Raw genomic sequence first — 57449 nt, 5'->3', positions numbered from 1 at the left:
TCCTCGGTGAAGGTGAAGTGGTTCAGGCTGTTCAGACCCAGATGCAAACGGGCCGGAACCTGTATGACGGCTATGTCAACGACAGTGACCTGATCGGTACGCACTCGCGCCTGCAACTCGCCTATCCGCTGACCGACATGATGGGTGGTGACTGGGCGGCGACAACTTCGCCGACTTTGGATCTGGATGACTTCATGGGCATTCAGTTCACGACTGGCCCGGACGGCAAGCTGTATCAGCTGCCCGACCAGCAGTTTGCGAACCTGTACTGGTTCCGTAAGGACTGGTTCGATGATGAGGCCAACAAGGCCGCGTTTAAAGAGAAGTACGGCTATGACCTGGGTGTTCCGGTCAACTGGTCGGCCTATGAGGACATCGCTGAATTCTTCACCAATGACGTGAAAGAAGTCGACGGCGTGACGATCTATGGCCACATGGACTATGGCAAACGTGCGCCCGACCTTGGCTGGCGCATGACCGACGCCTGGCTGTCGATGGCCGGTGCCGGCGACGTTGGCGAGCCGAATGGTGTTCCGGTCGATGAATGGGGCATCCGCATGGAAGCGGGCACCTGTAACCCCGTTGGCGCATCCGTATCGCGCGGTGGTGCAGCCAATGGCCCGGCTGCGGTCTATGCGATCCGCAAATGGGATGAGTGGTTGCGCGCCTATGCGCCTCCGGGTGCGGCGTCTTATGACTTCTACCAGTCGCTGCCTGCACTCAGCCAGGGCAACGTGGCGCAGCAGATCTTCTGGTACACCGCCTTTACCGCCGACATGGTGAAGCCGAAGTCCGAAGGCAACAACACCGTGGATGACGAAGGCACACCGCTGTGGCGGATGGCACCCAGCCCGCATGGCCCCTATTGGGAAGAAGGTCAGAAGGTTGGATACCAAGACGTGGGATCGTGGACTTTCCTGAAATCGACCCCCGAGGATCGTGCTCAGGCCGCGTGGCTCTATGCTCAGTTCGTGACGTCCAAAACTGTTGACGTGAAGAAGTCCCATGTGGGTCTGACCTTCATCCGCGACAGCTCGGTCAATCACGAGTCGTTCACCGAACGCGCACCCAAGCTGGGTGGTCTGGTTGAGTTCTACCGCTCGCCTGACCGTGTGGCGTGGTCGCCGACCGGCATCAACGTTCCGGATTATCCGAAGCTGGCCCAGATCTGGTGGCAGCAGATCGGTGACGTGAACTCGGGCGCCTTCACCCCGCAAGAGGCGATGGACCGTCTGGCTGAGGAAATGGACATCACCATGGCCCGTATGCAGGCCGCGGATGAAAGCGCCGGTGTCTATGGCGGCTGTGGTCCGCGCCTGAACGAGCCGCAGGATCCGTCCTTCTGGTTGGAAAAAGCAGGTTCGCCCAAGGCCAAGCTTGAGAACGAAAAGCCACAGGGCCAGACCGTCAACTATGACGAGCTGGTTCAGCGCTGGCAGTCTCAGTAAGCCAAAGCAATCGGGGATGCCGTATGCGGCATCCCCATCCCAAGGCCAGTGCGATGCACTGAAGGACCGGAACTCACGGACATGATCGAACTTCAAGACGCGACCAAAAGGGTCGGCAACGTCATCCATATCAAGCCCACAAACCTGAAGCTTCATACAGGTCACTTCAACGTTCTTTTAGGGGCGACCGGATCGGGCAAAACCTCTCTGATCAAGATGATGGCCGGGCTGGACCCGATCGCCTCGGGCAAGGTCCTTATGGATGGGCAGGACGTGACTCGGCTGAACACGCAAAAGCGACAGATCAGCCTGGTGCACCAATTCTTCGTGAACTACCCCCACATGACCGTTTTTGATAACATCGCCTCGCCCTTGCGCGTGGCTGGCATGGCAAAGTCCGAAATCGAGGGCCGCGTTGAAGAGGCCGCCGATCTGCTGCAACTGCGCCCCATGCTGCACCGCCGTCCGCATGAGCTGTCAGGCGGGCAACAACAACGCACGGCACTGGCTCGGGCCATCGCGAAAGAAAGTCGTGCGGTCTTCCTGGATGAACCGCTGGCGAACCTGGATTACAAACTGCGCGAGGAACTGCGCGAACAGCTGCCGGACCTGTTCGCTGGACGCGGCGCAGTGGTGGTTTACGCCACCTCGGAACCCGAAGAGGCCCTTTTGTTGGGCGGCTACACGGCCTTGATGGAAGATGGTCGCGTGACTCAATTCGGACCGACCGCAGACATTTACCGCAACCCTGAAAACATCGCCGCCGCGCGCGTCTTCTCGGACCCGCCGATCAACGTGGCCAGCATCACAGTTTCGGGCGCTCAGGCGCAACTGGCGGGCGGCGGAGGCTGGGCCGTATCAGATATGGCTGACGGCGATTACATGGTTGCCGTGCGCCCGCACAGAGTGACGCCATTCCGTACGTCTGACGCGGACGTCGAACTGACAGGCCGCGTCATCGTGACAGAACTGTCCGGCTCGGATTCCAGTGCGCATTTTCGGCACGGATCGGATGACTGGGTCTCTCTGGCCGCTGGCGTGCACCCTTATCAGGTTGGTGAGGATCACAATTTCTACCTGAACCCGGCCCATTGCCGGTATTTCAGCCAAGACGGCAAGAGGGTGGCCTGACATGGCACAGATCAAGCTTTCAAACCTGCGACACAGCTACATGCCCGCGCCGAAAGGCCCCGAGGATTATGCGCTGAAAGAAATTGATGTGACCTGGCGTGATGGTGGGGCATACGCTCTGCTCGGGCCGTCGGGCTGCGGCAAGTCCACGCTGCTGAACATCATATCCGGCCTTCTTACCCCCTCGGAAGGTCGGATCCTGTTTGACGACAAGGACGTGACCGCCCTGCCCCCCGATCAGCGCAACATCGCACAGGTATTCCAGTTCCCGGTGATCTACGACACGATGACCGTGGGCGAAAACCTGGCCTTTCCGCTCAAAAATCGGGGCGTAGATGCAGCGACGATCAAGCGCCGCGTCGATGAGATTGCCGAGATGCTGGACGTCACGGATATGCTGAATACCCGCGCCAGCGGCCTCAGCCCAGACAACAAGCAGAAGATCTCGATGGGGCGCGGTCTGGTCCGTGATGACGTGAACGCGGTGATGTTTGATGAACCGCTGACCGTGATTGACCCGCATCTGAAATGGAAACTGCGGTCCAAGCTGAAAGAGCTGCACCAACGCGTCAAGGCCACCATGATTTACGTGACCCACGACCAAACCGAAGCGCTGACTTTCGCGGACGAAGTGGTCGTGATGCAAGAGGGCGAGGTCGTACAAATTGGCACCCCGGTCGAGCTGTTCGAGCGGCCCCAACACACATTCGTCGGCCATTTCATCGGCTCGCCGGGCATGAATGTTCTGCCGTGCGAGGCCAAAGGTGACCGCGCGGTCTTCGAAGGACACGAGATCGCGCTGGAAGGCCTCACCCTGGGCGAAGGTGGCCGAACCGATCTGGGTATTCGCCCGGAATACATCAGCTTTGGCGAAACAGGCGTCCCCGCGCATGTGACCAAAGTTGCGGACATCGGTCGCCACTATGTGGTCAGCGCCATGGTCGGAGACACGCCGGTAAAGGCGGTGGCAGAACACAACGCGCCCAACCCAGGCTCGCATGTCTTTCTGCAATTCAAGCCAGAACAATCCCGCGTCTACCGTGACGGCTGGATCGCAACTCAGGAGCGGGCGCAATGAGAACAGAAAACCAAAAGGCCTGGTTCTTTGTCCTGCCGGTGCTGGCGCTGGTCGCGTTCAACGCGCTGGTGCCAATGATGACGGTGGTCAATTACTCGGTGCAGGAAACCTTCGGCAACAACCAGTTCTTCTGGGAAGGGCTTGGCTGGTTTGAACAAATCCTACGGTCGGACCGGTTCCAAGCGGCCCTCGGTCGGCAATTCCTGTTCACCTTCCTGATCCTGATCATTGAGGTTCCACTGGGCATCATCGTGGCGCTGTCCATGCCCCGCAAAGGGTTCTGGGTGCCGGTCTGTCTGGTCCTGATGGCGCTGCCCATGTTGATCCCATGGAACGTGGTCGGCTCGATGTGGAACATCTTTACCCTGCCCAAGATCGGCCTGCTGGGATACTTCTTGAATGATGTTTTGGGCATCAACTATGACATGACGCAACAGCCTCTGTCCGCCTGGATCACGGTTATCGTCATGGATGTCTGGCACTGGACCTCGCTGGTTGTGCTGCTGTGCTATGCGGGCCTCGTTTCAATCCCGGACGCCTATTATCAAGCCGCCAAGATCGACGGGGCCAGCCCGTGGTCGGTGTTCCGCTACATCCAGTTACCCAAGATGAAAACCGTTCTGACCATCGCAATCCTGCTGCGGTTCATGGACAGTTTCAACATCTATACCGAGCCCTTTGTTCTGACCGGCGGCGGCCCCGGCAACTCAACCACCTTGCTGTCGATCGACCTTGTGAAGATCGCGCTCGGACAGTTCGATCTAGGCCCGGCGGCCGCGATGAGCCTGATCTATTTCGCCATCACGCTGCTGGTCTCATGGGTCTTCTACACACTGATGACAAAGGATGACGCGGAATGAAAAAGCGGTCCCTTATCCCGATCCTCTATATCGCGTTCCTGATGCTGCCGATCTATTGGCTGGTGGCGATGTCCTTCAAGACCACGAACGAGATTCTGTCGGGCTTTTCCCTGTTTCCCCAGACCTTTACGCTGGAGAATTACATCACCATCTTCACCGATCCGACGTGGTATTGGGGCTATATCAACTCGATCCTCTATGTGACGATCAACACGGTGCTTTCGGTCTGTGTGGCACTACCTGCGGCTTATGCGTTCTCGCGCTATCGGTTCCTGGGGGACAAGCAATTGTTCTTCTGGCTGCTGACCAACCGGATGGCACCGGCGGCGGTGTTCGCGCTGCCGTTCTTCCAGCTTTATTCCTCCATCGGCTTGTTCGACACCCATCTGGCGGTTGCACTGGCACACACATTGTTCAACGTGCCATTGGCAGTGTGGATTCTGGAAGGCTTCATGCGCGGCATCCCGAAAGAACTGGATGAGACGGCCTATGTCGATGGCTATTCCTTCCCGCGCTTTTTCGTGACGATCTTCCTGCCCAACATCAAAGCGGGCGTCGGCGTCGCAGCCTTCTTCTGCTTCATGTTCTCATGGGTGGAAATGCTGCTGGCGAAAACCCTGACTGCAGTCGAAGCCAAACCCATCGCCGCCGTGATGACCCGCACCGCATCAAGCGCGGGGTATGAGCTGGGCCTACTGGCTGCCGCCGGGACGCTGACCATCATACCCGGTGCCATCGTCATCTGGTTTGTCCGCAACTACATCGCGCGCGGTTTCGCGATGGGCCGAGTGTGAGGTTCGATATGCGTAAACTACTATTCACCCTCCCCTTCCTGCCCACCATGGCTGTCGCTCAGCAAGCGGGTTGGGGCAATGTCGGCCAGCAAGAAGAAAAGGGGTTTTCCTGGACCGATCCCCTTTGGCCCGATTTCTGGATGGCATGGACGCCAGCAACTCTGGCCCTGTTCGTCGGTATTTTTTCGGCAATCGCCCTGATTGGCTTGCTCGAAGGGTTCAAGTACCGCGATGGGATCGAACGGCGTGGTGTGCTGGGATTGACGACCACATTGGGCGACAGGCTGTTCATCACGCTTCTCGGCTCGGCCTATATCTTCCTCGCCTGGCTGGGAATTGTCGGACAACCTGTCTGGACGCCACTTTTCCTGTCGATCGGCTGGGGTATCTTCGTCTTCTGGAAAGTTTAAGCTTTGCGAAACAGCGAAAGGATGCTTGTCTGTCAGGCATACGAACCATGACGACACCGAGATCGATGCGAAAGAAAAAGACGACTAATCTGCTGACCGAGGTCGAACTGGAGTTCATGAACGAGCTCTGGGCTCTCGGGGAAGGCTCGGTGCGCGATGTCCTGGACCGCCTGCCCTCAGAACGCAATCTGGCCTATACGTCTGGTGCCACGATCCTGCGTATTCTGGATGAAAAAGGTTTTGTGGAAAGCCGCAAGTCAGGAAAAACCCTGATCTATACGCCGCTTTTGGAAAAGGACAGATATCAGGCCCGTTCGCTGCAAAACCTGTCCCGCACTCTGTTCGACGACACCCCAGCTACACTGGTGGCACGGCTCGTCGATGATGCCGGGCTGAGCGAAGCCGACCTGGAGGACATTCGAGCGCTGGTAGAGAGGAGACTGCAAAATGACAGCGGTTAGACCGGTTCTCGACGCATATATCGAACTCAACATAGTGCTGGCATTGTCGGCTGCCATCTGGTTGATGGCACGCGTCGCCCTGGCCCGCACGACTCTGCGCCATGGCTATGTCGCACAGCTGCGCGCTCTCAAGGTTCTGTGCATTTGTATTCTGATCAGCCCTTTTCTAGCGTTGGGTGTGTCGTCTTTGGCCGCTCACGCATGGCCGGGGAGCGCCGTCGCCCTTGGTGACATAGCAGTTGCCGCTTATCTGCGCGGTGATATCGCCATGCCTGCCGTGCAGTTCGAGGCCCTGCTGAATACACGTGAAAGATGGGTTGATCTTGCTTTGTCAGGACAGCAGCCCGTTTTCATCTCACTCGCCGCCCTGTTCGCTGTCGCTGCGGCTGTATATGCCATTCGAGCTTTACGGGACGCAGTGATGATCCGACAAACGGTCAGGTCCAGCTTCCTTTGGCGGCAATCGGCAAAGGTGGATATCCGCCTCTCTGATCGCATTACCGTGCCGTTCGCGGTGCGTGGTCTGCGCCGTCGTCATGTCGTTCTGCCCAGCCATCTTCTGGACACACCGCGCGAGCTACGCTTTGCGCTGGCCCATGAGTTTCAGCACATTCGCGCGGGCGATGTGGAATGGGAACTCGGCTTTGAGCTTCTGCGCCCTCTGCTGTTCTGGAATCCGGCATACCTGATGCTCAAGTACCAATTCGGCCGCTTGCGTGAATTGGCATGTGACCAATCCGTTGTTGCGCGCAAAAGGATCGATGCGCGCGAATATACCACGTGTCTTCTGGACTATTGCGCGCGCACTCTTTCAACAAGAAATCCGCGCGTCTTAAACGTTGCCTTTGTGACCGGTGGAAAAGCCAAACGCGTACTGCGTCAGCGCGTGATTGCATTGACCGATGCACAGCCCGCCGAGACGCCTTTGCCGGCGGTGTTTCTTGGCATGTCACTGACGTTCGCCACCCTTCTGGCGCTTGGGGCGGCTTCGGTCCAGCAAACACAAGACTGGAGTCATGACCGTCTTATGCTGTCGACCGTGGTCAATCTGGAACGTCTTGAGGCACGCAATCAGGGCAACTGATGCGATGCGTTACCAGCCGCGGCGCCCAAACAGGGAATGAATCCGGCCCTGATCCACAAATGGTTCGGGCGCGAGCGAACGTCTTAGTCGGCCAACCACGCGCTCAACCATGACCCAGCTGATTAAGGCGAAAATGACGCCGCCAAAAGCTTGTCCCAACAGAACACCGGACGCCCCCGCGAGATTTGATCCGATGGTTGCGAAAACCCAGGTTCCTACCGTGTGACGCCCCCAATTGATCCAAGTTGAATAGACTGGATGCCCAAGATTGTTAAAGCTGGCATTCGAAACAAAAATCACACCGTTGAAAAACGATGCCAGCGCCAGAGGTCCGCAGAACAAATAAATGAGAACCCGAGTTTCACCTTCGGCCGCAAACAAATCCGCAATCGGCGCCCGCAAGAGAAACAGAATCGCAGCCATACCCAGAACATAAAGCCCCGTGAATTTGATTCCGGCCAGAAAGGCCGTGCGCACCCGATCGAATTTCTCAGCTCCGAAATTCTGCCCGATGATTGGCCCTATTGCCCCCGACAAGGCAAAGATGACCGAAAAGGCCACTGGCAGCAGCCGCCCTATGACGGCCATACCCGCCACCGCGTCCGTTCCGTATTGCGCAATTTCCCGCACAACGATGGCATTCCCAATGGGCGTAGCTACATTTGTCAGAACGGCAGGAATCGCGATGGCCCGCACAGGGCGCAAGTCCTGTGCCACCTGCTTCAAAGACGGGCGTGCAAAGCCCTGATGAACCCGCAACGCGGGCCATAGCGCCGCCGCCAGCATGCACAGCCGCGCCAGAACCGAGGCAATCGCGGCCCCATCCAGCCCCAGCCCCACAGCAAAGATCAGGATCGGGTCCAGAACGGCATTCACCACTCCGCCATAGATCGTTGCCATCATCGACCGTCGTGCATCGCCACGAGCGCGCAGCACGGCCATGGCCGCCATGGCAATCGACATGACGCACATTGTCGGCAGGATGATCGAGACATAGCGCATTGCCAGCCTAAGAACCTCACCTTCTGCGCCAAGCAATGACAACAGATGGCTAAGGTTCAACAAGACCAGAACGGGTACGACCAACCCGACGATCAAACCCAGCACCGCCACACTGGACGCATAATGCCTTGCCTGTTCGGCCCGCCCCGCCCCAAGTTCCCGTGCAACCAGCGCCCCGGCAGAAATCGACAAGCCGATATTGATCGCGTTGGTGAAAAACAAAAGCGTTCCAGCGTAACCCACCGCCGCAGCCAACGCGTCGTTGCCCAGCATCGAAATGAAGACCATGTCCACAAAGTCGACTGCAAAAATTGCCATCAGCCCGATGCTTGTCGTCAACGACATGCGGGTGACATGCCGCATCAGATTGCCGCTCAGGAATACGGCTTCGGTTTGAGATTGGTTGGACATTCTAACCTGTGGTGGTCGGTGTGTTATCCCGCCAGCATCACAGATCACCGCCACGGGTCAACGGTTTCGTTCCGATCTTTATGGTCGCGGATGAACACCCGACACAACCCGCTATCCCGTTTTGCCATCTACAGCCCCATGAGGACGTGTTAGAACTGCCGAAACACCAATTGTCCGAGGTGAGGCAGAGCATGAAACTGGAATTCCACCACATCAACTTCGTGGCTGATGATGTTGATCGTATGCATGATTTTTACACTAACGTGCTGGGGCTGGATGATATCCCGCAGGATAATTTCCCGCGCACCGAAGCTGACAAAGACAGCGGCTATGACGGCAAAATCCGCTTTGCGACCGAAGGCAACATGCAGATGCATTTGGCCCAGCGCGCCTTTGACGTGGCCTTCAAGAACGGGCGGGTGATCAACCCAGTCGCGCGCGGCCACATCGCCTTTCGCACCGATGATCTACCCGCCTTCCTGAAGCTGCTGGACGAACGCGGCATCCCCTATTCAGACTATGGCACAACGTTTGCGAAAGAATGGCATCAGGTGTTCTTTCACGACCCCGAAGGCAATGTGATCGAAGTCCATCAGCAGGTCGTTCAGGACGACTGATCCGCAAAGGGCGGAGCCAACCGCCCTCTCCCGGACCCTGGCCCTCAGACAAATCTGTTGACGTAGTTTTCCAGCATTTCCTGACGACCCGATCGCGGCTGCGGATTGATCCCCTCGGCCAAAACCCGCGCAGCAATCTCGTCCAAACCGGAACTCAGCATCGCCTGTGCCTCGGGCGTCTTCCAGCCTGCGTAGCGGTCAACCAGCGCCTGCTCCAAACCGCCATCTTCAAGCATTGCAGCCGCTGCTTTCAGGCCCCGGGCGCAGATGTCCATCCCGCCCACATGCGCGGCAATCAGATCTTCGGCGTCGATGGATTGTCTGCGCAGCTTGGCGTCGAAATTGGTGCCACCTGTGGTGAACCCGCCCGCTTTCAGGATGTGGTAATAGGCCAGCGCGACTTCGGGCGTGTTGTTAGGAAACTGATCCGTGTCCCAACCCGATTGATAATCGTTCCGGTTCATATCGATGGACCCCAGCATCCCTTCGGCTGCGGCCACGGCGATCTCGTGCTCAAAGCTATGCCCCGCAAGGATTGCGTGCCCCTGCTCGAGGTTCAGTTTGACCTCATCCTCCAGACCATACTTGCGCAGGAACCCGATGCAGGTGGCAGCGTCAAAATCATACTGGTGTTTTGACGGCTCCTGAGGTTTGGGCTCAACAAGGATCGCGCCTTTGAACCCGATCTTGTGCTTGTACTCGACCACCATGTTCAGGAACCGGCCCATATGATCCAGCTCGGTCTTCATGTCAGTGTTGAGCAGAGTCTCATACCCTTCGCGTCCGCCCCAAAGCACATAGTTCTCGCCGCCCAGCTTGTGGGTGGCGTCCAGGCAGGATTTCACCGTGGCCGCAGCAAAAGCATAGACATCGGGATCAGGGTTGGTGCTGGCACCGCCCATCCAGCGGCGATGACTGAACATATTAGCCGTGCCCCACAGCAGCTTGGTGCCTGACACCTGCATCTTTTCACCGATATAGTCGGTGATCTCGTTCAACGTGCGCAGATTGTCCGCGAAGTTCCCCTGCTCGGGGCGAATGTCCGCATCATGCCAGCAGAAATAAGGCTGCCCCAGAATTTGAAACATCTCAAAGGCCACATCGGCCTTCATCTTGGCCCGCCCCATATCGTCTTGCGGGTGCCAGGGGCGTTCGAAAGTGGGGCCGCCAAACGGATCCCCGCCCTCCCACGCGAACGAATGCCACCACGCCACGGCAAAACGCAGGTGATCCTCCATGCGTTTGCCCATGACGATCTCGTCCGGGTTGTAGTGACGGAATGCGAGCGGGTTCTTACTGCCCTCGCCCTCGAATTGGACCTGCTCGATCCCTTGAAAGAAACCGCTCGTCATCTCGTTTACCTCATTCCGTCTTTTCGCCGGGCTTCTTGCCCAGAATGATCATCGACAACAGGTCGTCATCGGTGACATCAGGGATGTCCACGGTACCAACCAGTTGCCCGTTCTTCATGACCGAGGCCCGGTCGCACAGCTCCATCACCGCGTGCACATCGTGGTCGATCAGGAAAATCCCGATGCCTTGCGCCTTTAGCTGTTGGATCAGATCCGCCACCATTTGCGTTTCATGCGGACCCAGCGCTGCCGTTGGCTCGTCCATAATCAGGATGCGTGCGTTGAAATACACCGCGCGCGCAATGGCCACCGATTGCCGCTGACCACCCGACAGGGCCGAAACCGGGTCGTTGAACTTCTGAAAGTTCGGGTTCAGCTGCGCCATGATCTTGCGGCATTCAGCTTCCATCGCGGCATCGTTGACCAGACCAAAGGGCGTGACCATCTCGCGCCCCAAAAACAGGTTCGAGCTTGCATCCAGATTGTCTGCCAGCGCCAGCGTCTGATAGATCGTCTCGATATTGTTGGCCCGCGCGTCACGGGGGTTGTTGATCTCAACCTTCTTGCCATCAATGAGGATTTCACCATGGTCCATCTGATAGGCGCCCGAAAGCACCTTGATCAGAGTGGATTTACCGGCCCCGTTGTGGCCCAAGAGGCCCACAACTTCGCCCGGGTACAGATCGACCGAGACGTGGTCCACCGCCTTGATGCCCCCGAAAGAAATCGAGATATCGCGCATTTCCACAAGCGGAGGCTGGCCGGAGCCACGGCCCGATGCTTGGTTCTGTGTTTCTTGAGCTTGCATCATTTCGCCCCCAGACGTTTGCGATAGACGATGTCGATATAGACGGCCAAGACAAGAACAGAGCCGACGACGATGTTCTGAAACGGCGCATCAACGCCGACCATGGCCATACCAGATTGCAGCGCCTGCATGATCAGCGCGCCAAGGATTGCCCCATAGATCGTGCCGATACCACCCGACAGAGCGGTTCCACCGATCACGGCCGCAGCAATCACGCGCAGCTCATCCAGCGTGCCAATATCGTTCGAGTGGTTGGCCAGGCGGGCCGAGGCCACAACCGCTGACAACGCACACAAGAACCCCATCAGAGCAAAGATTTTGACGGTCATCATCCGGGTGTTGATACCCGACAACTCTGCCGCGTCCGGGTTGCCGCCAGTTGCAAAGATATAGCGGCCAAAGCGGGTTTTGCGGGCTACAACCGTCAATGTCACGGCCACAAGGATCAGGATCAGGACCGAGATCGGAATGCCGTAGCCAACAATCAGCCCCTCGGGCATGGTCTCACCCCGCGCTTCGAACATCCGTTCCAGACGGCGGGTCGGGATCGCATAGCTGTTGACGATCAGGACATAGCCCATGATGGCGATGCCGATGATCCCAGCCAGCGTCGTTTCGGCCCAAACAGGTTTCACAGGAAACCCATGGGCGGCTTTGGACCGGCGGCCGCTCCACAACGCCCAGATCGCAATAGCAGTGGCGGCAAGGCCGAACAGAAGGCTGACGGTTGTTCCCAACGTGCCGTTTGTCCCCCCGAACATCAGGAAAGTGCTGTCCAGCGGCCCGATTGTCTGGCCATCGGTCATGTACCAGGCCACGTTGCGCCAGACCAGAAAACCGCCAAGCGTCACAATAAAGGCTGGAATGGTCAGGTACCCCACCATCCAACCGTGGAACGCGCCGATCAATGTGCCCACTACAAGGCCCACAACCAAAGTGATCGCCCAGGTCGCCGGGTGGTTCAAACCCATTCCCAATACGTTGGGCAACAGCTCGGTCTGGGTCATCGCCATGACAGCAGATGTGGTCGCCAGAAGCGCCCCAACCGACAGGTCAATATGGCGCATGACGATAATGAACACCATGCCACAAGCCATGATCGCAACCGAAACGGTCTGGATCGACAGGTTGAACAGGTTTCTGGGTGTCAGAAAACGGCCATCCGTAACGATGTTGAAGCCGATGCACAGGATGATGAAGGCGCCGATCATGCCCAATAGCCGCATATCCAGTTCCAGCTGCTGGAACAGGTTGGCCTTTGCTTTTTGGGGTACCGGCTGAGACGAAGTTTCGGTCATATCCGATCTTTCATGTTCAGCTATGATCTCTGGCCCACCCTTGCGGGCCAGAGACGTTGTGATTTGGAACTTGGTTTAGTTACAGGGCGCAGGGCCGTTTTCGACGCCCTGGCACAGGTCTTCCAGCGGGATCCAGCCCGCGTCGACCACAACGGTCAGGTTGTCCTTGGTGATCGGCACAGGAGCCAGGAAGACCGAGTTCATCTCGGTGCCACCGGGCGAGGTCCAGCTGATCGCGCCTTCAACATCCGCAGGGCTTGTTCCGCTGCTCAACGCAACCGCGATTTCACCGGCAGCTTTGCCCAGCTCACGTGCGTCTTTCCAAACCGAGACGGTCTGCGTGCCCTTGGCAACACGGTTCAGCGCCGCGTGGTCACCATCCTGGCCCGAGACCGGAATACCGTCCATGCCTTGCGCGGTCAGAGCAGCAACAACGCCACCAGCAGTACCGTCATTCGAGGCGACCACGGCATCAACGTTGTTTTCGTTCGCTGTCAGGATCTGCTCCATGTTGCGCTGCGCGTTCGCAGGCAGCCAGCCGTCGGTATAAGCCTCACCCACTATCACGATGTCACCACTGTCAACGGCGCCCTGGATGATCTCTTGCTGACCACCACGCAGGAAATCCGCGTTCGGGTCGGTGGGCGAACCCTTGATCATCACGTAATTACCCTTGGGCATCGCGTCGAATACAGCGCGCGCTTGCATCCGGCCAACTTCTACGTTGTCAAAGGTCAGATAAAACGCCCGGTCATCTTCGATCAGGCGGTCATACGCGATAACTGGAATGCCCTCGTCAGCGGCTGCCTGAACCGCCGGACCAATGGCCTGAGAGTCTTGCGCCAGAATGATCAGTGCATCAACGCCCTGAGCAATCAGACTTTCAATGTCCGACAACTGCTTGGCCGAGGACGATTGCGCATCCGACGAAATGTACTCGGCTCCACCCGCCTCGAGCGCGGCTTTGATCGCGGCCTCGTCGGTCTTCCAACGCTCTTCCTGAAAGTTCGACCAGCTGACGCCCACAACAGGTTCGGCAAAGGCGGCCGTACCCATCAACACCGCCACAGCGGAAGCGCTGAGAATTCTTTTCATGATTTCCTCCCGGTTTCATTGAGCCATCGCTTCATGATTCGTGGCCCCGATAATTCTGAGTAGCATATTTATTTCAGTCGGTAAAATATTTATGCTATCGGTAACAGAAAAAACCGCCTAGGTTGAAACAGGGATTAGATTCGCGAGGGCAAGATGCTGAAAAGCAAAGCTTCTTCAAACGCCACGGACCAAAGAAACATCACCCGATTGCGGGTGCTGGAGCAGATTCGCGCAACCGAAGCCATCTCGCGAATCGACATCGCCACGGCGCTTGAAACCAGTCCTGCAACAATCACATCTGCCACAGCAGACCTGCTGTCCGCCGGTCTAATCCAAGAAATTGAAGGGGAGTCGCAGTCAAAATCCACACGTCGTGGCAGGCCACGTGTGCTTTTGAAACTGCACGGCGGTTGTCACATGATTGCAGGCGTAAAGGTCGCGCGGCATCAGATCTCGGTCATCTTGGTGGATTTCGAAGGCACCGAAATCGCCTCTTATACCCATCCATTGGATGAGGCGCGTATGGCACCCGAGATCTTCACAAAAACGATCCGCACAGCCCTTGACCTTGCCTGTGGCACTGCGAACCGGTCGCTGTCTGATCTGTCCGGCGTCTGTATCGGCATTGCGGGGTTGATCGACGCAGAAAAGAACTTTGTACATTGGTCGTCTTCTTTGACAGAACGCAACGTAGACCTGAGCCCGCTCTTGTCCAAGGCGCTGCCCTGCCCCGCCTTTATCGAAAATGACGCCAATCTGGTGGCCAAGGCCGAGCAATTGTTTGGGCTGGGAAAAGGGCTGAAGACATTTCTGGTTGTGACCATCGAACACGGCATCGGTTTGGGCATCGTCGTTGATGGCAAACTTTATCGCGGCGAGCGCGGATGCGGCGCGGAGTTCGGGCATTTGAAGGTTCAACTGGACGGCGCGCTGTGCCAGTGCGGACAGCGCGGATGTCTGGAAGCCTATGTCGGAGAATACGCCCTGATCCGCGAAGCGACGATTGCCAGCCAGGCCACGGACCCCCGCACACTCACAGATATTCTTACGGCCGCAAATGCCGGCGATGCTCGGTCGATTTCCGTGCTGTCCCGGGCCGGTCAAATGTTTGGAATGGGGGTTTCGAACCTGATCAATTTGTTCGACCCGGAATGCATTATCCTGTCCGGCACAAGGGGCAGTTTTGAGTATCTGCACTCGGAAGACGTAATGACGCGTATCAGAAACGGCGTCGTCAGCGTTGACGCGCCGCTGCCCGAAATCAAAGTCAACCACTGGGGGGACTCTATGTGGGCCAAAGGTGCGGCTGCTTATGGAATCGAACAGGTCTCGATTCTGAAAGTCAGGGAATTGGCGGCACATGCGAACTAGTTTGGCTTTCCTGCTGACCACAGCAACAACCATTGCGGCGGATGCACCTTCCCCGCAGTTTTTTGGCGTTGACGTTCAACCCCATATCTATGACGGCGGGTGGGAACATTTTGTGGGCGGTGGGGTCGCTGTTTTCGACTGTAATGGCGACGACCGCCCCGAACTTTTTGCTGCCGGAGGTTCAAACCCAGCGCAGTTGTTTGTGAACGTATCCGAGGAAGACGTTCAGTTTCGGGCAGACACGCCCAGCGCTTTGTCCCTGACCGGTGTAACCGGCGCATATCCGCTGGATGTAGATGGCGACGGGCTGCTTGACCTGGCAGTTCTGCGCGTGGGTTCGGATCTGTTGCTGCGCGGCGGGCCGGATTGCGCGTTCGACCTTTTCAACTCGCTGAACTTCACTTCTGAGGATCATTGGACCACGGGTTTCTCTGCCACTTGGGAAAGCGGGCAAGCGCTGCCCACGCTGGCGTTTGGCACTTATGTTGACCGCAACGACCCCGATGGACCGTTTGAGACCTGCGGGCCGACTTTGTTGTATCGACCGGATGGCAGCTCATATGGCGTTCCCGTACATCTGGAACCCGGGCACTGTTCCCTCTCAATTCTGTTTTCCGACTGGGCGCGGTCGGGGCGTGCGGATCTGCGTGTCAGCAACGACCGCCACTACTATGTGCGCAACGGGCAAGAGCAACTTTGGGCGATGGAGGACATCCCACGCCTTTATGAGCACGCAGACGGATGGCTGCCTTATTCGATCTGGGGCATGGGCATCGCCTCGCGAGATTTGAACGGAGATGGATTTCCCGATGTTTACCTGACCTCGATGGGGGATCAGAAATTCCAGACCTTCGATCCGTCGACTGCGGGGCCAACATGGCGGGACGCAACCTATGATCGGGGGACGACAGCACACAGGCCACACACAGGTGGTGATGGTCGTCCTTCAACCGGCTGGCACGCCCAATTCGGTGACGTTAATAATGACGGGCGGGACGATATTTTTGTCGCTAAGGGCAATGTCGAACAGATGCCAGACGCCGCACAAACCGATCCAAACAACCTACTGATACAAAACGACAATGGGCAATTTGTCGAAACAGCAGAACAAGCGGGCGTGGCTTCTATGGCAAAGTCCCGCGGCGGGGCCTTGGCCGATCTGAACGGGGATGGCTGGCTGGACATGGTGGTCGTCAATCGCGGTTCATCACTGGAGGTTTTTCAGAACAAGCCGCAAAATGGCAACTGGTTGATGGTGGATGTGGGTCAAGCACAACCCAACCGCTTGGCCATCGGCAGTTTTATCGAGGTCAATACGGACGCCGGAGTGCAGACCCGGGAAGTCACAGTTGGCGGCGGTCATGCCAGTGGCATTGCTGGATTTCACCACTTTGGTCTGGGCAATGCGGAAAGCTTACAGATCAGGGTGATCTGGCCCGATGGCAAGGCAAGTGATTGGCAGACCGCCAACCCCAATCAGGTGATACGCCTTAGCCGCTGACCGCTGACTATTGGTCAACGGGCAAACCGCTTGGAACCGTCTTGGGCACCCCCAACCGAACTGCCGGGTCCTCCAGAGTGCTGAGGAAACTCAGGATGGCGTTGATGTCATCATCGCTCAGGCTCATTGGGGCCAATGTGTTTGAGGCGGCAATTGCGTCCACATGCATGGGGTCTTGCACAGCCTGGGCATCCAGCGCGCCATCAAATTCGGGCAGTTCGGCTTTCTCGACCGAATAATTGCGCAAGGCTGCCACAGGATTCAAATGGTGACGCACCACATCCTCAAGCTCAGCATACGCGCCACTGTGCCCATAGGGCGCGGTCAGTGTCACGTTCCGCAATGAGGGCGTGCGAAAAGCAAACGCATCCCTTGCATCCCCTGTGACGCGCAACCGCCCGTCATCGCGCACGTGGTTTTCGAACCTGGCCGCTTTTCCGGGGCCGATCTGGGGCATGGCGATGGAATGGAAACTGTGATCCGTCTGGAACCATCCGGAATGGCAGCTGCTGCACCCGGCCTCACCGTAAAACAGGGTCATGCCCAATTGCGCTGACGCGGGCAGAGACGCCTCGCCCCGCATAGCGCGATCAAAAAGACTGTTGTCCGCACGCCACTCAAAAGCGATGAAATCCGCTATGACATTGGCGATGGCGGTAAAGGTGATCTCTTCCCTGGGCGCGACGTCCTCAAACCGCTGCGAATATTCCGGTATCCCCGCCACACGTGCAGCGATCAGGTCCCAGGCCCCGCCCTCCTGGGTCAACAAGCCAAGCCGTACCGCCTTGCTCACCTCGTTTTCAGAATAGTGACCCGCCATCTCGTCAGGTGAAAGCACCGGGAACATCGCTTGCGCAGCCAGAGCCGATTGAAAGCCGCGCCGCATATCCGTCCCCAATGGCGTTCTGATGCCATTAGGTTGTGACGGATCAGCCTCCAGCCGACCATCATGGAAAAAGGTCGTGAACTCCAACGCACCAAGGTTCCACAGGCCCGGCGAGTTTCGCGGAATCCGCTGTTCGGGAGAGTTATCCTGAGTGATCTTACGCTCGGCCCCAAGCCCCACACCGCCTTCTCCGATTCCAAGTGAAAGCCCATCAGACGTACCCAGATCCGGATGATGGCAAGTGGCGCAACTGATATTTTTGTTCCCTGACAGGATGGGGTCATAAAACAATAACTGTCCCAGTTCGACACGCTCCAGGTCCGGCTCAAGGAATTTCGGAGCGGGTCCAAGATCCTGCGCCTGAAGTGCTGATGCCATCAGCCAAAAGCCTATTGAAGCTGCCAAAATCCGAGCTTTCATGTTCAATCCTCGACAATCTCAAGCGTAAGCTTCTGACGATAGGGTTTTTCCGGCGTGTAGATCACAGAAGGAAAGGCCGGATTGTTCACCGCGTCGGTGTATCCGGCGGGCTCAATACAAAGCGCCGCCCCCGGTTTGAAATGATCAGACAAATGTCCAGCTGTATAGACCTGTGCGCCCGGTTGATCTGAATAAACCTTCATCTTTAAACCCGATGGCGTTTCGACTTCTGCAACAGGCATGGTCACGTCCCGTCCATCTTCAAACACAAAATAGTGGTCAAGAAAGCCAGCTTCTTGGCCGATTACGCGACTGCGCGTGAAATCCAGGCTTTCTGCATCGGCTTTTAGAATGCGGCCGGTGGGTACGGCGTTTTCGTTCAATTCAAGAAGGGTTTTGGCATGTAGTTTGAGACGGCAATCGAGAATGCCATGCGGGCAACCAAGTGAGTAATAATTGTGCTGCGCGATGCTGATCGGCGTGGGCCGGTCCGGATGCGCTGTGATCGTATAGATCAGACACGGATAAGCCAGCTCCACCCTTATCACGAACTGGACTTCCGCAGGAAACCCGCCCTCACCATCAGGTGAAGTTATCGACAAAACCGCCTGATTTAGAGCAGTTTTCTCGACACTCCAATACTGATGGGACAGACCATCCTGACCGCCGTGTAGCGCGTTTTTGCCTTCGTTCGCCGTAACTCTGATGGTTTCACCCAGCAAATCGAACTGCGCCCCACTGACACGGTTGGCCAAGCGCCCGACGATTGCACCCAGGTAATATGGCTCCGTCAGATAGTCCTGCGGTGTGTCATAGCCCAGTATCAGTGGCGTTTGCCCCAACCACCACCCTTGGGTGATCGCACCATAGCTGAGCAATGAGGCAGACATATCACCGTCTTCCAGCACAACCCGTTCTATGGTTGCTGAGCGTTGCCCCGCCATCACGACGCGGAAAGCGGTGCCAACGCCGCATAGTATTGGCGATAAAGCTGATAGGCATTCTCATACCCGTCGCATAGCTCGGTCCTGGGCACAATGACTTCAGCCGTTTCCGGAGGGGTCATGACGCCCGCCGGGTCTGCCCCCTGAAATGCGCATGCGGCTAAACGCGCCGCGCCGGTCGCGGCACCAAACTCACTCCCCTTGGGCAGAACAAGACGTGTATTCAGGACAGTCGCCAGTGTCTCCAGCCAGAACCGGGATCGCGCTCCGCCCCCCACAACGGTCAGGCTTTCTGGCGTGGTTCCAGTGGCCTTGAGCGCCTCAAGGCAATCGCGCATGGCGAAGGCAACACCTTCCATCACGGACTGCGTCAGAGCCTTCGGATCCGTGGCGATATCCAGTCCAAGGAATGCGCCTCGGATGGCGCTGTCGTTATGCGGCGTCCGTTCCCCTGACAAATAAGGCAAAAAGGTCGTACCAGACGGCCCATTGATCTGATCCGGTAGCGCCGACGCCAACGCCCCAACGGGCTGTCCCAAGTTTCGAGACAGCCAGTTCAAGCTGTTTGTGGCAGACAGAATGACGCCCATCTGAATCCAACGCTCAGGCACGGCGTGACAAAAGCAATGAACCGCTGTTTCCGGCGCGGGTGCATAACTTTCTTTGGCCACCAGCAGCACACCAGAGGTACCCAATGACAGAAAACCCGCCCCCTCGTTAATGCTGCCAATTCCACAGGCTGCCGCGGCATTGTCGCCTGCGCCGCCTGCAACAATTACAGGCCCGGCCAATCCCCAGTTCTGCAATATCTCGGGCCGCAACTGCCCTCCAACCGCGCTGCCCTCAACCAGTTCTGGCATCTGATCGCGGTGCATGTGACCTTGCTCAAGCGCTGTGTCGGACCATTCGCGACTGCCAACATCCAGCCACGCGGTTCCGGCGCTGTCTGACACGTCGCTGATATACTCGCCCGTCAGCCACAAACGAAGATAATCTTTTGGTAACAGCACTTTGAAGACTTTTGCGAAGACCTCGGGCTCATGCCTGCGCACCCATTCCAGTTTAGGCGCGGTGAAACCCGGGAACACGATATTACCTGTGATCGCACGCATCCCCGCGGCACCGTCCAGATCAGCAGCCTCAAGCGCGGATCGCGTGTCGTTCCACAAAATGCACGGCCGCAATACGTTTCCATCTTTGTCGATCAGTGTGGCACTGTGCATGTGCCCACTTAAACCAACAGCACGCACAGCGGAAAAAGCCGCGGCATTTGCCTTTCGCAATTGGGTAACCACTTTTTGGCAGGCCTCAATCCACTCACCCGGCACCTGCTCGGACCACCCGGAATGAGGTGTTGAGGTTTCAACACCTGAATCGGCCTCGGCCAGTACATGGCCGCCTTCATCAACGACAATACCACGGAGACCGGACGTCCCCAGATCCAGACCAAGATACACCTGTTTCCCCCCTTCTTGCCTAGCGTAGAGCCTCGTGACGCAGGCAGGCCTGCGCCGGGTCACTACTTACTTGCGGCAAAATAGTTTGCGCTAACGTATTACGCCAATTTCAAGAAAAGAGACACCCTATTGTGCGAAATTCAGCACGGCATGGACTTTCATTTCGCAATACCGGCCACGTCACCGAAAAGACGCAACGCGCAAGGATGCTTTACCGTTAGCCCGCTGGGTCTGATCCATTGAGTCACGACTGTCTGTGAGGGAACGAAACCAAGATCGCATCGCGGTCTACTCGGCCCCTACCCGCTGGTTGTACCTGGTGAACATGAGTTGACCCGATGGCATGTCCGATCTGAAATCAGCCGTTCGGCCAAGAAGCGCACGGTAAAACCGGCGGAGCCCCGGCTCGATGTCTTCAGCCAGATCTTCGCATCGCCGACACAGTTCTTCGATCCTGCCCTGAGGGAGTCGGCTTTTTATCGCTGAAATCAATTCGCTGTGCAGAGAAGTAAGATCCTGGAACGCCCGCGCCTTCAGGACCGATTGATCCCCCACCAGAACAAACACAGGTTCGGGGTTGGCTTTACCTTTCAGATCAACACGCCCTGCCTCCAACAATGCCAGATCCGCTTGCCCCGCGCGGGAAACCCCGTTTGATACGACAATATCATAGTCAACCGCACGGCAACTTTGTTCAAGCCTTGCTGAGACATTCACGACGTCGCCGATAACAGTATAATTGAAGCGCTTTTCTGATCCGATGTTCCCAACGCACGCCTGTCCTGTGGCAATTCCTGTCGCCAAAGCAATGGGTTGCCTATTTCGCATAATGCTGGAGGCATTGAATTCTTCTAACGCACTTCGCATCTTGAGCGCGGCGAATGCTGCACGGCACGGATGGTCTGCAACAGGGATTGGCGCGTTCCAGAAGGCCATGATCGCGTCACCAATAAATTTGTCGATCGTTCCGCGCTCGCGCAGGACCTGATCCCCAATTTTGGAAAACAGCGCGTTCAGGACGGAGACAAGCTCGCTGGCGGATGCTGTTTCGGACAGAGACGTAAAACCCCGAATATCCGAGAACATAACGGTGATTTCCTGGGTCTCTCCTCCCAGCTGCAATTGGTGGCCCGTACTTTCCATTTCATTGAGAATTTCAGGGGCAACGTAGTGCGAAAACACCTTTCGGATCTCACGCTTTTCGCGTTCGGTCGAAATGAACAAGTAGCCTGCCAACAGACCAAAATTCACCATACCCCCGATTAATGGGAAAGTCGCATCAAACAACACAGACTGATTCTGAAAGACCAGCCAACTGATCGTCAGAACGGCAGCCGCGGCAATGCCACCAGCAATAAAGGAGGCAACAGCACCAAAAATGGACATGACAGCAATAACGACAAGTCCCAAAAGGGCAAAGGCAAGCAACTCCTGCGCCGCCGTTACATCAGACCGGCTCAGCATCTCTTGGGTCAAGACTTGCTCGATCATCTGCGCATGAATTGAAACACCTGGGACACTTTCGCCAAGCGCCGTTTGATGAATATCAAACAGACCTGCAGCGGACGTGCCGACGAGTATTATGCTACCCTCGATTTCGGCCCGCAAAGACGGATCGGTGGAACCTGCCATGACGTCGTTGGCCGAAATATAAAGGTCAGGTGTGTCACGCCGGTATTTCAGCCAAAGTTCACCATTCTCGGTTGTTGGCATCCGGTAGCCCCCGACTTCAACAGCCAGCATGATGCCTGCTTGGTCTGACGCGCCTTCGGCAAAAATGGTGGTCTCCCCCAGTGCAACCCTCAGAGATTCGATTGCCAGACCTGGCATGGGCCCGTCCGGCCCGTCCCAAAGAACTGGCACGCGGCGCACGATACCAGTTCCACCAATGGGTGAGACATTGACGCCACCAATTCCTGCCGCAGTTCGGTCCAGCGGAGGCGCGATTGGCGTCCAATGAGGAACTGAAATCAAACCCTCAGCAGGGTTTTCCCCAAATTCGACAATTCCTGCTTTGGGCGTGATGTTTTTACCTTCCTGCGAAAGACGCGCAGCGGCACCCAGAACTACTGGCCAATATGCAATTTCCATTCCAAGTAACACATCGTTGTCCAGCTTCTGGGCATGGTGCTCCACCGTCAAAATACCCTTAAGCGATGGATCGTTCAGAAGGCGTGATGGTGAATACCTGTCAGGCTCGGCGAAAAGCATATCGAAAGCGATGGCTGCTGCACCGTAGTCGCCCAGATTCTTCACCATCTGAGCAACCAGAGTGCGCGGCCAGGGCCACTGTCCCCAATTGGCCAACGCATCTTCATCGATATCCACGACGCGTATGGGAAGATCCGGATTGAATTCTCGCGGAGACAACCTTTGAAGCACATCGAAATAAACCAGGCGAGTCATTCGAACCGGGTAAGGATCCACTGCACGGATGAAACAGCCAAAGAGGATCAGGACCAGCCCAACAAGACGAAAGGCCCATCGCCCACTTTTGGTTTTACGTGTCTTTTCGCTCACACCATCCTCCGGGAAAGAGGAAAAACGCGCCGTCAATCAAAAACGTTTGTTGAGAACCCTTCTTCAGATCCCGTTCTATCGGTCGTTTCGTGATCCGGTTCCTCGCGCTCTGGCTCCTCATGATCGATTTCTTCTCTTTCTGGTTCTTCCCGCTCTGGTTCCTCTCTTTCAGGCTCTTCTTGTTCCGGTTCCTCTTGTTCCGGCTCTGGTCTTTCGGGCTCACTCTGTCCCGAAGTTGACGGGCTTGACGCAGGAGTCGCGTCTACGGTGTCCGTTCTTTCCCGCCGTTGCGGGGGCGCGTCGCGAGGCTCTGCCCTGTTTGGCTTGACACGACGAATGGGCGCGGCTTCTCCGGCGCAACCTTCAACTCTGACCTGTAACGGGGGCAACAGACCTTCCTGAGATTGAATGAAGGGAAAGCCGCTTTGCAAAGCCTGTTCGTATTGCGCCTGACTTGCAGGGCGCCCGACGGCTCCGCTTCCGCTTGTTGCGTACATGCTGCACTGACGCCCCGAAGATCTGCAGGTGCCCTGAACCCCACACATTCTGACAGTCCCCTCAAGCACAAGCATTGCGCTTTGCTGTTCGGAAACGACCCACATGTCGAAGGTTGTTCCGCGCACTGCCATTGTCGCCGAAGGTGTCGTGATTGAATAAGCGCGCTTTCGGCTTTTACCGGAAATGAACCGAAAGCTGCCGCCCAGCGCCTGAACGGCAAAACTTTTGGCTTTGCGATTGCCGCGCAACAGGCTCACATCCAGCACCATGCGGGCGTTGGGACCAATTGCGATCTTAGTGTCATCCACAAAGACTATCTGGATCAAACCCGTTTGATCTGTGGTGATCGCATCCCCGGACTCGACATCCATACCAGAAACAACAGGCTGTGCTTTTCCTTCACGAACAAGCTGGGCGCCCTGCTTGGCGCTGATAACTTTTCCAATGTTGGCAACAGCTTGCAACGGCATGATAACAACAAGGCAAAAAACCAATACAATCTTTAACCACGACAAAACCGAGCCCCTTCCCCCTTTGGGTCCTGATGTGTGCAAATCGCACTGTGCTCGATGATCGCCCCTGATAAAGCATAATTTTTTGTTATTCTATGTACAAAAAATATAGACAAATATGCGCCATTTCATGCGCGTTTAGCAAGTTTAATGTTCAAGTCACCATCAAACCATCGTTTCCCGCACCTCTGACACGGCAAGTGGCTGGGCCTTTCTGGGTTGCCAAGCACGATAAAGTCTTACTTTTTCCGAGGCGCAGAAATGGCCAGGATCGGTGTTGCCGTGCACAGTTGAAATTCTATTTGCGCCCCGTATCTCTTAGCTTGTGAAAGCACTCATCAACTTGCGCTGACGATCCTTTTACCCCACGACCCTTGGTTAGGCTTTACTTGACGAATGACTGGGTCGACAAACAAATAGGTCAACTGATCGTGCCGCCCCTGAAACGAGCGCAGCAAAACGGAGTAAGTTTATGTTTTCCAGTCGCATTTTAGCAGCGGCAGCGTTTTGCGCCAGCCTGTCGTCTACCGCGCTAGCGCAATCTGATACCAAACAGGATGGCAAACTCTTCGTAGAACTGTATGCGGTCCAAGATGTCACCGGATCATGCAGGCTAACCTTTTTGGCCAAGAATGAAACCGGGCTTACGATTGATGGCGCGGTATTTGAAACCGTTGTTTTTGATGCCGAAGGTGGTGTTGTGACCTTGTCCCTGTTCGATTTCCGTGACTTGCCGGCGAACAGACCCCGCGTACGCCAGTTTGATTTACCAAACCGAACTTGCGCCGAAGTTGGGCAGGTCTTGATAAACGGAACGAACTCTTGCCTGGTCGATGGCGCTGAAAGCCAGGTATGCGGAAAGACCCTGTCGCTGAGCAGTCGAGTAGCCATGGAGCTTTTGGGATGAGTCCTTTAACCGCACTTCGTGAGATTTTCGCACTTGGCGGGCCGGTCGTGGCGATCCTGATCGCGATGTCCGTGCTGACGCTGGCTGTCACTCTTTACAAACTCTGGCAATTTGCGGCCTGTGGTGTCGGGAGACATAAAGTGCTGTCCGAAGCACTTGCCGCATGGGACGCTGGCGACCAACACGCCGCCCGAGCAAAGCTGGCCGGCAGCAAAAGTTATCTGGCCCCTATTGTCGGCGCGGCTATGGATGCAGCGGGCGTAGCCGGAGCCGATGACAGACTGGATGCCGAAACCGGCCTTGTGCTTGCCGGGCTTGAGCGCGGTTTTCGCCTGTTGGACACTGTGGCGCAGCTTGCCCCCTTACTGGGACTATTTGGCACCGTTCTTGGTATGATCAGCGCGTTTCAGAGCCTGCAGGCCGCAGGGTCGTCAGTGGATCCTTCGGTTCTGGCTGGCGGCATCTGGGTCGCCTTGATAACCACTGCGGTGGGGCTGGCCGTTGCAATGCCAACGTCCATGGTCTTGTCTTGGCTCGAAAGCCGCACAGCGCGCGAGCGTGTGTTTGCGGACAAAGCCCTGCGCACGGTTCTGGTGCCCGCGCCCTCGATCAATAGCGCAGCAGGTACCGCACCGGTTTCGGCTGCACCAGAACATGCGTAACACGGTACCATTTGTCCGGCGGCGGATGTCGATGACGCCCCTGATCGACGTGATCTTTCTGCTTTTGCTGTTCTTCATGCTGTCCTCGACTTTCTCGAGGTTCAGCGAGATTGAACTCAGCAGTGCAACCCAGGGCGCAGCAAGCGAAACAACGACAATCGAACGCTTTTTTGTGCAGCTCGGCGCCGAGCGGGTCGCGCTGAATGGTAAAGTTACGTCGCTTGAAAACTTGAACAGTCAGATTCAGTCCGGTCAGGTTTTAATCAGCCTTGATCCGGATACATCCGCACAACGCCTTGTGGACCTTCTAGTTCGCCTGCGCGGGCGCGAAGGTCTCATGGTTAGAGTGTTGGAGTAAAAGAATGATCCGCCACATCCGAGCCAGCCGAAACCGCGATTCAACCATCCCGCTGATCAATGTTGTCTTTCTTATTCTAATCTTTTTTCTGATCGCCGGCACAATAGCTCCTCCATTGGATCCGGACCTGGAATTGGTGAACACTGCAGATCTTGAAGGCCGTGAACCACCCGATGCGCTTGTTCTTCATCAGGACGGAACGTTGAGCTTTCGCGGCAGGCCAACAGACGCCGAAGCTTTCATGGTCGATCGAGAATCCGGGCCGGTGCGCATCGTGCCAGACAGAAATGCGTCTGCGCCCCGATTGATGGAAATCACCACCACCCTGCGCCGGTTAGGCGCTCCATCGGTTTTTCTTGTGACAGAACAGGCCCTCGAATGATCAGGCGGTCTATCTTTGTCGCGATTCTCGCGATCTCGGTATCGCTGTTGATGCATCTCGCGGGCCTGAGCCTGACCGTGCCAAACCTGTCAAACCAAGCCGCAAGTGAAAGCCGAACAGATACTGTCCAACTGAGCAACAGTTTTGAAGAGTTTGCAGATGCCCGGCTTGAACCTGTCGAACCCGAACCGGCAGAGACACCACCCCCTCTGGAAGAACCGCCAATTGAGCCCAGAGAGGCCGAAGCCCCCACAAGCGACGCCCGTGTCGCGTCGCCCGACCCAAAACAGACCTACGCGCCCGATACCGGAGACTCCGCAATCATTCAGCCCAGAGCACCGGAAGAAGCGGTCACCGAACCTGTGGAACAGGGCCCGGATGATACCGGTGAAGCTGCGCAAACCGCAGGGTCTGACACCGTGACTGAAACGCCAGAAGCGCCCCCAGATCAAACAGCATCTCCGGTTGAACCGTCTTCGGTCGAAGATCCGGTATCAGAAGAACAGCTTGCCGCTTTGCCGGCAGAGCTATCTCCAGTCGACCCGGAAAACGGTGAAACCGTCGAACCTGTAACACCCCAAGCAACCCAGGAACCGTTGGATGAGGAGGCAGATCTGCCCATCCCCGAAGCGGAAGCAGACGAAACCGAACAAGCGCTGGTTTCGTCGCTTCGACCACGGCCGCCCAACCGCGACGCGCAACCCGCCCAACCAAGAACATTGGAGCGTTTCAACAATTTTGACAATCTGCGCTTTCCAGAGCAGACGATTGAATCGCCGCTCTCTGCCTTCAAAAGAGAAGGTGTGGACGTCTTTCGACAAAGCAGAAGCAGCAATCGATCTGGTGGGCGCGGCCCAGGAAACTCGGACTCAACGAATTATGCCGGTGAGGTTCTGGTTCATTTAAACCGGGCCCCGATTGTCTATGTCGCAGCGCGCGGATATGCGCGCGTGTTTTTTGAAATCAGTCCTGATGGCACTTTGGCGTGGGTCGATATTGTCGAAAGCTCTGGCTCACCCGATATAGAGCGCGCCGCAAAGCAACAGGTTCGCACCGCCGCGCCATTCCCACGCCCACCCGGCGGCGTTAGTCGAAAACTGTCATTCTACTACCAGATAAGATGATTGGGTGAGCCTTGTTGGATATCGTCTTTTGCGCAGCTAACTCGCGCCCGACACTCTCAGACCTCCTGTCTGCTCCAACAAATCCACAATTGCGCCAACCCCTTTTCTGTTGCGAAGTGATGAGAACAGAAAAGGTCTTCCTTTGCGCATCTTTTGCGCGTCTCGTTCCATAACCTCCAACGACGCACCGACATGAGGTGCCAGATCGGTTTTGTTGATTACCAGGATGTCCGACTTGGTGATCGCTGGCCCACCTTTTCTAGGTATTTCCTCGCCAGCAGCCACATCAATTACATAGATTGTAAGGTCAGCAAGTTCGGGGCTGAACGTCGCGGACAGATTGTCACCACCACTTTCAATCAGCACAACGTCCAGATCAGGATGACGCGCCTGCATTTCAGCGATTGCGGCCAGATTGATCGAGGCATCTTCGCGAATTGCAGTGTGCGGGCAGCCCCCGGTTTCCACGCCAATGATCCGGTCCCTGGGCAAGATTTGCATACGCATAAGCGCTTCGGCATCCTCTTGTGTGTAAATATCATTGGTTATGACGCCCACTGAACAGACATCGCGAAGGACTTCGGACAGTGCAGCGGTCAAGGTGGTTTTTCCAGCTCCTACCGGGCCGCCAATGCCGACGCGAAGTGGACCGTTCATATTCGTCATGTTCGGAATATCCTCGAATATTGTGTTTCGTGCTTCATGGATGCGATGTCCGACAGAAACGCTGTTGAGCTCAGTTGATCCAAGCCGGCCTTTTGTGCCCTGCTGGCGATCTTCCCACACAATGGTGTAAGGGTGCGGATCAATCGCTGCGCGTCAGTTTGGCCCAAAGGAACTAGGCGCGTTGCGCAAGCTACAAGATTGCTGACGAATGCTTGCAGAAACATCTTGGTCGTTAGAGACACGGGGAGATTCTGCCGACAGGCAGCTTGCCCTATGCTGACCGGGTACGTAAGTTGGCGCAGATCCAACTCCCAGACATCTCGCGTCACATTTCCAAACGCCTGCCCCAACAAATCGGTCTCCATGAGCCGTTCGGATGACGCGCAGAAGGCCCGTGCGGTCGCATCAATGTTGATCAGTTCACCTTGTGTCCGCGCCCTGTATGCCGCGACAACAAACAACGCGTCATTCCACCCCGAGCCGTGCTCTAGCACATCCGAAATCCATTCTTCGGCGTCCTGTGAGCACGTGACACACCCTTCGTCAATCGCTGCCTCCAGGCCATGAGAATAGGCAAAACCCCCGACAGGGTACGCAGGGGACAGCCATTGGGCCAAGGTCAGGATATCGGTGTCAGTGGGTGTGGCCATGAGTCCGGCCGTGACCATAAGCGCCACCTTCGGGTGTGAACGGTTGGTGCACTTCCTGCACCGTCGCCCCGATTTTCAAAAGCATGTCTTTGATGACATGGTCGACCTGTATGAACAGGCGGTCTTTCTCGATTTGGCACGGTGTATGACGATTGCCAATGTGCCAGGCGATGCGCGTCAGGTCCGGGGCTGTCACCTGAAGCAAAGCTTCCGGCGCTGCCCGGATTTCCACCTCGCGCCCGTCATCGAGGATCAGCGCGCCTCCATGATCCAACGAAGTTGTCTGCGCCAGATCGATCAATATCTGCTCACCACTTTCGCATGTCAGAACCTTGCGACGCAGGAACCGATCATCATAGGTCAGGTACAAGCTGTCCGCCGGGTCGCTGTGCGTGTGACCCGAATACTGACGCGCGGTACACAGAAGGGCAGTCATGCGATCCCCTCCTCAGCACCGGGAACGGTCAGAGCCAGATAGAATCCGCAAATACCTGATGGACGATCCGTTCGCGCGTCAGGCCGCGATTTTTCAGTTCTTCGTCGCTGAGTGATTGCAAGTGGTTGACTTGACGAACGCGCGATTGCGCTGCGGCCACGCTCATTAGAACTGAAAAGATTGATGACCCGATGGATGCGATCAAGCCACGCAGCGAAATCCGTGCGTGCGTCTGTGTTGCTGAGTTTGCCATTTGGACCCTCGTAATCGTTGGTCCTCCCTTGGGTTTGAATATTTGTCATATCGGCCTCATTGAGTAGTGCATGTTTGCTCATGGCTCCGTTGCGCGCGCTGCAACGCAGCACAATTCTTAGTCAAAACAAAAAATAGCGTTGCGCCATTGGCAGCACTTCAGCGGGTTGGCAGGTCAATAATTCGCCGTCTGCCCGCACCTCGTAGGTTTCCGGATCAACCTCGACATGAGGTGTCGCACTGTTCAGCAGAAGGTCCTGTTTGCCGATCTCCCGTGTGTTCCGTGCAGCCACGGTTTGCTTGGCTAATCCCAGTGTATCACCGATCCGATCCTCCTGCGCGGCCTGCGAGACAAATGTGATCGCGGAATGTTCAACCGATCTCCCATAGGCGCCAAACATCGGGCGGCTATAAACAGGTTGCGGTGTAGGGATCGAAGCGTTGGGATCACCCATTTGAGCGCAAGCAATGGTACCACCCAGCAAAACTATCTCGGGCTTCACTCCGAAAAAGGCTGGGTTCCACAGGACCAGATCGGCACGCTTGCCTTCTTCGATGCTGCCGATTTCGTGGCTCAGTCCATGCGCAATGGCCGGGTTGACAGTGTACTTTGCAATGTAACGCCGAACACGAAGATTGTCGTTGTCTCCGGTTTCCTCGCTCAGACGTCCGCGTTGTTTCTTCATTTTATCGGCGGTTTGCCACGTACGGATCAGCACCTCGCCCACGCGGCCCATAGCCTGACTGTCAGACGCGATGATCGAGAAGGCACCCATATCGTGCAGGATATCCTCGGCCGCAATGGTCTCGCGCCGGATACGGCTTTCGGCAAAGGCCACGTCTTCGGGAATGGATTTGTCAAGGTGATGGCATACCATCAGCATGTCCAGGTGCTCTTCAACCGTATTGACGGTGAAGGGGCGTGTTGGGTTGGTCGAGGATGGCAGAACATGGTTCTCGCCGCAGATCTTGATGATGTCTGGGGCGTGGCCGCCACCTGCACCTTCGGTATGGAAGGCATGGATCGTTCGGCCTTTCATGGCAGCCACGGTATTTTCTACAAAACCAGATTCGTTCAGCGTGTCGGTATGGATCATCACCTGCACGTCCATCGCATCCGCAACCGAAAGGCAGCAGTCGATGGCGGCAGGGGTTGTTCCCCAGTCCTCGTGCAGTTTCATCGCGCAAGCGCCTGCCTTGACCTGTTCCTCCAGCGCCGCTGGCAGTGAGGCGTTGCCCTTCCCCGCGAAGGCCAGGTTCATGGGAAAGGCATCCGCCGCTTGCAACATCCGGCCGATATGCCAGGGCCCCGGCGTACAGGTGGTCGCCAGAGTGCCATGTGCAGGACCGGTGCCACCACCAAGCATGGTCGTCAGGCCGGAATGCAGCGCATCTTCGATCTGCTGGGGGCAAATGAAATGAATATGACTATCAAACCCGCCTGCCGTCAGGATGCGCCCCTCGCCTGCGATGGCCTCGGTCCCTGGGCCGATAATGATGTCTACACCCGGCTGGGTATCGGGGTTCCCTGCTTTGCCGATTTTAGCGATCCGCCCGTCCTTCAGCCCCACATCTGCCTTGTAGATACCGGAATGATCAACGACCAGAGCGTTGGTGATCACCGTATCAACAGCCCCCTGAGCACGCGTGACCTGAGACTGCCCCATCCCGTCGCGGATTACTTTACCGCCGCCAAACTTGACTTCTTCGCCATAGACGTCTTCGCGGTGACCCGTTTTGCTGAACCGCGCGGCTGTCGCGCGCTCCACAATCAGATCTCTTTCCACCTCGATAATCAGGTCGGTGTCGGCCAACCTAACCTTATCACCCACAGTTGGGCCGAACATAGCGGCATAATCACTCCGGCTGATCTTGCCCGGCATCTTTCAAAGCCCCCATGATGTGCATGTTAAAACCATAAATGTGCCGCCGCCCGTCATAAGGAACCAGCATCACTTCGCGGGTCTGACCCGGTTCAAAGCGAACGGCCGTCCCCGCAGGAATATCCAGCCGCATCCCCAAAGCTGCATGGCGATCAAAATCCAGGGCAGCGTTCGCCTCGGCAAAGTGGTAATGGCTGCCGACCTGTACTGGCCTGTCACCCGTATTGGCGACCATAACAAGGCGGCTGCTGCGCCCGGCGTTCAGCGTCAGTGAGCCGTCGGCCGGAATGACCTCACCCGGAATCATTTGGTCAGCTTGGTCAGCAGCGCGATGAGAGCAAAAGCAATCAAAGCCAGCCCAGCGCCCAACGTGGCATAGTCGGTTGGGTGTGCGTGAATATGCGTGCCAGTGTGGGCTATTGCCGGGCCAGAAAGAACAAGGGCGGGAAAGAGCATGCGGATCATAGCGCGTTCCTTTTTGATTAACGAATGGGATTGTGAACAGTGACAAGCTTGGTTCCATCGGGAAACGTTGCCTCGACTTGTACTTCGTGGATCATCTCTGGCACGCCTTCCATACAGTGTTCCCGGCTGATGACTTCAGCCCCGGCTTGCATCATGTCAGCGACCGATCGACCATCGCGCGCACCTTCGACCACGGCGTCCGTAATCAGGGCGATGGCTTCGGGGTGATTCAGCTTAACGCCTCGGGCCAGCCTCTTGCGGGCAACTTCCGCGGCCATGGCGACCAACAGCTTGTCTTTTTCACGTGGGGTCAGGTTCATGTCAGAGCATCCAGCATCGGGGCAATGTGCCTTTGTTCAGTTGCCGCAAAACCGGCATCAGGGTACGGCGCAGGGCAAAGCTGTTTTCAGCCAGGGCGCGAACAATCAGCAATTCGTTTTGTATAAGTGTCGCCCCTGCCGTATCCGGCAGCATGTCGCGAACCGGGCCCAAATGAGCTTCAACAGCCTTCGAGGCAAATACGATCAACGCCATTGCCCCAGCGCCGTTTGCGATATGCGGCTTGGACAGATGAGCGTTCAAGTCGCCTGAAAACTGTATCGCATCCAGAAAAACCGGACCTTTTTGGCGGTGTATCTCGATCCGATCACTGAGACGGATTTTGCTGAGCCGCTCTCCCATCGCCGCGCGCCCGAAGACCATTGGCTCGATCATCAACAACTCAGCCTCAGGAGCTAAATCGATCTTCAGCCGACGCTCCAACGCGCTATCGTTGAACAGGATCGTCTCTTGCGGCAACCAATTCACACGAGCGCCAGACTGAACTGTCAGGTGGTTGGTAATCTGGCCGATTTCTTCAGGCTGCGCTTTGTAGACACGTTCGCAAGCCTGCGTTGTCAGCGTCAGCGTAGTGCCTTCTGCAGCTTTGCCTGAAAACCGAAATCTATCGCCCCCGGTCACTCCACCGGCCGTGTTGAGAAGAACCGCCTCCAAATGCGGCGTTGTGGTTCTTGGGAACAAGCACTTGAAGGACCCGGAATGGTGAAACCTGTCTAATACACTCTTAGCGCCCAGCAGCTTGGTGCTTAGGTTAACTGAACCAGCGGCGCGTGGTGGGTTCGCACTTTGCGCGGGTTTTATAACAGCAGCTTGAGTAATAAGGCACCTTTGGAAGACCTGTTGGTGCCATCTGTTTCCTTGCTGACGCGCCGAAACGCCAATTTGCACCGTCGCAGAATGCCTAGTTTCGCGTCATCCGATCAAATATTAACCGAATGCACGCCCGGCGGCCTAAAATTTAAGCAGATTCACCCTATAAATGAATGCGTCTCACCGTAAACCCGCAAGTCGCACTGCGTTGCGGAAGTCGAAAGGACCGCCGCAACGCAAAGCACGTTCGTTAAGTTTGGCCGCTGCGCTTAGCCAACGTATTGATCGGCAACAACTTCCCCAAACCTGTCAAAAAACTTGACCGAGAGTTTTTTGGCAGTTCCTGAGATCAACCTGCTGCCCAGTTGTGCAATTTTACCGCCAATTGCGACCTTGGCGGTATAAGACAGCACTGTTTCTTCCCCATCAGCCACAAGAGAGACATCAGCGCCACCATTTGCGAAACCCGCGGCTCCTCCCTTCCCTTCTCCACTCAACGAGAACGCATCAGGCGCTTCTGAATTGTCCAGCGTAACCTCGCCATTGAATCGCGCCTTAACGGGGCCGATTTTCAGCACAACTTTGGCCTCAAGATGCTCAGGTGAATGCTGGATAAGCTCTTCGCACCCAGGAATGCATTCGCGCAGGACATCCGGGTCATTCAGCGCGCGGTACACTACGTCTCGGGGCGCAGAGATGCGAATTTCGTCATTTAGTTCCATCTGAGGATCCTTTTCTCAACAACATCTTGGGAAAACACGAAGTGCCACCTCGGTCGCTTCTTCCGGGGTCGAATCCGGTTTTGCAGCCCGGAAGGACGCCAACCAGTTAAGCCATTTTTTCTTCATGCGAAGTCTCCTCGGAATTATATGAGTTCCGCCAAAGGATAATTTCAGCAAGGATCGACAGGGCAATTTCGTGTGGGTCGATCGCATGGATGTCCAAACCGGCAGGCGACTTGAGCCGCTTGGTTTGTGCAGAACTCAAACCTTGCGCTTCCAACCTGTCGCACAACACCTCAGCCTTGCGGCGGCTCGCAACCATTGACACACGGCGCGCCGGTGTTTCGAGCGCGGCTTTCAATGCGGCGCCATCACCTTTTCCCTGCGAAGCGACCACTGCGAAATCGCGTGGCTCAACACCCAAAGCGCTTAAGTTTTCCGGATCGAAACTGGTAAAATCCACTTCACTCTCAGAACCTTCGGGCAAGCAAACACGCAATCCGATAAGCGCTGCGTGCTCTGCGAGGGCATGGGCAATCGGGGACTCTCCAAAGATGATCAAACGCGGCGCATGCTGATACGGCTCAATCAGCAAGTCGACCGTTCCACCCGAAGGGCAACCGCTCTTGAAGGTTTCCACGCCGTCCGGGTCTGTCATTGCCACCACCTTGTCCGAGGGTTTCACGCGGATCATTTTCGGAAAGCCACCTGTAAGTGCTTCCTGAGCTGATGCCCGTACAACGCGCTGCACACAGGCTCCACCCAGATGTCCCAATATCCGACCGTCTCGCGTGACTACTGCCTTGCCGCCCGCCTTGGCCGAGGTCGCGTCGGCGGTGCGAAGGACAGTTGCCACGCAAAAAGCGTCCCCCTGCTGGCGCAGCTGTTCAATCGTGTCGAAGATGTCGAAACCTGCCATGGTTTTATCCTTTCACAGTTTTCGGAATTCAGGTTCTAGTGCCGCCAGTGCTTCGAGCGTGTTGGCAGGAAGATGCGCGTCCAGGTACGGCTCTGCGGCCTTCATGGCAGCGGCAATGGGCTGGTAATCTTTCCATCCTTTAAGCGGATTCAGCCAAACCACCCGTTGTGCCTTGCGTCGGACCCGCGCCAGTATATGCCCCAAAGCCGCAGGCGACGAGCTGCAATAGCCATCCGAAAGGATCAATACCACCGTCCGCCCGTTCAGGGCACGGGCACCGTATCCATTCAAAAATTTTTCAAGGCTACCCGAGATGTCAGTACCGCCGCCAAACCCTTCGGCCATCAGCGACAATCGGCCAGCCGCGCGCAGCGTGTCGTGATCGCGCAGTACGTCCGTCACCCGCATCAAATGCGTATGAAATAAATACGCATCCGCTTCGGCTCCGCTGCCAATCAACCCCTTGAGAAAGGCAAGGAAAACTCGCGAATAAACTGTCATCGAACCGCTAACGTCACACAAAGCCACGATCCGCATAGGGCGTGGCGGGCGAGCACGACGGTAAAGATCAATCGGCTCACCACCCCTCGCAAGGCTGGCGCGTTGAATACGGCGCATATCCAAAGCCGGGCCGCGCATCGCAAGTTTGCGTCTGCGCGAGCGACGGTCCCGGATGGCTCGCGCGATGGCGGTTGCCGCCTGTTCCGCTTGCTTCAACGCGTCTTCATCCATCAGCTCACGCAAATCCCGACGCGACAGGTTAGCCGTACGGGTTGCGATCAGCCTCCCGTCTCTCCCCAAGGCCTCCCCGTCGCCAGGATCAGGTTCTTGCGCCTGATCCGTGCCGGTTTCCGCCTCCCGAGCGTCTTGGCTTTGCTGCTGCCAAATCATCGGCTTTGCGGATTGAACCCGCACATGAGCCGTGTGGGCAGTTCCCGTTCGGTGCTTGCCTGTATTTAACCAGTAGGCATCGAACAAGTCCTCGAAGCGACGCCAATCGTCAGCATCGCCTGCCAGCAATACACAAAGCGCCTGCTGAGCCTCTCTGACATCCGTTGCGTCAACTGCTGCCAGAGCAGCCAGCGCGTCTCCTGTCTCAGCAGATCCCACACGCATCCCGTTCATACGCAAATGTGCGATGAAACCAGACATGCGATCCGACAAACCAGATGCGCGGGAGGGAAACCGAGTGACTTGCATCAGGCAACTTTCCCGATCAAGCGATCCATGACTTCGGGCGGCGCGGCATCGTAGTCAGCGGCAGTTTTCAGAAGACACACAAGGGTTGCCTGAACCTCTTCCTGGGACTGCGCCATGTCGTTGACACCCAATCCTGATAGCGCGGCTGCCCAGTCCAGCATCTCGGCGATGCCGGGTGTCTTTTCCAAATCTTCCTTCCGCAAAGCCTGAACGACCCCGATGATCTGACGCGCAAGCCGCCCTTCGACGTCAGGCATGCGCGCATTCAGGATCGCCATTTCAGTTTCTCGCGATGGGTAGTCTAGGAAACTGTAAAGACAGCGACGCCGCAGCGCGTCGGACAGATCTCGCGTCCCGTTGGCCGTCAGGATTACAATCGGGCGCGAACGCGCCTTCAGGGTGCCGAGTTCGGGGATGGTGATCTGAAAGTCTGACAGAATTTCAAGCAAGTAGGCTTCAAACTCTTCATCGGCCCGGTCGATTTCATCGATCAGCAGAACCGGTGGATCTTCTTCGCTGATTGCCTCCAGCAATGGACGCTTCAGCAAGTAGTCATCGGTGAACAGTTGCGCCTCGCTGGTGCCTCCGCCAGCCTCGCTTGCACGAATGGCCAAAAGCTGACGTTGGTAGTTCCACTCATAAATGGCGTGACTGGCGTCCAGCCCTTCATAACACTGCAATCGGATCAATCGCGTCTCACGTTGAGCCGCAAGAGCCTTGGCAACCTCGGTCTTGCCGACACCCGCAGGCCCCTCAAGCAGCAACGGACGACCCAGCGTCTGCGCAAGATGCAGGGCCATGGCCAAACGATCATCGGCAACATAGCCCTGTGCGGCCAATCCGTTCTGAACGTCAGTCAAAGTCAAAACCAGGATCCAATCTTCATCTGGCCAAAAATACCTCGGGGGTCCGAGGGGGCAGAGCCCCCTCGCTTTGGTCGGGCCGGCGCCAGCCGGTCCGAACCATTTTACCCATGCATCCCAAGACCATTGGCGATCTTCCAGATTCGCCAGTGGTCGTGCGGCATGTGGCTTTGCACCAACCCAAAGGGCCGGAACGCATCATGCACCGCGTTCGAGAAGCAGGGAACGCCGCCCACGTTCGGGCTTTCACCCACTCCTTTTGCACCAATCGGATGGTGCGGGGACGGTGTCACCGTATAGTCGGTGATATAGTTCGGCGTCTCCCAGGCCGTTGGCAGGAAGAAGTCCATCAGCGTGCCTGTCTTTACATTGCCCATCTCATCATAGGCAATTTCCTGGCCCATCGCGATAGCCAGCGCTTCGGTCACACCACCATGGACCTGCCCGTCGATGATCATCGGGTTGATCCGCGTGCCGCAATCGTCCAGCGCATAGAACTTCCGCACTTCCCATTCGCCGGTATCCACGTCAATTTCCATAACGCAGATATAGGCCCCGAACGGATAGGTCATATTCGGCGGGTCGTAGTAGCTGACGGCTTCCAGTCCCGGCTCCAACCCCGGGATGGCCTGATTATAGGCGGCGAAGGCGATTTCTTTCATGGTCTTGAACCGCTCGGGCGCGCCTTTGACAGCGAACCGGTCCACATCCCATTCGACGTCGTCATCATGCACCTCAAGCAGGTACGCCGCGATCATCTGCGCCTTGGCGCGGATCTTGCGCGCGGCCATAGCCGTCGCCGCCCCAGCCACAGGCGTGGACCGAGAGCCATAGGTCCCAAGACCATAAGGCGCGGTGTCCGTGTCGCCTTCCTCCAGCGTGATATCGTCGGCGGGCAGGCCGATCTCGCTGGCGATGATCTGGGCAAAAGTCGTGGCATGGCCTTGACCCTGACTGATAGTTCCGAGCCGCGCGATGGCTGAACCCGTTGGATGTATGCGGATTTCGCAACTATCAAACATACCCAGCCCAAGAATATCGCAATTCTTGACCGGCCCGGCCCCGACAATCTCGGTGAAATGTGTCAGGCCAATCCCCAACAACTTGCGGGTCTTGCCAGCTTTGAAGTCCTCGACCCGCTGCGCCTGTTCGGCCCGCAGACCGTCATAATCTACGGCCTTCAACGCCTTGTCCCAAGCGGTGTGATAATCGCCCGAGTCATACTCCCAGCCCAGCGCCGACTGATACGGGAACTGATCGGCCTTGATAAAGTTGATCCGACGCAGCTCGGCCGCATCCATGTTCAGCTTGATGGCCAGAACCTCGATCATGCGCTCGATGAAATAAGCAGCCTCGGTCACACGGAACGAACAGCGATAGGCCACGCCTCCCGGAGCTTTGTTGGTATAGACACCATCGACAGCAAGATACGCGGTGGGGATGTCATAGGAACCGGTGCAAATATTCATGAATCCAGCTGGAAACTTGGTCGGGTCGGCACAGGCATCAAACCCACCGTGATCGGCGGTTGTATGACACCACAGCCCGGTGATCTTACCATCCTTGGTGGCTGCGATTTTACCCTGCATCCAGTAGTCGCGGGCAAAGGCGGTGGACATCAGGTTCTCCATCCGGTCCTCGACCCATTTCACTGGTTTGCCGGTAACGATGGAAGCAACGACCGAGCAGACGTAACCTGCGTAGGCCCCCACTTTATTGCCGAAGCCACCGCCAATATCGGGGCTGATCACGCGGATATTGTGCTCGGCCAGGCCAGAAATCAGCGACACAACCGTGCGGATCGCGTGCGGGGCCTGGAACGTGCCGTACAGCGTCAGCTTTCCAGTCACTTTGTCCATCGAGGCCACGCAGCCGCAGGTTTCCAGCGGACAGGGGTGGGTCCGGTGGTAATAGACCATCTCTTCAGCCACCACATCGGCCTCGGCCAGAACGGCCTCGGTCGCGTCCTTGTCACCCTGTTCCCACGTAAAGATATGGTTGTGGTGCTTGCGTGGGCCGTGCGCGCCCTCGGTCTGGCCTTCAAGGTCTTCGCGCAGGACAACATCTGATTTCAACGCCTCGAAAGGGTCGGTGATGACAGGCAGTTCTTCGTATTCGACCTCGACCAGTTCCACTGCGTCTGCCGCAATGTACCGGTCCTCGGCCACGACATAAGCAACTTCCTGGCCCTGAAACAGCACTTTGCCATCGGCCAGCACCATCTGCTTGTCACCTGCCAGCGTCGGCATCCAGTGTAAACCCAGAGGTGCAAGATCCTCAGCTGTTAGCACGGCGACAACGCCGGGTACCGCCAAGGCTGCCTCTTTGTTCACGCTGACAACGCGGGCATGTGCGTAGGGGGAGCGCACAAAGTCACCGAACAGCATGCCGTCAAGCTTGATATCATCTACATAGTTGCCCTTGCCTTGGGTAAAGCGCACGTCCTCGACGCGTTTGCGGGCGCAGCCCATACCTTTGAGGTTGGCGGCGCGTTCTTCGGGGGTCAGAGTCTGGTCGTTCATTCCGCGGCCTCCTTCTGAGCGTTCAGCATGTCAGCCGAAGCTGAGATCGCCTTGACGATGTTCTGATATCCGGTGCAGCGGCACAGGTTTCCGGCCATGCCAAAACGGATTTCTTCCTCGGTCGGATTAGGGTTTTCCTGCAACAGACGATGCGCGCGGGTGATCATGCCCGGCGTGCAGAAGCCGCATTGCAACCCGTGATGTTCGCGGAACATCTCTTGTAAGACGCCCAAGCTGCCATCATCATTGGTCAGCCCTTCAACGGTGGTAATATCTGCCCCGTTCACCTGGGCCACAAAGGTGGTGCAGGACTTGACGGATTTGCCATCGATATCAACGGTGCAGGCCCCACAATGGCTGGTCTCGCAACCGATATGAGGACCGGTAATTTTCAGATCTTCCCGCAGGAAATGGATCAACAACGTGCGCGGTTCGGCCAGACCTTCGACCTCTTTGCCGTTCACGGTGAGTTTGACGTGCATTTTCGACATTGCTTTCTCTCCTCACCCTGCGCGGCTTTGCGCACGGTCGATGGCGCGGCGCAGCATTACGGCGGCCACGTGTTTCTTGAATTCAACGGGTCCTCGATTATCGGCGACGGGATCGATCGCATCGAGCATAGCGGCAACGCAGCCCTCGACGTCACCACCTGCGAGAGCGGTGCTCGCGTCTGCGGACCAAATGGGTGTGTCGGCCAGATTGGTCATTGCAACCGAAGCGGTTCCCTGCCCAAACATCACCGCGGCAGCGGCCGTCGCATAGTCGCCAATCTTGCGCTTTTGCTTTTCATAGGCTTGCCCAACGCCGGCAGCGGGAACAGGTATTGAAATCCGGGTCAGGATCTCTTCATCTTCGCGCGCAGTGAAATATGCGGCCTCATAAAAATCACGGGCGGCTACGCTGCGGTTGCCGTCAGGCCCCGACAGTTCGAACGTGGCATTCAGGCATTGCATCAAACCCGGCATGTCATTGCCAGGATCCCCATTGGCCACGTTGCCACCAACGGTGCCCATGTACCGCACCTGAGGATCGGCGATCTGCAAAGCAGCTTCGCGGATCAAAGGGATTGCCGAGGCCAGACCGTCATGCGTAATCATCTCGTGCTGCGTCACCATCGCCCCCAAGGACACCGTGTCGGAACCGATCTTGACCCCTTTGAGTTCGTCGATAGCCTGCAAATCGACAAGATGGCCCATCTCGGCCATGCGCAGCTTCATCATCGGGATCAGGCTGTGCCCGCCCGCGATCACGCGCGCCTCATCTCCGTGCTCCTGCAAAATGCCAATGGCCGAGGCGATGTCGCCTGGCCGGTGATACTCAAAACCGGCTGGTATCATGTTTTTCCTCCCTGGGTCCGAGCGATATGCCTTGGGGGACCTGGGGAAAGGAGAGAGCTATGCAGCCAGCCGTTCCAGCAGCGAACAACAGAGCGCGCGGCTTGTTTCACGAAATGCGAATAAGCTGCACGAACTGCGATCAGAGACCGAGCGCCTCGCGAATATCCGTCAGACGGGAACGGCTTACCGGGACTTTGGTCAGGGCGTCGACACCGTCGAAATAACATGTGCCGTTGTCCTTGTGACGCTCAAAGCCTGAGACGTGTTTGGGGTTCACCAGATAACTGCGATGAGCGCGTAAAAAACCATCTGGCTTTAGTCGCGTTTCGGCCTCGGTTATCGACCAAGGGCAAAACAGTTTTTCGGCACCCATATAGAGAACAGAATAATGCCCCTCGGCCCTGATGGCTGCGATTTTTGCAGGTTCTGTAAAAAAGGTCTGACCTTCTCGCTCGAACGGAACACCGGCGCGAAATGCGGCCGGTTCCGAGGCGGGTTCGGGCTTGGGTGTTTCCGTGGGCTCAATAAACGAGATGCCTGTCAACAGAAACGCCCCGCATATCAGAAACACCGAAACGGTCACGCCCATCGCCAGAACCTGATTGTCCAACGCAGGCCCTGCACCACCGACGCTGTCGCTTGCGACAAAGTCGGTCAGACCGGTTGCTACGAAATGCATGGTAAATACAGCCAGCCCAAAGCACACTGTCCCAAGCAATATGTTGCGCTGTGTGCGGTTTCCATAAGCGACCCAGATGGCCGCCACGGACAGGATCACCGAAGCCAGTGTCGCCACGAATACATCCAGAACATTATATACAGGACGACACAGCTGCATTCCGGCCATGCCAATATAGTGCATCAACACAATCCCCAGCCCAACGATCATCCCTGATCCAATCATCGTCTGTGGCGTGCGTGGGCGAAAATGCAGCAACAACAGCGCCAGCCCAACCATTAGGATTGCGACCAGCGCGGAAATCAGAGTGATCAAGGCATCATAATAGAACAGGATCGGCAGTTGCAGGCCCAGCATGGCAACAAAGTGCATCGACCATATACCGCCGCCCAGAATAACTGCTGCCAGAGCGACCACAAGTTTGCGCCGCTGCGTGTCCAGGCGAGACGCCCCATGAGTCAGATAGAGGCCAGTAAACCCAGCCATCAGCGCCACGGCCAGAGACGCTGCCACGAGCCACACATTGTGCGAGTAGTCCAACATTCGGGTGTCCACGCCCTCCCCAGCGCGTGCTTGACGTTAGCAAACAGGAATTCCCGGTACAATCTAGTCTGGCCAAACTGTGAAAAGCGCTCTCAGACCAATTTTACCAGCGTAAGTCCCTTCAACTAAGTGCTTTTTCACACCTTGCCAGGATTGTGTCACCGCGAAACAGTAGTACGATCAAGCGAATTCACCTGCATCGTGCATTCCCATGGCTCACTTAGACCGCACGCTCGTACAACAAACCTTCTTCTTTTCGAAGCGACAATGGGAACAGACCGTACTGCATCACTGCAAAACGGACTTTCTCGGAGCGGGTTACAAAAACTTGATTGGCGATTAGCTTTTTATACGCGCAAGCTACGACAGCCTCTCGCTCGCCATTAGTTAAGTTCTTTCGACGTGACCCAACCCACTCTGGATCAGCGAATTACGTGAACCGAACATTTCGCATGATGCACAACCCTGTTTGCGGTTGATCCGAGGAATATGTCCTCGAAACCGGGCTTGTGCGATGCCAAAACAATGCAATCCACATCGTTCTCGTTCGCGAAATCAACGATCGCTCTACCTGCTTGACCCGAGATAAGTCGCGTCTTCGCTCCTGGAATCTCAGAGGCCGTCTGATGTAGGTTGTCCAAGATTTCATGCCGCGTGTTCGCAAGCACCTCACTTGGAATCTGAGACCCTACATAGGCCGGGATTGGTTCCTGGGCGTGTATCACAGTGAAAACAGCGTCCTCATCGGCCAATTGGCGCGCCGCCTCAAAGGACGCGCGCGTGTCGTGCTCTTGGTCCAGAGCAACCGGGATCAGGATGTTCTTATACATTTGGTCTCCTATCTACAGCTCCATCGACGTCAGCCTGAAATTTGCGACAGCAGGAAACCTACACAGGTTCAGACTTCGATGATTTGCCAGCACTCTTCGTTGCGGTCGCAACATCATCAACGGTTTTCTCGACAGCTTCAGCTTCGGTTTCCGCGACATATGCGGCACAACGGGCCACAGTTTCGAACCATTCCTGAGCATCAGCAACCAACCGCTCAACCGAATGGCGTTGCCATTCCGTCATGCTCTGAAGGGCTTTCGTAGGTTCAGACGGGTTGGCGGAAGATACTTTACGTGCAGCTTGCAGGGCCGTCCGGACCGCCTCGTGACGCCGTTCGAACCAATGCTGCGCAAAGGCTTCTGTTTCTTCTAACATTTTTTCTTGCGCGTCCCAAAACTGTTCGATCTGGGCACCGAAAGCTGGATTGCCAGAAACGGGCGGCTGCATTTGCTTGAATACGTCCATTAGTGAAGCCGGGTGGCTAGGGTTAGATTTCTTTGTCGACATCGAAAATTCCTCCTCATTCCCTGATGACCCATTGTCCCACCTGCAGCGAGCTTTCGCCTTAATACAGATCAATATTCCTTGTTTTCATGCTTCTTGGCTTACGCCGCGAGAGAACACTCCTAACCTTTCGACATCGGTTCCTAGATGGCAGGATTGGAGTTAAAGTAGATCAAGCAAGAACTTAACGCTTGGTTTCAAATGAACATTGCGGGTTTTCTGATTACTCTTGGCGTCCTTTTCCTTGCCGGATTGGTGGCTGATCAGCTTGGTCGGGCCACGCATCTTCCTCGGGTTACGACCTTACTTTTCCTCGGCATGATCGCCGGGAACGCCGGAATGGGGTTGATCCCGCTTGACGTTGCAATGTGGTTCGATGAGGTATCCATCGTGGCTTTGACCATGGTTGCGTTTCTTCTTGGAGGGTCCTTAACCCGCGAGAACCTTGTTCGACATGGCCGGGCCATTCTGGCAATTTCCATTTCGATCGTGGTTGCCACCCTCATTATTGTGTCGGTTGGACTGACCGCAATTGGCGTACCTTTCGGGTTGGCGTTCGTATTGGCGGCAATTGCTACAGCTACGGCTCCGGCTGCCATGACAGACGTAATTAGACAGTCTGGGGTATCCAACAATTTCACCGAGACCTTAAAGGGCGTTGTCGCAATTGATGATGCTTGGGGTCTGATCGTTTTCAGCATCGCCTTGGTTCTGGCCGGTCATTCGGACGGTTGGGCCACCGTCACGACCACAGCGATCTGGGATTTCGGGGGCGCAATTGTTCTGGGCGGCGTGTTGGGCATTCCGTCCGCTTACCTGACCGGTCGATTAAAGCCAGGTGAACCAATGCAGGCCGAAGCGGTGGGGATCGTCTTTCTGACAGCGGGTCTTTCGCTCTGGCTGGAAGTTTCGTTCCTTGTAACAGGCATGGTCGCCGGAGCCGTGATCGGGAACCTTGCCCGCCACCATGACCGAGCCTTTCACGAAATCGAGCACATTCAATGGCCATTCATGATCCTGTTCTTCCTGCTGGCCGGAGCCTCATTGGATATTGAGGCTTTTGGCTTGATGGGCTGGGCCGGAGCCCTTTTCTTGCTTTTACGAACCATTGCACGACTTGTGGGCGGCTTTTGTGGCGCAAGACTAGGAGGCTTACCACGCCGTCAGGCTTACTGGTGTGGCCCCGCTTTACTGCCGCAGGCAGGGGTTGCAGTGGGGATGGCTTTGGTCGCCGGGGAACAGTTTCCAAATTGGGCGGCATCCATAATGGCCTTTACCTTGGCCAGTACGGTGGCATTTGAAGTGTTTGGGCCGCCACTGACGCTTATGTCGATCAGACGCACCGCGGATACCGAGTAGCTGCACGCTCGTTCGGAGCCTATTCAGCCTGAACCGATTCAAGAAAGACGAGCAAATTCGCCAGCGGCAGGCCCACCATCATAGGTTGGCCATTAGGCAAAGCGACAGCGATCTGTTGGTCCGTCTCAAAAACCGCGCCGAAGATTGGCATTTCGCCCCCATGCGCAAGCAATTGCGAGCGACCGTCAATCTGCTGAGCTATGCGATCTATCGGAAACACGCCGCCGTTTTCGGCCGCCAACTTGGTGAGGTCAGGTGTTTGAACAGCCAGCATTTCGGCCATCGGCCCATCGCCAGTCGCTTCGAAACCGTGGCATTGCCAGCAATACGTCCGGTACAAATCGCTTCCGTCGCTCACACTTACGTCCTGCGCCAGTGCAGAGCCGGTGACGAACAGCGTCAATAATACCCCGTGAAATAACTGCATTTGCTCCTCCAATTCGCTGCTTCTGATGATGGTCCCATTAAATGGCATACTTAAGAAACTTCTTTGACCTCGCTCATGTTGTATGCGCCAAGACGAACGCTGGTGTTTCAGCTTTATAGCGTTGGAGCACATGCCTGATTTAATCTGCGTCGACCTCCGACTTCGCAGCCTCGGCATGGACCTCGCCACGCTTGCCTCCAAAGGAGGCTCCTTCCAGTGCATTCAAATGCCAGCGAATTCGCCAAAGATGATAAGACACTCGATGCATCCATCTCAGAGAATCCAACCGAGCCCAGACCACCTCGTCCGGCAAACTGTCAGTCGCAGCGTCGGAAATGAGCAAGTCTCTGCGAAGTTTCCTCTGTCGTCGCAGAAAGCGACGAACACGGTTCAGCGTGTTTTCACATTCCTCTTGGTCATAGATTTTCAAGTAACTGTCAGTTGCCGCAATCACCACCAAAGCAAGCCGTTTCAAACGCCGGTCTTTTGGTAACTCGCTGATCCTGTCAACTTGGCTACATCGGTAAAGCAACCGATCCAGATGATCGAGTATGTGGTACATACCCTTGATCCTGGAAATCTCGACATCGGACTCGCGGGAAGGCTCTATCTTGTCTAGATACGCGCGCGCTTCGGCCAAGGCCGTCTCAATGCTGTCCCGCCCGTAGTCGGTTTCGCCTGGCAGCCGCACACCCATACACGACCGAAGGTGCGCCACTTCGGCCAGCACAATTTGATCGACTGAGGCTTTTGCCGCATCCACCGCTATCTCCGGCAACCCTAGCACGAGCGGATCTAAAGATTTTGTTAGCTCAGCTCCTCGATCGGGTATAAGCGCCTCGACAAATCTGGCAAACGGCTTGGCGAACGGCAGGATCAAAACCACCCCCAAGGCGTTGAAGAAACTGTGGAATGCCACAAGCGCGGTCAAAGAGTTTTGGGCCCCCGCCCCGCTTACAAAGACCGAAGTAAATGGCCCCAGCAGAAAAAACGCCATTACTCCTGTCATCACGTTGTAGATCACATGGGCAGAACCGGTTCGGCGGGCCATCGTGCCCCCGCCCAAAGTAGCCAGAACGGCCGTAAACGTCGTACCCACATCCATTCCAATGACCAACGCCGCTGCTTGAGGGAAGCTCACAGCGCCAGCGCTCAGTGCCGCCAAGGCCGTGGCGACACCGGCGCTCGAAGACTGCGTCACCATCGTGATCAGGACACCAATCAAGACAAGCTTCAGCCTGCCTAGAAGTGTATCTGGTGGAAAATCAGCAGGCGTAACTACGCCACGAAATGCGTCCAGGCCGGACTTGAGTTGTTCGATTCCTATGAAAACCAAGCTGAACCCGGCTAACGCCAGCCCAAAGTTAGAAACCGCTTTCCTGCCCGAAAGCGCGAACAATGCGCCAACAAAAACAACAGGCAACATCGCTTGCCCAAGGTCCAGCTTGAACCCCAAAAGCGCGACCAGCCAACCTGTCATGGTCGTTCCGATATTGGCTCCAAAGATGATCCCAAGCGCTTGCGGGAACGTGAGCAAACCAGACGCGACAAAGCCCACGGCCGCGACAGTGGTTGCACTGGACGACTGTATTGCAGCTGTCGTGACAGCGCCGGTCACCGCACCCGTAAGAGGCGTGGACGTGAACTTGCTCAGAACATCGCGCAGCCGCGCACCAGCCAATGCCTTCAACCCGTCCGTCATCAACAGCATTCCAACCAGGAAGAGACCGATGCCGCCAAATGCTGGTAATAGGTTCCAGAACATCACAAACAACTTGCCACGCTTAGCCAATGTACGACGGGCACGTTCGCTGTACCCTCAGGGCCGCGAGCAACAGACTGCGGCCCACTTTCAGCCTTGCAGACCCGATGTGACGCGTTGGTTGATATAGATCAAAGCAGCAACAAGATTCACATAGTGAAATAAGAATGTTTTAGCGTAGTCTACGTTCGCCGACCTGTCCCCAAACCAAACAAAGAGGCGAACGGAATTTTGGAGGAGTGGAAGTTCCACCCACGGGGCTCGGCAAAAGTGATGGCGAGCCCCGAATTTTTTATTGGCGCCCAATTCGCCCGAACGTTGAGACAAATCGAATTCGATGGATTCAACTGCGGGGACAAGGTGAGCCGCAAATCGCTAACCGTAAGGAGAATGGCATTATTGGCAACAGACAAACAGACCAGTCGGTGAAAAGCGCCTATGAACTCTGTTGATCCCAAAGAACAGAAACTTAAACGGGCCCTTACGACCCCGTTGCTGACGCTTTATGGCCTTGGCGTAACGGTAGGAGCTGGCATTTACGTTTTAGTCGGTGCAACAGCAGACATTGCCGGACCTTTCGCGGCGTTGTCATTCGTTGTAGCCGCGCTCGTCGTATCACTAACCGCGCTTTCTTATGCAGAGCTCGCAACACGATTTCCTGTGAGTGCTGGTGAAGCAGCCTATGTTGAGGCGGGGTTCCAGAAAAAATGGATGGCGGTTTTCGTTGGACTTGCGGTGGCAGCCTCGGGCGTTATCTCCGCGTCGGCCGTTGCAATTGGCGCAGCATCCTATCTGCACGCATTGACCGGCTTAGCCATCCCTTTACTGACCATCAGCGTAGTATTGATCATGGGCGCTATTGCACTTTGGGGAATAACGGAGTCGGTTCTCGTTGCAGCAATCATTACGATCATCGAAATCGCAGGTCTTCTCTTTGTGATTGGCTGGGGCATGACCATTCAGGATCCGCAAGGATACAGGATCAGTTCAATGCTTCCCCCGCTTGAACTTGACGCGTGGAGAGGCATTTTTGCAGCATCGCTTCTCGCCTTCTTTGCCTTTGTTGGCTTCGAAGACATGGCCAATGTCGCAGAAGAGGTTAAAGACCCGGTACACACCATCCCAAAGGCTATTTTGCTAACGCTGGTTCTGGCGACCGTGTTGTATCTTGGAACCTCAATGACAGTTCTGCTTGTTGTTCCAATTGATGTTCTTTCAATATCCTCGGCACCACTTGCGCTTGTGTTTTCAAATGCGCCTGAGGTGATCAAACAAGGCTTTTCTGCAGTCGCGATTGTGGCGACGGTCAATGGGGTACTAATCCAGATGATTATGTCATCACGGGTGATCTACGGGCTTGCTGACAGGGATCACCTGCCGAAAGTCCTGGCAACAGTACCTCAAGCAACGCAGACACCGGTTGTCGCTACTTTGCTGGTCGTGGCGATCATCGTTTTGCTAACCCAAACGTTGCCGATAGGTATTCTGGCTGAACGCACGTCTCAGATCGTTCTGGGCGTCTTTGTGCTTGTCAACATCGCGCTGATCCTGCTGAAGATGAAGCCAAGCGATACTAAAGAGCACTTCAAAGTTCCACTTTTCGTGCCCATCCTTGGAGTCATCACAAGCACAATGCTCTTCGGAGCAGGGTTTCTCTAGCCATATGACTACCAGTCGACCGTCCATAGGATTGCGCCTTTCAGTCTGGTGGCACAGAACCTTCGTGGATCTGGCTCAGCAGCTGCAATGGTCCTATCTGCCGCCATTGATGGTCTACTTCGCGGCGGGTGTATCAGGGCTGACCTCGGTCGTCGGAGCCTTTTTTCTGAAAGACTATCTCAACTTGTCCGCCTCATTCGTTGCAGGGCTCGCGTTTTGGGCGGGTATCCCGTGGATTCTTAAAATGCCGCTTGGTCATGTCGTGGACCTGTTTTGGCGCTGGAAATCCCTGCTGATCCTGTTTGGCGCGTCCCTCATCGCGTTATCGTTGCTCATCATGTATCGGCTCGTGGTAGCACCCGCGCAGATGGCCTCCACGATGCCGCTGGAAGACTGGTATGTTGTTGCGCTGCTGTTGGCACCCTCGGGCTATGCCATTCAGGATGTCGTTGCTGACGCCATGACGGTTGAGGCGGTTCCAAAGGTTGACCAGCACGGCCAACCGTTTACGCCTGAAGAAACCCGTGCACAGCACACAACAATGCAAACTCTGGGCAGAGTCGCGATCATTTCCGGGTTTGCGGCGGTTGCGGCTGTGAACATCTGGATTTTCTCTGGAACAGAAAACCTTCAAAAATCCGAGCGCCTTGCGCTTTATAGTCAGGTTTACCTGATAGCGCTGGCAATCCCGGTATTGTCCGTGAGCGGCGTTGTTCTTCACAGCTTGATACAGCGGCAGCGCATCCGGCGGGGCCACCCGACACACGCGCCAGAGGACGCCACCGAAGTCAAGTGGTCCATATTACTCGGCGGCCTCGCATTCGTTGTTCTCAGCATTGTACTGGGAACCGCGGACTTCGAATTTGCGCAAGAAACAGTCTTTGCCGTTTCCCTGACGGTGATCCTGTACCTCATGTCGCGTCTGCTGAAAGAGTTGGAACCGGCTCAGGCCAAGGCTCTGATTGGAACGGCCACAATCATTTTTGTGTTTCGCGCTGTGCCTCTCCCTGGGCCTGGTCTGACTTGGTTCGAAATCGATGAACTGGGGTTCGATGAACAGTTCCTTGCAATCTTGGCTTTGTTAACGTCACTGCTGGCGTTGCTCGGATTAATCGTTTTGCGCCCCTTCATGGCCAACCGCTCGATTGCGCATGTAGTGATATTGCTGACAATCGCCGCAGGCATACTCGCCCTGCCTAACCTTGCTCTCTACTACGGCATTCATGAATGGACAGCGGAGCGAACCGGCGGAATTGTAGACGCAAGATTTATTGCCATTCTCGACACCGCAGTTGAGTCTCCACTCGGACAGATCGCCATGGTCCCGATGTTGGCTTGGATCGCGCGCAATGCTCCCGTTCAGTTAAAGGCGACCTTCTTTGCGGTGATGGCATCGTTTACCAACATGGCATTGTCGGCAAGCAGTCTCAGCACCAAATACCTCAACCAAAAATTTATCGTCACTCGCGCTGTCACAAATCCAGAAACTGGCGCTGTCACCTCTACCGCAGACTACAGTCAGCTTGGATACTTGCTGATCTCAGTCGCGTTGATCTCAGTGATCGTTCCGCTGGTGACAGTGTTCTTTGTTCAAAGCTCTCGCTTCCAAACGAGCGAGTGATTACTGGCTTTCGACCTCTCTCAGCAAAGCTTTGAGATGTGCCACTGGAACACCAATATTCGACCCCCCAAACTCAGGCAGGATCGCGGCGTTGATGGCAACGACCTCTCCTCGCCGATTGAGCGCAGGCCCTCCGCTTCCGCCGGTTGTGGTTTCAGCATCATAGACGATGGCACCCGAGCTGGTCCGCGCAACGATCCCCCGGCTGGCGAGGGGTTGGATTTTGCTTTGTGCAGACAGCTGAGACGCTATGGACCAGAAATTCAGGGTTCCATCTTTCTCAAGCATTTCCAAAAAGCCCGGCCCCGCTTGGGCGATCAAAGCCTTTAAACCTGTTGGGTATCCCAGCAAGTACAGTTCTTCTCCGGCCTGCGGAGCGGCATCTGCCAACGGCATCCCCAAGCCGTGTACTTTACCTGGATCAACTGCCAATATCGCCAAGTCTGCCATTTCACTGAACCTTTCCAATTGAGCTTCTATTGGTTCAGCTTGATCCGGCAGATAGGCCAACAACCTCAACATTTCTGCCTTAAGGCCCGCGTCTTTCAGAGTTTGCTCTCTGTCTCCCGAAGTCCAAGGTAAAGCGACATGACGATTGGTGGCCATTAACGGAACCCCTTCCAACAGAAAGCCGGTGCCGGTGAACTGAAATTCAGCGGGTTCGCCCATCGCACCCGGTTCAATCAAAGGCTGGCCTAAAGGGGTTTTCAGCTTTTCTCCGTTCGGCCCCAATACATGCCGCAAAAGCTTCCCGCTTTCCAAGTGCCGCAACCCATAAGCGCCCTGAATAAAAGCGACGGATCGAGTCGAGGCTGCGATCACTCGGGTTGGTGCTCCTGCTCTGTGTTCCAGCGTCCCTAATCGCTGCTCAGCCGACAAAACTTGGCTTTCGAATGCTTCTCGCAACGAGGCCAAATCCTTGGGCGTGAGTGCGTCTTCCCGAGTCTGTGCAAGCATAATTGCAACCGCTTCGATCTTACGGGATTCCTGTTCGATGCTGTCCGCCAAGCGTCTGTCGTTTTGGTAAAGCAGGAACCCAAAGCCTAAGATCACAAGCAGCGCAGCTACGACTGTGATCCTGAACAGAAATGTGGTCTGAGACACAAGCCGACGCCCGCTGTCGCGCAACGCGCCAGACATTTTCTTAGCGAACGGTCGCCGGCTAGTACGAGTATAGGCGTATGCATCACTGAGGATATCTTCAACCGTATGGCGAACAGGATACGAGTGATTGCACAACCTGTACCGAGACATCGGACCTTTTTCGCCGAACTCGATCATGTCGCCATGAACAAGCAGCGTTGAAGAAATTTCTTGCCCGTTCACCCACACATTTCGTCCCGCTGACACGGTTATCGCATATCCGTCATCTGCCCATTGAAGGGTGGCGATATCGTTATCATGCGGGGGCAGGTCGTCTTTGGGGCGAACGCTTAACGCTCTGCCTTCACCAACAGATACGGTCAGAGCATTGTCAGCAAGCCAGTTTACGTTACCACGCGATGGTCCTGTGAGGCTCTCTAAGAAAGCCCGCACTTCCCTTCTGTCAACAGTACTCGAGGGCGCGACACCTTTCTCGCCCGGCTTGCGCATTTCGACCACCTCTCTTGACGCGTGTACGCATTCTAACACGCCTCAGCACGAAACTCATCGTACCGCTCGCGCAATAAATTTCTCCAATCTAATTAGACTCTTGCAATCTCTGGCCAAGTTCATTCCCGTCCTTGCTTCCGGACCGCAACTCAAAGAGAATTGACCGATAGCCAACCCTCTGCGCCGTCTTTCCTTGGTTCGATTTCGCGCACAACACTGCGGCAGAAAACACCGTCTCAGACCTTGATCTTGCGCAAGCAATCACTCTCGGCATTGACCACATTGAGCGCACCTACCGGGCTTGATGAATGAAGAATAACCCGCCAACAGACAGCCCCGTCGCCCCACAGGAACGAGAAATCTGAGAAGTCTTGATCGAATTTACAGGTCCGCCTACCGTTTGAGTTTAATGAGTTCGAGTTGCCCACTTATAGAACCGCGGAGCAAATCCGTATGAAATGGCCGTTCTTGGTACTGGTCTACGTTTTGCTGATCCTAGCCCCATTGGGTATTTCTGGTTTTTTGGGCTGGCCCCCGCGGTCCTTTCATCAAGAGCTTGCTTCCGGACTTGGAATGCTTGCTTTTTCAATAATCCTGGTGGAATTCCTGCTGTCTGGAAGGTTTAGATTCATTTCTTCCGGATTGGGTATGGATGTGACAATGCGAGTGCATCAACTGATGGCCCGCACCGCGTTGGGCTTTGCGTTGATACATCCGCTTCTGTATCAGGGTACACCCAATGGTGGACACCGCCCATGGGACGTGACGCATCAACTGACGATTACAACCGACCTTTCCACCCTGTCATCGGGTATCGGGGCTTACTTCTTGCTGTTCATACTGGTCGTCTCGGCGATTGCGCGCAAATCCCTTGAATACAAGTACGAGACATGGCGCTTCTTGCACGGGCTGGGCGCCTTAGTGCTGGCCTGCTTACTTTTGCACCATACGGTGTATGCCGGACGCTACGGCGGACATCCGTCACTGACCTATTTCTGGCTGGCACTGAGCAGTGTTGCGGCGGGAACTCTTCTATATGTCTATCTCGTTCGCCCTTTGCGTCAGAGGAAAAACCCGTGGCGCGTCACTTCTGTGTCTCGACTGACACCGAGGCAATGGGAATTGCGCCTCAAGCCCGATGGTCACAAAGGAATAACCTTCGAAGCAGGTCAGTTTGCCTGGCTCAAAGTCGGCCACAGTGCTTTCTCGTTAAACGAGAACCCATTTTCAATCAGTTCAGCACCAGCCAACGGCCCCGAAGTTTCATTTGTCATAAAAGAGCTTGGGGATTTTACACGCAATCTCGGACAGATCACTTTGCAGACCCACGCATATCTGGACGCCCCTCACGGAAACTTGTCGATTAAAAACAGGCCTGAGAAAGGCGTCGTTCTGATCGCAGGTGGTGTCGGGATAGCACCGATGCTGAGCATTCTGCGTCAAGTCAGGCTTAACGGAACACAACACGATCTAAAGCTCATCTATGGCAACCGGGCCGAGGAACAGATTGTTTATCGCCAGGAGCTGTCCAAAGAGGACGCGGTGTTTGTTCTTTCCGAACCCACAAAGGATTGGCAAGGAGAAACAGGTTTGATCGACGGTCCCCTTTTGGACCGCAACTTGTCCTCGGAGCATTTTGAGAACTGGCTGTTTGTGCTCTGCGGCCCAACTGCAATGATGGACAGTGTAGAAGATCACCTGATCGCCCGAGGAGCTTCGTCAGAGCGGATTCTGTCCGAAAGGTTCGACTATGATTGATCGGTTCAGAAATCAAACTGCGCGGCGACGATTAAGATTGGCTTTCTGGGTCATCAATACTTTAATTTGCTTCGCTGTTTTGGCCTTTTCTCTGCGATAGCAAAGCAGACCTTTTAGCGTCGAGTGGCTGAACTAAGCGATCACAAAGCGTCTTTGTACACGCCGTACTGAGCGCAGAAAAAATGTGCCACAACACCACCTAATTGATCCGGAAAACGCTTTTGATTGAGATCAAGGGCAAACACGCACCATTCATTCATATTCTATGATCTATTCAGGCCGATTTATGGGAGGATCGGAATGACCGTACTCATAGCCTTCGCTACAGTCGAAGGTCAGACCGCAAAGATCGCGCGGTTCGTCGGCAAAATTGCGAAGGAAGCCGGTTTCAACACAAATCTGGTCAATACCGACAAAATGTCCGACCGCGTGTCACTGGGTGATGTGGTCAAGGTTATTCTTCTGGCTCCTGTCCACGAGCGACGGCACCCCGAGTCATTCGAGGCTTTTATCTCCTCAAACAGGGATACCTTAGAGAAACGAAAATCTCTTGTGCTGTCCGTTGGTCTGAAAGCAGCATTTGCTTCGGGTCGTGAAGAAGCGCGCGACTATCTTACCGAAATGCTGTTGCGAACAGGTTTCCAACCTGACGCTACCGCTTTGATTGCGGGTGCGGTGAGGCCCGAAAACTATGGGTACTTTGAGAGAGAAATCCTCCGACACGTTGTTTTGCTGGGGCGGAAAATCGATCCACGAGATGGGGCGCGGGAATTCACTGATTGGGACGAACTCACGTCAATTGTGTTGGATTTCCTGAGTGAAAAAGGTCAGGCAGACCAGCATCAATCGCAGGTTAAGTCTTAAAGAACATCAACTGCCCCGCATTTCACAAAAAAGACTGCAAGCTGTGGTTGCCCAGCTAAATTTCAGTCGTCGGCTTGTATTTTCAGTGCCCGAAAAGCACTGGCATCCCAGTCTGCTCTAACATTGCTTGCGTCGTTCCTCCAAAAATTGATTCACGCATATAGGAATGCCCATAAGCGCCCATCACAACCAGGTCGGCCCCAATTTCTCGCGCGCGCGTTTGAATGCAGTGCTCGATTGAATTCCCGCCACGCGGGAACTGCGACACGGTCACGTTGCACCCGTGATGGCTGAGCCATCCAGCAATGTCAGTTCCGCGCACTTGTCCTTCTACGTCATCAGGCGGCGGCAAATCAAAACACCCAATCACAACGTTGCTGGTTGCCCGAAGAAAGGGTAAAGCTAAATGCGCAGCCCTAGAGGCAGGCAAGCCAGCATTCCATGCCAGAAAAATGCAGTCGCGCCGGACAAACGGATCCCCATTTACCATCAAGGCGATTGGTGAATGGAACAGTACTCCGCACGCAATCCTATGAAACAAGTCGGGGTCTTTTCTCAATTCGGCGTCTAGAAAAGCGATATCCGAGCTATTGGCTTGCTGTGCCACAAGGTGCTGTAACTCTAATCCAGATCCGATAAAGGCGATTACTTTTGCCGACACACCTTGTCGCTCCAGAAGAGCTTCAACCTCAGCAGCTCGAGACTTTAAGGCTACGTTTTTAGCCTTCAGAAGATCCAACCAGTTTGAAGGAAGGCCGGCCTCAACGAACCTGTTTGAGCCATACTTTAGGTAAGGTAGGTTGGGTAAAGCGGCAACCAAAATACACGTCAAATGACCGTTCTGGTTACGTGCTGCTTCGGCACATTCCAAAATGCGCGCATCGTCCGTATTAACTCCCAGATAATACGTCGAAGTTCTGTGTTGCATCCTTGGCCTCCGTACTAGGCTTCACAACGCTCAGGGGTTGAACGCGCTATTTCAATCAACACAGAGGCAATATTGCCGATCGTTCTTCTTACTTCGGCATCATGAAGAACTCTTCGAGAACGATCTTGCCTTCTGCCACTGAATACACCGCTATCTCACGCAAGGTTATATGCTCACCTGTGGCCTTCTGAACCACTTCAGCCCTGAACCGCACTCCAAAACGGTTGGGTGGGTGGACGTAAGGACCATCCACGTCGAGTTCTTGTATTTCGTGCGATGCCAACCAATCTTCTCTTTTTCCCTTGATGCCTTCCCGGCCCTTTGTAACGCGAAATTGTCGAACAGGAGGCACAACTGCCTCTATCGACTGTGCATTTTCGGCATACATTTCATCAACACTTGCAAGGCCCCTGCGCTCACGCATGGCCTGAACGAATGATCTTCCGATTTCAACTAAGTCTTCCATATCCACCTCATTGCTTTGGCACAGACTGTAACACGCCTTGACCCCGCCAATCTTGACAAGGATCAATGAGCTTATCGACGGAACTGTCACGTGGGGGCTGCCAGACGAACGCGAACTAGGCTCAATTAGGGCAAAACGGCTGAATTTTTGGTCGCGCGAAGACCGCGCCACTAAGTGATCGCGGGACACGAGTCAGCTTGAAAGTGTCTCGGCTGCAGAACAGCCTTTCCGATTGAAATGGTTGCGGACACCCTGCCCGCCTCAATCCAAGTTCCTCCGGCAAGACCGCCAATCAAATAATTCGAGCTGAAAAGCGAGCAAAAAAGTTTCCCTTTAGTCTCTGAAACAAAGGTCCCTCAGGTACTCGAGTCCGAGATCGGTGCCGACAGCAGCAATATGTGCTATGGTTTCCTTTTTTACTTTCAACAACGCAAGAGGTCAGACTTGTCTAACAGTCGTGTAGAACTGCGTTATTTTTCAATAGCATTGGTGCCGGTTTTGATTTTCGGCTTGCATGAGCTGATCCACCATCATCTGATTGCAACTGATTTGAACGTGCCGCTCGAAATCCTGAATGATGAAGTTACGTGGCTGGAAGCCGTTGGCCGATTTCGGTTTCTTGCGGCGTCTTGGTTTTTTGCGTCTCTTGCCGTGTTGGCAGTGGCTCTGCTTGTCCGCAACTTGGCAAAACCAATGGCGCAACAAACAAGAATTGCTGCAATTGCCACGGTACTTGCCATATTCACGCTAGCGGTGGTCCCAACAATCGAACAATATATGACTTCGGCCACACCTCGAATTTACCACCAGGTCGGGAAAGCTGTCTTCGAAACGGCGCTGTCACTTGGAACGCTGCCAGGGTGTTTAGAACCTGACGATCAATGGCTTTTGGGCACGTGCGGAGAGATACCTGTTTTTACAATGTTTATGCGGGTGTTGGATATCATCAACGCGCTCGCCGGACTTGCGGTCGGTTCACTGATAGTTGGTATGATCTTGTGCCTGGCGAGCAGTGATCACGAAAGTGTTGAAGAAACAGCTGCAGAACTAGCCAGAAGCCTTCACCAGATGCGGCAGCAGCTATACTTGTCCAGTCTGGTTCTGACCTTTGGAATGTTCTTTGCGTCGAGCTGGATGTATTGGCCTCTGCCTTTGATCTCCGAAACTGAAAAAGCCGCGTACAATTCGCTCATCACAGCATCGGCGCTGTTTACCGGAACTTATTTTTGTCTGCTTATGCTGAGTTTCTACCTTCCGGTCGCACTGATTTTGGATGGCAGGATTAAAAACCTTAGCCTCATGGTCAGCAAAGGTGAAATGCACAAACAGAGCTTTGATATCGAAGACTGGAAAACTGCGCACGGGTTGAAAGAAGGTGTGGGTGAGATCTTGCGCACAGGGCTGGCAATCGTTGCACCAATTTTGGCTTCATTCGCAGGTGGAATAGCTCCGCTTGCTGTCTAATCCATGTTGTCGGAGGAATGCCACCCGGTCTCTGACAGTTTATCGAGGCAGCATTAAGCCTCTTCGAACAAATCGAAATACCTGGTCAACAACGGGGCCAGATTATCACTCTTAACAGCTCTGGACTGGTTTTGAATTACTTGAATGGCGATTGCTCAATCATTCGCGAAGGCTGCGAAAGGCACCTGTCTGTCCCAAGACAAGTTTTTCTGGTAAGACATTCGCGGGAATTGAGGCACAATTCCGGGTCAGAAAGTACAACTGAAGTGAGACGGGTATGAGTGGCGGTGCTGTCAGACGAATTCGAACCAGTCTCAGTTTGCCGCGGAAACCGCGAACCTATCCGGAACAAAGTTGACGCCACTCGCTAAGAGCGGCGGCGCGAGTCAGCTTGAAGGTGTCTCGGCTGGCCAGCGATCTTTCCTGGTTGAAGTGGTTGTAGATGGAGGAATGGACGGCGGCGAACTTCTGCAAACTTCGCATGCGCCTGAAACGTTGCATCGCGCGTTCGCGTCGTCGGAACGGCGAGTGCGAAT

At 55.6% G+C, this 57449-nt stretch carries 56 protein-coding genes and 1 pseudogene (1 of these 57 running past the window's edge); 22 read left to right on the top strand and 35 right to left on the bottom strand.

The genetic code is table 11. From position 1 onward, the window contains the following. The 8 genes from GOV91_RS17360 to GOV91_RS17325 form a co-directional block, all read left to right on the top strand. Nucleotides 1-1448: the 3' portion of an ABC transporter substrate-binding protein gene (locus tag GOV91_RS17360; RefSeq protein ID WP_171089189.1), read on the top strand. It extends 292 nt beyond the left edge of the window; the window shows 1448 of its 1740 coding nt (coding positions 293-1740); its start codon lies off the left edge, out of view; the stop codon is at nucleotides 1446-1448. A gap of 81 nt (nucleotides 1449-1529) precedes the next feature. Then, nucleotides 1530-2579: an ABC transporter ATP-binding protein gene (locus GOV91_RS17355; protein WP_171236426.1), complete on the top strand. Its 1050-nt coding sequence runs from the start codon at nucleotides 1530-1532 to the stop codon at nucleotides 2577-2579. 1 nt (nucleotide 2580) lies between these two features. Continuing rightward, on the top strand, nucleotides 2581-3657 hold the full coding sequence (locus GOV91_RS17350) for an ABC transporter ATP-binding protein (protein WP_171236425.1): 1077 nt from the start codon (nucleotides 2581-2583) through the stop codon (nucleotides 3655-3657). Beyond that, entirely contained in the window at nucleotides 3654-4517 is an 864-nt protein-coding gene (locus tag GOV91_RS17345; RefSeq protein WP_171236424.1) for a carbohydrate ABC transporter permease, read from the top strand. The genes GOV91_RS17350 and GOV91_RS17345 overlap by 4 nt, the downstream gene beginning before the upstream one ends. Further along, a complete protein-coding gene (locus tag GOV91_RS17340) occupies nucleotides 4514-5311 on the top strand; it encodes a carbohydrate ABC transporter permease (RefSeq protein ID WP_171236423.1) in 798 nt (265 codons plus the stop codon). Before GOV91_RS17345 ends, GOV91_RS17340 begins: the two co-directional genes overlap by 4 nt. Before the next feature lie 8 nt (nucleotides 5312-5319). After that, entirely contained in the window at nucleotides 5320-5721 is a 402-nt protein-coding gene (locus tag GOV91_RS17335) for a DUF2160 domain-containing protein (RefSeq protein WP_171174917.1), read from the top strand. A 65-nt stretch (nucleotides 5722-5786) separates the two neighbouring features. Further along, a complete protein-coding gene (locus GOV91_RS17330; RefSeq protein WP_171174919.1) occupies nucleotides 5787-6182 on the top strand; it encodes a BlaI/MecI/CopY family transcriptional regulator in 396 nt (131 codons plus the stop codon). Then, nucleotides 6169-7266 (top strand): M56 family metallopeptidase, encoded by a 1098-nt coding sequence (locus tag GOV91_RS17325; protein WP_171236422.1) that lies wholly within the window; start codon nucleotides 6169-6171, stop codon nucleotides 7264-7266. Before GOV91_RS17330 ends, GOV91_RS17325 begins: the two co-directional genes overlap by 14 nt. A 9-nt stretch (nucleotides 7267-7275) precedes the next feature. Here GOV91_RS17325 and GOV91_RS17320 read toward each other — a convergent pair whose 3' ends face one another. Beyond that, complete coding sequence (locus GOV91_RS17320; RefSeq protein WP_253284494.1) at nucleotides 7276-8679, bottom strand: MATE family efflux transporter; 1404 nt, start codon at nucleotides 8677-8679, stop codon at nucleotides 7276-7278. 191 nt (nucleotides 8680-8870) lie between these two features. Between GOV91_RS17320 and GOV91_RS17315 the strand changes: the two genes are divergently transcribed. Continuing rightward, on the top strand, nucleotides 8871-9296 hold the full coding sequence (locus GOV91_RS17315; protein WP_171236421.1) for a VOC family protein: 426 nt from the start codon (nucleotides 8871-8873) through the stop codon (nucleotides 9294-9296). 44 nt (nucleotides 9297-9340) lie between these two features. Here GOV91_RS17315 and xylA read toward each other — a convergent pair whose 3' ends face one another. The 4 genes from xylA to xylF all read right to left on the bottom strand — a co-directional run bounded on the left by xylA (nucleotide 9341) and on the right by xylF (nucleotide 13810). Further along, on the bottom strand, nucleotides 9341-10648 hold the full coding sequence (gene xylA, locus GOV91_RS17310) for a xylose isomerase (protein ID WP_171236420.1): 1308 nt from the start codon (nucleotides 10646-10648) through the stop codon (nucleotides 9341-9343). A gap of 10 nt (nucleotides 10649-10658) precedes the next feature. Further along, a complete protein-coding gene (locus GOV91_RS17305; RefSeq protein ID WP_171174927.1) occupies nucleotides 10659-11456 on the bottom strand; it encodes an ATP-binding cassette domain-containing protein in 798 nt (265 codons plus the stop codon). Next, nucleotides 11456-12754 (bottom strand): sugar ABC transporter permease, encoded by a 1299-nt coding sequence (locus GOV91_RS17300; protein WP_171182571.1) that lies wholly within the window; start codon nucleotides 12752-12754, stop codon nucleotides 11456-11458. The genes GOV91_RS17305 and GOV91_RS17300 overlap by 1 nt, the downstream gene beginning before the upstream one ends. 75 nt (nucleotides 12755-12829) lie before the next feature. Next, nucleotides 12830-13810: a D-xylose ABC transporter substrate-binding protein gene (gene xylF, locus GOV91_RS17295; protein ID WP_371732105.1), complete on the bottom strand. Its 981-nt coding sequence runs from the start codon at nucleotides 13808-13810 to the stop codon at nucleotides 12830-12832. Between the two features lie 192 nt (nucleotides 13811-14002). Here xylF and GOV91_RS17290 point away from each other — a divergent pair, with 192 nt between their 5' ends. Further along, nucleotides 14003-15220: an ROK family transcriptional regulator gene (locus tag GOV91_RS17290; protein WP_171236419.1), complete on the top strand. Its 1218-nt coding sequence runs from the start codon at nucleotides 14003-14005 to the stop codon at nucleotides 15218-15220. Next, on the top strand, nucleotides 15210-16721 hold the full coding sequence (locus tag GOV91_RS17285) for a CRTAC1 family protein (RefSeq protein ID WP_171236418.1): 1512 nt from the start codon (nucleotides 15210-15212) through the stop codon (nucleotides 16719-16721). Before GOV91_RS17290 ends, GOV91_RS17285 begins: the two co-directional genes overlap by 11 nt. A gap of 7 nt (nucleotides 16722-16728) precedes the next feature. Here the strand turns inward: GOV91_RS17285 and GOV91_RS17280 are convergent, their stop codons facing one another. From GOV91_RS17280 to GOV91_RS17260, 5 genes are all read right to left on the bottom strand, one after another. Beyond that, complete coding sequence (locus GOV91_RS17280; RefSeq protein ID WP_254440707.1) at nucleotides 16729-17985, bottom strand: cytochrome-c peroxidase; 1257 nt, start codon at nucleotides 17983-17985, stop codon at nucleotides 16729-16731. Nucleotides 17986-18029: 44 nt separating this feature from the next. Next, nucleotides 18030-18971 (bottom strand): aldose epimerase family protein, encoded by a 942-nt coding sequence (locus tag GOV91_RS17275; RefSeq protein ID WP_256369242.1) that lies wholly within the window; start codon nucleotides 18969-18971, stop codon nucleotides 18030-18032. Continuing rightward, a complete protein-coding gene (gene xylB, locus GOV91_RS17270; protein ID WP_171236415.1) occupies nucleotides 18971-20428 on the bottom strand; it encodes a xylulokinase in 1458 nt (485 codons plus the stop codon). The genes GOV91_RS17275 and xylB overlap by 1 nt, the downstream gene beginning before the upstream one ends. A gap of 288 nt (nucleotides 20429-20716) precedes the next feature. Further along, nucleotides 20717-22948: a CHASE2 domain-containing protein gene (locus GOV91_RS17265; protein WP_371732336.1), complete on the bottom strand. Its 2232-nt coding sequence runs from the start codon at nucleotides 22946-22948 to the stop codon at nucleotides 20717-20719. 32 nt (nucleotides 22949-22980) lie between these two features. Next, nucleotides 22981-23916 carry a FecR domain-containing protein gene (locus GOV91_RS17260; protein ID WP_217352040.1) on the bottom strand — a complete coding sequence of 312 codons (936 nt, stop codon included), beginning with the start codon at nucleotides 23914-23916 and terminating at the stop codon, nucleotides 22981-22983. 514 nt (nucleotides 23917-24430) lie between these two features. Here GOV91_RS17260 and GOV91_RS17255 point away from each other — a divergent pair. The 5 genes from GOV91_RS17255 to GOV91_RS17235 are packed head-to-tail and all read left to right on the top strand — an operon-like array spanning nucleotide 24431 to nucleotide 27391. Then, nucleotides 24431-24865, top strand: coding sequence for a hypothetical protein (locus tag GOV91_RS17255; protein ID WP_171236414.1), 435 nt, complete (start codon nucleotides 24431-24433; stop codon nucleotides 24863-24865). Then, a complete protein-coding gene (locus tag GOV91_RS17250) occupies nucleotides 24862-25527 on the top strand; it encodes a MotA/TolQ/ExbB proton channel family protein (protein WP_171236413.1) in 666 nt (221 codons plus the stop codon). The genes GOV91_RS17255 and GOV91_RS17250 overlap by 4 nt, the downstream gene beginning before the upstream one ends. Next, entirely contained in the window at nucleotides 25520-25885 is a 366-nt protein-coding gene (locus GOV91_RS17245) for a biopolymer transporter ExbD (RefSeq protein ID WP_254440706.1), read from the top strand. Before GOV91_RS17250 ends, GOV91_RS17245 begins: the two co-directional genes overlap by 8 nt. A 4-nt stretch (nucleotides 25886-25889) precedes the next feature. Beyond that, nucleotides 25890-26267, top strand: coding sequence for a biopolymer transporter ExbD (locus tag GOV91_RS17240; protein WP_171236412.1), 378 nt, complete (start codon nucleotides 25890-25892; stop codon nucleotides 26265-26267). Continuing rightward, nucleotides 26264-27391, top strand: coding sequence for an energy transducer TonB (locus tag GOV91_RS17235; protein ID WP_171236411.1), 1128 nt, complete (start codon nucleotides 26264-26266; stop codon nucleotides 27389-27391). The genes GOV91_RS17240 and GOV91_RS17235 overlap by 4 nt, the downstream gene beginning before the upstream one ends. A gap of 36 nt (nucleotides 27392-27427) precedes the next feature. Here the strand turns inward: GOV91_RS17235 and ureG are convergent, their stop codons facing one another. The 19 genes from ureG to GOV91_RS17140 all read right to left on the bottom strand — a co-directional run bounded on the left by ureG (nucleotide 27428) and on the right by GOV91_RS17140 (nucleotide 43087). Then, nucleotides 27428-28057: an urease accessory protein UreG gene (gene ureG / locus GOV91_RS17230; protein WP_171236410.1), complete on the bottom strand. Its 630-nt coding sequence runs from the start codon at nucleotides 28055-28057 to the stop codon at nucleotides 27428-27430. Further along, complete coding sequence (locus tag GOV91_RS17225; RefSeq protein WP_171236409.1) at nucleotides 28054-28707, bottom strand: urease accessory protein UreF; 654 nt, start codon at nucleotides 28705-28707, stop codon at nucleotides 28054-28056. The genes ureG and GOV91_RS17225 overlap by 4 nt, the downstream gene beginning before the upstream one ends. Beyond that, on the bottom strand, nucleotides 28691-29143 hold the full coding sequence (locus GOV91_RS17220; protein WP_171236408.1) for an urease accessory protein UreE: 453 nt from the start codon (nucleotides 29141-29143) through the stop codon (nucleotides 28691-28693). Before GOV91_RS17220 ends, GOV91_RS17225 begins: the two co-directional genes overlap by 17 nt. Nucleotides 29144-29171: 28 nt before the next feature. Then, on the bottom strand, nucleotides 29172-29396 hold the full coding sequence (locus tag GOV91_RS17215; RefSeq protein WP_171236407.1) for a DUF1127 domain-containing protein: 225 nt from the start codon (nucleotides 29394-29396) through the stop codon (nucleotides 29172-29174). A 121-nt stretch (nucleotides 29397-29517) separates the two neighbouring features. After that, complete coding sequence (gene ureC / locus GOV91_RS17210) at nucleotides 29518-31278, bottom strand: urease subunit alpha (protein WP_171236406.1); 1761 nt, start codon at nucleotides 31276-31278, stop codon at nucleotides 29518-29520. Further along, nucleotides 31253-31585, bottom strand: a complete 333-nt coding sequence (locus tag GOV91_RS17205; RefSeq protein ID WP_171174972.1) for an urease subunit beta — start codon at nucleotides 31583-31585, stop codon at nucleotides 31253-31255. Before GOV91_RS17205 ends, ureC begins: the two co-directional genes overlap by 26 nt. Further along, nucleotides 31582-31743: a hypothetical protein gene (locus tag GOV91_RS17200; protein WP_171174974.1), complete on the bottom strand. Its 162-nt coding sequence runs from the start codon at nucleotides 31741-31743 to the stop codon at nucleotides 31582-31584. The genes GOV91_RS17205 and GOV91_RS17200 overlap by 4 nt, the downstream gene beginning before the upstream one ends. 17 nt (nucleotides 31744-31760) lie before the next feature. Beyond that, complete coding sequence (locus GOV91_RS17195; protein WP_152459090.1) at nucleotides 31761-32063, bottom strand: urease subunit gamma; 303 nt, start codon at nucleotides 32061-32063, stop codon at nucleotides 31761-31763. A gap of 1 nt (nucleotide 32064) precedes the next feature. Further along, on the bottom strand, nucleotides 32065-32763 hold the full coding sequence (locus tag GOV91_RS17190; RefSeq protein WP_253282908.1) for an urease accessory protein UreD: 699 nt from the start codon (nucleotides 32761-32763) through the stop codon (nucleotides 32065-32067). Nucleotides 32764-33161: 398 nt separating this feature from the next. Continuing rightward, the gene (locus GOV91_RS17185; protein ID WP_171236405.1) at nucleotides 33162-33614 is read right to left on the bottom strand and encodes a CoxG family protein; all 453 of its coding nucleotides are present in this window, start codon (nucleotides 33612-33614) and stop codon (nucleotides 33162-33164) included. 106 nt (nucleotides 33615-33720) lie between these two features. Further along, complete coding sequence (locus GOV91_RS17180; RefSeq protein ID WP_171236404.1) at nucleotides 33721-34533, bottom strand: XdhC family protein; 813 nt, start codon at nucleotides 34531-34533, stop codon at nucleotides 33721-33723. A gap of 12 nt (nucleotides 34534-34545) precedes the next feature. After that, nucleotides 34546-35733: a VWA domain-containing protein gene (locus GOV91_RS17175; protein ID WP_171236403.1), complete on the bottom strand. Its 1188-nt coding sequence runs from the start codon at nucleotides 35731-35733 to the stop codon at nucleotides 34546-34548. After that, on the bottom strand, nucleotides 35733-36599 hold the full coding sequence (locus GOV91_RS17170) for a MoxR family ATPase (RefSeq protein ID WP_171236402.1): 867 nt from the start codon (nucleotides 36597-36599) through the stop codon (nucleotides 35733-35735). The genes GOV91_RS17175 and GOV91_RS17170 overlap by 1 nt, the downstream gene beginning before the upstream one ends. Before the next feature lie 101 nt (nucleotides 36600-36700). Then, complete coding sequence (locus GOV91_RS17165) at nucleotides 36701-39118, bottom strand: aerobic carbon-monoxide dehydrogenase large subunit (protein WP_171236401.1); 2418 nt, start codon at nucleotides 39116-39118, stop codon at nucleotides 36701-36703. After that, nucleotides 39115-39609, bottom strand: a complete 495-nt coding sequence (locus tag GOV91_RS17160) for a (2Fe-2S)-binding protein (RefSeq protein WP_170355562.1) — start codon at nucleotides 39607-39609, stop codon at nucleotides 39115-39117. Before GOV91_RS17160 ends, GOV91_RS17165 begins: the two co-directional genes overlap by 4 nt. Before the next feature lie 12 nt (nucleotides 39610-39621). Further along, entirely contained in the window at nucleotides 39622-40455 is an 834-nt protein-coding gene (locus GOV91_RS17155; RefSeq protein ID WP_171174986.1) for a xanthine dehydrogenase family protein subunit M, read from the bottom strand. Between the two features lie 139 nt (nucleotides 40456-40594). Beyond that, a complete protein-coding gene (locus tag GOV91_RS17150) occupies nucleotides 40595-41677 on the bottom strand; it encodes an MHYT domain-containing protein (RefSeq protein ID WP_171236400.1) in 1083 nt (360 codons plus the stop codon). A gap of 422 nt (nucleotides 41678-42099) precedes the next feature. Further along, the gene (locus GOV91_RS17145) at nucleotides 42100-42507 is read right to left on the bottom strand and encodes a universal stress protein (protein ID WP_171236399.1); all 408 of its coding nucleotides are present in this window, start codon (nucleotides 42505-42507) and stop codon (nucleotides 42100-42102) included. Nucleotides 42508-42565: 58 nt separating this feature from the next. Then, nucleotides 42566-43087, bottom strand: coding sequence for a phasin family protein (locus GOV91_RS17140; RefSeq protein WP_253284498.1), 522 nt, complete (start codon nucleotides 43085-43087; stop codon nucleotides 42566-42568). A 126-nt stretch (nucleotides 43088-43213) separates the two neighbouring features. Between GOV91_RS17140 and GOV91_RS17135 the strand changes: the two genes are divergently transcribed. Then, nucleotides 43214-44371: a cation:proton antiporter gene (locus GOV91_RS17135; RefSeq protein WP_171174993.1), complete on the top strand. Its 1158-nt coding sequence runs from the start codon at nucleotides 43214-43216 to the stop codon at nucleotides 44369-44371. A 19-nt stretch (nucleotides 44372-44390) separates the two neighbouring features. Here GOV91_RS17135 and GOV91_RS17130 read toward each other — a convergent pair whose 3' ends face one another. Next, complete coding sequence (locus GOV91_RS17130) at nucleotides 44391-44798, bottom strand: c-type cytochrome (RefSeq protein WP_254440705.1); 408 nt, start codon at nucleotides 44796-44798, stop codon at nucleotides 44391-44393. A 139-nt stretch (nucleotides 44799-44937) separates the two neighbouring features. Then, nucleotides 44938-46563: a Na/Pi cotransporter family protein gene (locus tag GOV91_RS17125; protein WP_171236398.1), complete on the bottom strand. Its 1626-nt coding sequence runs from the start codon at nucleotides 46561-46563 to the stop codon at nucleotides 44938-44940. Nucleotides 46564-47052: 489 nt separating this feature from the next. Between GOV91_RS17125 and GOV91_RS17120 the strand changes: the two genes are divergently transcribed. After that, nucleotides 47053-48219, top strand: a complete 1167-nt coding sequence (locus tag GOV91_RS17120; RefSeq protein WP_171236397.1) for an APC family permease — start codon at nucleotides 47053-47055, stop codon at nucleotides 48217-48219. Between the two features lie 4 nt (nucleotides 48220-48223). Beyond that, nucleotides 48224-49840, top strand: coding sequence for a hypothetical protein (locus GOV91_RS17115; RefSeq protein WP_171236396.1), 1617 nt, complete (start codon nucleotides 48224-48226; stop codon nucleotides 49838-49840). On the opposite strand, the gene GOV91_RS17110 is transcribed toward GOV91_RS17115, so the two are convergent. Then, nucleotides 49841-51433: a trypsin-like peptidase domain-containing protein gene (locus GOV91_RS17110; RefSeq protein WP_171236395.1), complete on the bottom strand. Its 1593-nt coding sequence runs from the start codon at nucleotides 51431-51433 to the stop codon at nucleotides 49841-49843. 453 nt (nucleotides 51434-51886) lie between these two features. Between GOV91_RS17110 and GOV91_RS17105 the strand changes: the two genes are divergently transcribed. Both GOV91_RS17105 and GOV91_RS17100 read left to right on the top strand, forming a co-directional pair. Further along, nucleotides 51887-53191, top strand: coding sequence for a ferric reductase-like transmembrane domain-containing protein (locus GOV91_RS17105; protein WP_371732335.1), 1305 nt, complete (start codon nucleotides 51887-51889; stop codon nucleotides 53189-53191). A 300-nt stretch (nucleotides 53192-53491) separates the two neighbouring features. Further along, nucleotides 53492-54055 (top strand): flavodoxin domain-containing protein, encoded by a 564-nt coding sequence (locus tag GOV91_RS17100; RefSeq protein WP_171236393.1) that lies wholly within the window; start codon nucleotides 53492-53494, stop codon nucleotides 54053-54055. A gap of 82 nt (nucleotides 54056-54137) precedes the next feature. Here GOV91_RS17100 and GOV91_RS17095 read toward each other — a convergent pair whose 3' ends face one another. Then, entirely contained in the window at nucleotides 54138-54983 is an 846-nt protein-coding gene (locus GOV91_RS17095) for a universal stress protein (RefSeq protein WP_171236392.1), read from the bottom strand. Nucleotides 54984-55071: 88 nt separating this feature from the next. After that, entirely contained in the window at nucleotides 55072-55449 is a 378-nt protein-coding gene (locus GOV91_RS17090; RefSeq protein ID WP_171175016.1) for a nuclear transport factor 2 family protein, read from the bottom strand. Nucleotides 55450-55893: 444 nt separating this feature from the next. Between GOV91_RS17090 and GOV91_RS17085 the strand changes: the two genes are divergently transcribed. Beyond that, complete coding sequence (locus tag GOV91_RS17085) at nucleotides 55894-56913, top strand: hypothetical protein (protein ID WP_171236391.1); 1020 nt, start codon at nucleotides 55894-55896, stop codon at nucleotides 56911-56913. A gap of 339 nt (nucleotides 56914-57252) precedes the next feature. Here the strand turns inward: GOV91_RS17085 and GOV91_RS22580 are convergent. Beyond that, nucleotides 57253-57449 (bottom strand): annotated as a pseudogene (locus tag GOV91_RS22580) (IS6 family transposase); the annotation flags it as partial.

The sequence above is a fragment of the Ruegeria sp. HKCCA6837 genome (assembly GCF_013034475.1).
Taxonomy (GTDB): domain Bacteria; phylum Pseudomonadota; class Alphaproteobacteria; order Rhodobacterales; family Rhodobacteraceae; genus Ruegeria.
This window is presented reverse-complemented; position numbering and strand designations above follow the sequence as displayed.

Bases quoted from the DNA above. Each gene is read 5' to 3' on its own strand.
- GOV91_RS17125 (WP_171236398.1), bottom strand. From the start codon at position 46,563: ATGTTCTGGAACCTATTACCAGCATTTGGCGGCATCGGTCTCTTCCTG.
- GOV91_RS17235 (WP_171236411.1), top strand. From the start codon at position 26,264: ATGATCAGGCGGTCTATCTTTGTCGCGATTCTCGCGATCTCGGTATCG.
- GOV91_RS17355 (WP_171236426.1), top strand. From the start codon at position 1,530: ATGATCGAACTTCAAGACGCGACCAAAAGGGTCGGCAACGTCATCCAT.
- GOV91_RS17100 (WP_171236393.1), top strand. From the start codon at position 53,492: ATGACCGTACTCATAGCCTTCGCTACAGTCGAAGGTCAGACCGCAAAG.
- GOV91_RS17250 (WP_171236413.1), top strand. From the start codon at position 24,862: ATGAGTCCTTTAACCGCACTTCGTGAGATTTTCGCACTTGGCGGGCCG.
- GOV91_RS17315 (WP_171236421.1), top strand. From the start codon at position 8,871: ATGAAACTGGAATTCCACCACATCAACTTCGTGGCTGATGATGTTGAT.
- xylF (WP_371732105.1), bottom strand. From the start codon at position 13,810: ATGGGTACGGCCGCCTTTGCCGAACCTGTTGTGGGCGTCAGCTGGTCG.
- GOV91_RS17175 (WP_171236403.1), bottom strand. From the start codon at position 35,733: ATGCAAGTCACTCGGTTTCCCTCCCGCGCATCTGGTTTGTCGGATCGC.
- GOV91_RS17335 (WP_171174917.1), top strand. From the start codon at position 5,320: ATGCGTAAACTACTATTCACCCTCCCCTTCCTGCCCACCATGGCTGTC.
- GOV91_RS17275 (WP_256369242.1), bottom strand. From the start codon at position 18,971: ATGGCGGGGCAACGCTCAGCAACCATAGAACGGGTTGTGCTGGAAGAC.
- GOV91_RS17350 (WP_171236425.1), top strand. From the start codon at position 2,581: ATGGCACAGATCAAGCTTTCAAACCTGCGACACAGCTACATGCCCGCG.
- GOV91_RS17130 (WP_254440705.1), bottom strand. From the start codon at position 44,798: ATGCAGTTATTTCACGGGGTATTATTGACGCTGTTCGTCACCGGCTCT.
- GOV91_RS17155 (WP_171174986.1), bottom strand. From the start codon at position 40,455: ATGATACCAGCCGGTTTTGAGTATCACCGGCCAGGCGACATCGCCTCG.
- GOV91_RS17280 (WP_254440707.1), bottom strand. From the start codon at position 17,985: ATGGCATCAGCACTTCAGGCGCAGGATCTTGGACCCGCTCCGAAATTC.
- ureG (WP_171236410.1), bottom strand. From the start codon at position 28,057: ATGACGAATATGAACGGTCCACTTCGCGTCGGCATTGGCGGCCCGGTA.
- GOV91_RS17090 (WP_171175016.1), bottom strand. From the start codon at position 55,449: ATGGAAGACTTAGTTGAAATCGGAAGATCATTCGTTCAGGCCATGCGT.
- GOV91_RS17260 (WP_217352040.1), bottom strand. From the start codon at position 23,916: ATGCCGTTGCAAGCTGTTGCCAACATTGGAAAAGTTATCAGCGCCAAG.
- GOV91_RS17105 (WP_371732335.1), top strand. From the start codon at position 51,887: ATGAAATGGCCGTTCTTGGTACTGGTCTACGTTTTGCTGATCCTAGCC.
- GOV91_RS17200 (WP_171174974.1), bottom strand. From the start codon at position 31,743: ATGATCCGCATGCTCTTTCCCGCCCTTGTTCTTTCTGGCCCGGCAATA.
- GOV91_RS17145 (WP_171236399.1), bottom strand. From the start codon at position 42,507: ATGTATAAGAACATCCTGATCCCGGTTGCTCTGGACCAAGAGCACGAC.
- GOV91_RS17245 (WP_254440706.1), top strand. From the start codon at position 25,520: ATGCGTAACACGGTACCATTTGTCCGGCGGCGGATGTCGATGACGCCC.
- GOV91_RS17180 (WP_171236404.1), bottom strand. From the start codon at position 34,533: ATGGCAGGTTTCGACATCTTCGACACGATTGAACAGCTGCGCCAGCAG.
- GOV91_RS17305 (WP_171174927.1), bottom strand. From the start codon at position 11,456: ATGCAAGCTCAAGAAACACAGAACCAAGCATCGGGCCGTGGCTCCGGC.
- GOV91_RS17165 (WP_171236401.1), bottom strand. From the start codon at position 39,118: ATGAACGACCAGACTCTGACCCCCGAAGAACGCGCCGCCAACCTCAAA.
- GOV91_RS17330 (WP_171174919.1), top strand. From the start codon at position 5,787: ATGCGAAAGAAAAAGACGACTAATCTGCTGACCGAGGTCGAACTGGAG.
- GOV91_RS17225 (WP_171236409.1), bottom strand. From the start codon at position 28,707: ATGGCCACACCCACTGACACCGATATCCTGACCTTGGCCCAATGGCTG.
- GOV91_RS17325 (WP_171236422.1), top strand. From the start codon at position 6,169: ATGACAGCGGTTAGACCGGTTCTCGACGCATATATCGAACTCAACATA.
- GOV91_RS17115 (WP_171236396.1), top strand. From the start codon at position 48,224: ATGACTACCAGTCGACCGTCCATAGGATTGCGCCTTTCAGTCTGGTGG.
- GOV91_RS17195 (WP_152459090.1), bottom strand. From the start codon at position 32,063: ATGAACCTGACCCCACGTGAAAAAGACAAGCTGTTGGTCGCCATGGCC.
- GOV91_RS17135 (WP_171174993.1), top strand. From the start codon at position 43,214: ATGAACATTGCGGGTTTTCTGATTACTCTTGGCGTCCTTTTCCTTGCC.
- GOV91_RS17300 (WP_171182571.1), bottom strand. From the start codon at position 12,754: ATGACCGAAACTTCGTCTCAGCCGGTACCCCAAAAAGCAAAGGCCAAC.
- GOV91_RS17285 (WP_171236418.1), top strand. From the start codon at position 15,210: ATGCGAACTAGTTTGGCTTTCCTGCTGACCACAGCAACAACCATTGCG.
- GOV91_RS17220 (WP_171236408.1), bottom strand. From the start codon at position 29,143: ATGACTGCCCTTCTGTGTACCGCGCGTCAGTATTCGGGTCACACGCAC.
- GOV91_RS17095 (WP_171236392.1), bottom strand. From the start codon at position 54,983: ATGCAACACAGAACTTCGACGTATTATCTGGGAGTTAATACGGACGAT.
- GOV91_RS17205 (WP_171174972.1), bottom strand. From the start codon at position 31,585: ATGATTCCGGGTGAGGTCATTCCGGCCGACGGCTCACTGACGCTGAAC.
- ureC (WP_171236406.1), bottom strand. From the start codon at position 31,278: ATGCCGGGCAAGATCAGCCGGAGTGATTATGCCGCTATGTTCGGCCCA.
- GOV91_RS17320 (WP_253284494.1), bottom strand. From the start codon at position 8,679: ATGTCCAACCAATCTCAAACCGAAGCCGTATTCCTGAGCGGCAATCTG.
- GOV91_RS17340 (WP_171236423.1), top strand. From the start codon at position 4,514: ATGAAAAAGCGGTCCCTTATCCCGATCCTCTATATCGCGTTCCTGATG.
- GOV91_RS17240 (WP_171236412.1), top strand. From the start codon at position 25,890: ATGATCCGCCACATCCGAGCCAGCCGAAACCGCGATTCAACCATCCCG.
- GOV91_RS17255 (WP_171236414.1), top strand. From the start codon at position 24,431: ATGTTTTCCAGTCGCATTTTAGCAGCGGCAGCGTTTTGCGCCAGCCTG.
- GOV91_RS17215 (WP_171236407.1), bottom strand. From the start codon at position 29,396: ATGGCAAACTCAGCAACACAGACGCACGCACGGATTTCGCTGCGTGGC.
- GOV91_RS17110 (WP_171236395.1), bottom strand. From the start codon at position 51,433: ATGCGCAAGCCGGGCGAGAAAGGTGTCGCGCCCTCGAGTACTGTTGAC.
- GOV91_RS17160 (WP_170355562.1), bottom strand. From the start codon at position 39,609: ATGTCGAAAATGCACGTCAAACTCACCGTGAACGGCAAAGAGGTCGAA.
- GOV91_RS17185 (WP_171236405.1), bottom strand. From the start codon at position 33,614: ATGGAACTAAATGACGAAATTCGCATCTCTGCGCCCCGAGACGTAGTG.
- xylA (WP_171236420.1), bottom strand. From the start codon at position 10,648: ATGACGAGCGGTTTCTTTCAAGGGATCGAGCAGGTCCAATTCGAGGGC.
- GOV91_RS17290 (WP_171236419.1), top strand. From the start codon at position 14,003: ATGCTGAAAAGCAAAGCTTCTTCAAACGCCACGGACCAAAGAAACATC.
- GOV91_RS17345 (WP_171236424.1), top strand. From the start codon at position 3,654: ATGAGAACAGAAAACCAAAAGGCCTGGTTCTTTGTCCTGCCGGTGCTG.
- GOV91_RS17150 (WP_171236400.1), bottom strand. From the start codon at position 41,677: ATGTTGGACTACTCGCACAATGTGTGGCTCGTGGCAGCGTCTCTGGCC.